This is a genomic window from Bradyrhizobium sp. BRP56, from assembly GCF_020194035.1.
In the GTDB taxonomy this organism is placed as follows: Bacteria; Pseudomonadota; Alphaproteobacteria; order Rhizobiales; family Xanthobacteraceae; genus Bradyrhizobium; species Bradyrhizobium australafricanum.
Window position 1 is genome coordinate 1 of record NZ_JADYVV010000018.1, and the last position, 55,138, is coordinate 55,138.

Annotated in this window: 59 protein-coding genes and 1 pseudogene (1 of these 60 cut by a window edge); 36 read left to right on the top strand and 24 right to left on the bottom strand. The window is 64.6% G+C overall.

Annotated features, from left to right (window positions below; translation table 11 throughout):
• Nucleotides 1-187 (top strand): annotated as a pseudogene (locus I6F38_RS14930) (transposase); the annotation flags it as partial.
• A 149-nt stretch (nt 188-336) separates the two neighbouring features.
• On the opposite strand, the gene mbfA reads toward I6F38_RS14930, so the two are convergent.
• Nucleotides 337-1,308, bottom strand: coding sequence for an iron exporter MbfA (gene mbfA, locus I6F38_RS14935; RefSeq protein WP_225160875.1), 972 nt, complete (start codon nt 1,306-1,308; stop codon nt 337-339).
• Between the two features lie 178 nt (nt 1,309-1,486).
• Entirely contained in the window at nt 1,487-2,641 is a 1,155-nt protein-coding gene (locus tag I6F38_RS14940; protein WP_225160959.1) for an alpha/beta hydrolase, read from the bottom strand.
• A 104-nt stretch (nt 2,642-2,745) separates the two neighbouring features.
• Here I6F38_RS14940 and I6F38_RS14945 point away from each other — a divergent pair, with 104 nt between their 5' ends.
• On the top strand, nt 2,746-3,252 hold the full coding sequence (locus I6F38_RS14945) for a hypothetical protein (protein ID WP_225160876.1): 507 nt from the start codon (nt 2,746-2,748) through the stop codon (nt 3,250-3,252).
• A gap of 217 nt (nt 3,253-3,469) precedes the next feature.
• Here I6F38_RS14945 and I6F38_RS14950 read toward each other — a convergent pair whose 3' ends face one another.
• Together I6F38_RS14950 and I6F38_RS14955 are read right to left on the bottom strand one after the other, a co-directional pair.
• On the bottom strand, nt 3,470-5,014 hold the full coding sequence (locus I6F38_RS14950) for an acyl-CoA synthetase (RefSeq protein WP_225160877.1): 1,545 nt from the start codon (nt 5,012-5,014) through the stop codon (nt 3,470-3,472).
• A gap of 180 nt (nt 5,015-5,194) precedes the next feature.
• A complete protein-coding gene (locus I6F38_RS14955; RefSeq protein ID WP_057016283.1) occupies nt 5,195-6,367 on the bottom strand; it encodes an acetyl-CoA C-acetyltransferase in 1,173 nt (390 codons plus the stop codon).
• Nucleotides 6,368-6,542: 175 nt separating this feature from the next.
• Between I6F38_RS14955 and I6F38_RS14960 the strand changes: the two genes are divergently transcribed.
• From I6F38_RS14960 to I6F38_RS15000, 9 genes are all read left to right on the top strand, one after another.
• Nucleotides 6,543-7,208 carry a TetR family transcriptional regulator gene (locus I6F38_RS14960; RefSeq protein ID WP_225160878.1) on the top strand — a complete coding sequence of 222 codons (666 nt, stop codon included), beginning with the start codon at nt 6,543-6,545 and terminating at the stop codon, nt 7,206-7,208.
• A gap of 46 nt (nt 7,209-7,254) precedes the next feature.
• On the top strand, nt 7,255-8,013 hold the full coding sequence (locus I6F38_RS14965; protein WP_016847447.1) for an SDR family NAD(P)-dependent oxidoreductase: 759 nt from the start codon (nt 7,255-7,257) through the stop codon (nt 8,011-8,013).
• A 197-nt stretch (nt 8,014-8,210) separates the two neighbouring features.
• A complete protein-coding gene (locus I6F38_RS14970) occupies nt 8,211-9,017 on the top strand; it encodes an enoyl-CoA hydratase-related protein (RefSeq protein WP_076832872.1) in 807 nt (268 codons plus the stop codon).
• 41 nt (nt 9,018-9,058) lie between these two features.
• Entirely contained in the window at nt 9,059-10,927 is a 1,869-nt protein-coding gene (locus I6F38_RS14975) for an AMP-binding protein (RefSeq protein ID WP_225160879.1), read from the top strand.
• A gap of 132 nt (nt 10,928-11,059) precedes the next feature.
• Nucleotides 11,060-12,187, top strand: a complete 1,128-nt coding sequence (locus tag I6F38_RS14980; RefSeq protein WP_225160880.1) for an acyl-CoA dehydrogenase family protein — start codon at nt 11,060-11,062, stop codon at nt 12,185-12,187.
• A 119-nt stretch (nt 12,188-12,306) separates the two neighbouring features.
• Nucleotides 12,307-13,554, top strand: coding sequence for an acyl-CoA dehydrogenase (locus tag I6F38_RS14985; RefSeq protein WP_225160881.1), 1,248 nt, complete (start codon nt 12,307-12,309; stop codon nt 13,552-13,554).
• A 112-nt stretch (nt 13,555-13,666) separates the two neighbouring features.
• Nucleotides 13,667-14,917, top strand: a complete 1,251-nt coding sequence (locus tag I6F38_RS14990) for an acyl-CoA dehydrogenase (protein WP_225160882.1) — start codon at nt 13,667-13,669, stop codon at nt 14,915-14,917.
• A 58-nt stretch (nt 14,918-14,975) separates the two neighbouring features.
• Nucleotides 14,976-15,689 (top strand): nitroreductase, encoded by a 714-nt coding sequence (locus I6F38_RS14995; protein WP_225160883.1) that lies wholly within the window; start codon nt 14,976-14,978, stop codon nt 15,687-15,689.
• A gap of 76 nt (nt 15,690-15,765) precedes the next feature.
• A complete protein-coding gene (locus I6F38_RS15000; protein WP_225160884.1) occupies nt 15,766-16,176 on the top strand; it encodes a hypothetical protein in 411 nt (136 codons plus the stop codon).
• Nucleotides 16,177-16,386: 210 nt separating this feature from the next.
• Here I6F38_RS15000 and I6F38_RS15010 read toward each other — a convergent pair whose 3' ends face one another.
• A complete protein-coding gene (locus I6F38_RS15010; protein ID WP_225160885.1) occupies nt 16,387-17,385 on the bottom strand; it encodes a YafY family protein in 999 nt (332 codons plus the stop codon).
• 81 nt (nt 17,386-17,466) lie between these two features.
• On the opposite strand from I6F38_RS15010, the gene I6F38_RS15015 reads away from it, so the two are divergent.
• Nucleotides 17,467-18,114 (top strand): glutathione S-transferase family protein, encoded by a 648-nt coding sequence (locus I6F38_RS15015; RefSeq protein WP_225160886.1) that lies wholly within the window; start codon nt 17,467-17,469, stop codon nt 18,112-18,114.
• A gap of 14 nt (nt 18,115-18,128) precedes the next feature.
• On the top strand, nt 18,129-18,563 hold the full coding sequence (locus tag I6F38_RS15020; protein ID WP_225160887.1) for a DUF6157 family protein: 435 nt from the start codon (nt 18,129-18,131) through the stop codon (nt 18,561-18,563).
• Nucleotides 18,564-18,849: 286 nt separating this feature from the next.
• Here the strand turns inward: I6F38_RS15020 and I6F38_RS15025 are convergent, their stop codons facing one another.
• Complete coding sequence (locus I6F38_RS15025) at nt 18,850-19,635, bottom strand: enoyl-CoA hydratase/isomerase family protein (RefSeq protein ID WP_225160888.1); 786 nt, start codon at nt 19,633-19,635, stop codon at nt 18,850-18,852.
• A 14-nt stretch (nt 19,636-19,649) separates the two neighbouring features.
• Entirely contained in the window at nt 19,650-20,762 is a 1,113-nt protein-coding gene (locus I6F38_RS15030; RefSeq protein WP_225160889.1) for a cyclic nucleotide-gated ion channel, read from the bottom strand.
• A 317-nt stretch (nt 20,763-21,079) separates the two neighbouring features.
• Here I6F38_RS15030 and I6F38_RS15035 point away from each other — a divergent pair, with 317 nt between their 5' ends.
• A complete protein-coding gene (locus I6F38_RS15035; RefSeq protein WP_016847460.1) occupies nt 21,080-21,748 on the top strand; it encodes a Crp/Fnr family transcriptional regulator in 669 nt (222 codons plus the stop codon).
• Between the two features lie 29 nt (nt 21,749-21,777).
• Nucleotides 21,778-22,647 carry a DUF6537 domain-containing protein gene (locus I6F38_RS15040; protein ID WP_225160890.1) on the top strand — a complete coding sequence of 290 codons (870 nt, stop codon included), beginning with the start codon at nt 21,778-21,780 and terminating at the stop codon, nt 22,645-22,647.
• A gap of 108 nt (nt 22,648-22,755) precedes the next feature.
• Here I6F38_RS15040 and I6F38_RS15045 read toward each other — a convergent pair whose 3' ends face one another.
• The 3 genes from I6F38_RS15045 to I6F38_RS15055 are packed head-to-tail and all read right to left on the bottom strand — an operon-like array spanning nt 22,756 to nt 23,456.
• Nucleotides 22,756-22,974, bottom strand: coding sequence for a hypothetical protein (locus I6F38_RS15045; protein ID WP_225160891.1), 219 nt, complete (start codon nt 22,972-22,974; stop codon nt 22,756-22,758).
• A 52-nt stretch (nt 22,975-23,026) separates the two neighbouring features.
• Nucleotides 23,027-23,239: a hypothetical protein gene (locus tag I6F38_RS15050; RefSeq protein ID WP_225160892.1), complete on the bottom strand. Its 213-nt coding sequence runs from the start codon at nt 23,237-23,239 to the stop codon at nt 23,027-23,029.
• 25 nt (nt 23,240-23,264) lie between these two features.
• Nucleotides 23,265-23,456, bottom strand: coding sequence for a hypothetical protein (locus tag I6F38_RS15055; protein WP_016847464.1), 192 nt, complete (start codon nt 23,454-23,456; stop codon nt 23,265-23,267).
• Nucleotides 23,457-23,751: 295 nt separating this feature from the next.
• Here I6F38_RS15055 and I6F38_RS15060 point away from each other — a divergent pair, with 295 nt between their 5' ends.
• The 3 genes from I6F38_RS15060 (at nt 23,752) to I6F38_RS15070 (ending at nt 25,385) form a co-directional block, all read left to right on the top strand.
• Nucleotides 23,752-23,958, top strand: a complete 207-nt coding sequence (locus I6F38_RS15060; protein ID WP_225160893.1) for a hypothetical protein — start codon at nt 23,752-23,754, stop codon at nt 23,956-23,958.
• Between the two features lie 92 nt (nt 23,959-24,050).
• The gene (locus I6F38_RS15065; protein WP_016847466.1) at nt 24,051-24,413 is read left to right on the top strand and encodes a PRC-barrel domain-containing protein; all 363 of its coding nucleotides are present in this window, start codon (nt 24,051-24,053) and stop codon (nt 24,411-24,413) included.
• A gap of 210 nt (nt 24,414-24,623) precedes the next feature.
• Nucleotides 24,624-25,385, top strand: a complete 762-nt coding sequence (locus I6F38_RS15070) for a Crp/Fnr family transcriptional regulator (protein ID WP_225160894.1) — start codon at nt 24,624-24,626, stop codon at nt 25,383-25,385.
• Between the two features lie 257 nt (nt 25,386-25,642).
• On the opposite strand, the gene I6F38_RS15075 is transcribed toward I6F38_RS15070, so the two are convergent.
• The gene (locus I6F38_RS15075; RefSeq protein ID WP_225160895.1) at nt 25,643-27,052 is read right to left on the bottom strand and encodes a TAXI family TRAP transporter solute-binding subunit; all 1,410 of its coding nucleotides are present in this window, start codon (nt 27,050-27,052) and stop codon (nt 25,643-25,645) included.
• A gap of 425 nt (nt 27,053-27,477) precedes the next feature.
• Here I6F38_RS15075 and I6F38_RS15080 point away from each other — a divergent pair, with 425 nt between their 5' ends.
• Both I6F38_RS15080 and I6F38_RS15085 read left to right on the top strand, forming a co-directional pair.
• A complete protein-coding gene (locus I6F38_RS15080; RefSeq protein WP_016847469.1) occupies nt 27,478-27,831 on the top strand; it encodes a DUF3307 domain-containing protein in 354 nt (117 codons plus the stop codon).
• 171 nt (nt 27,832-28,002) lie between these two features.
• Nucleotides 28,003-28,404, top strand: a complete 402-nt coding sequence (locus tag I6F38_RS15085) for a hypothetical protein (RefSeq protein ID WP_016847470.1) — start codon at nt 28,003-28,005, stop codon at nt 28,402-28,404.
• Nucleotides 28,405-28,410: 6 nt separating this feature from the next.
• On the opposite strand, the gene I6F38_RS15090 is transcribed toward I6F38_RS15085, so the two are convergent.
• Both I6F38_RS15090 and I6F38_RS15095 read right to left on the bottom strand, forming a co-directional pair.
• Nucleotides 28,411-28,746: a YkgJ family cysteine cluster protein gene (locus I6F38_RS15090; protein WP_225160896.1), complete on the bottom strand. Its 336-nt coding sequence runs from the start codon at nt 28,744-28,746 to the stop codon at nt 28,411-28,413.
• Nucleotides 28,746-29,444 carry a YafY family protein gene (locus I6F38_RS15095; RefSeq protein ID WP_028336549.1) on the bottom strand — a complete coding sequence of 233 codons (699 nt, stop codon included), beginning with the start codon at nt 29,442-29,444 and terminating at the stop codon, nt 28,746-28,748. The genes I6F38_RS15090 and I6F38_RS15095 overlap by 1 nt, the downstream gene beginning before the upstream one ends.
• Nucleotides 29,445-29,651: 207 nt before the next feature.
• On the opposite strand from I6F38_RS15095, the gene I6F38_RS15100 reads away from it, so the two are divergent.
• Nucleotides 29,652-29,885, top strand: coding sequence for a hypothetical protein (locus I6F38_RS15100; protein WP_225160897.1), 234 nt, complete (start codon nt 29,652-29,654; stop codon nt 29,883-29,885).
• 64 nt (nt 29,886-29,949) lie between these two features.
• Nucleotides 29,950-30,681, top strand: coding sequence for a glutathione S-transferase family protein (locus I6F38_RS15105; RefSeq protein ID WP_038384864.1), 732 nt, complete (start codon nt 29,950-29,952; stop codon nt 30,679-30,681).
• Here I6F38_RS15105 and I6F38_RS15110 read toward each other — a convergent pair.
• Complete coding sequence (locus tag I6F38_RS15110; protein ID WP_225160898.1) at nt 30,678-31,313, bottom strand: pyridoxamine 5'-phosphate oxidase family protein; 636 nt, start codon at nt 31,311-31,313, stop codon at nt 30,678-30,680. The genes I6F38_RS15105 and I6F38_RS15110 overlap by 4 nt on opposite strands.
• Nucleotides 31,314-31,433: 120 nt before the next feature.
• Between I6F38_RS15110 and I6F38_RS15115 the strand changes: the two genes are divergently transcribed.
• Complete coding sequence (locus tag I6F38_RS15115) at nt 31,434-32,327, top strand: LysR family transcriptional regulator (protein ID WP_225160899.1); 894 nt, start codon at nt 31,434-31,436, stop codon at nt 32,325-32,327.
• Here I6F38_RS15115 and I6F38_RS15120 read toward each other — a convergent pair.
• The gene (locus I6F38_RS15120; protein WP_225160900.1) at nt 32,324-32,779 is read right to left on the bottom strand and encodes a PaaI family thioesterase; all 456 of its coding nucleotides are present in this window, start codon (nt 32,777-32,779) and stop codon (nt 32,324-32,326) included. The two genes, I6F38_RS15115 and I6F38_RS15120, sit on opposite strands and share 4 nt — an antisense overlap.
• A 288-nt stretch (nt 32,780-33,067) precedes the next feature.
• The gene (pobA, locus tag I6F38_RS15125; RefSeq protein ID WP_225160901.1) at nt 33,068-34,237 is read right to left on the bottom strand and encodes a 4-hydroxybenzoate 3-monooxygenase; all 1,170 of its coding nucleotides are present in this window, start codon (nt 34,235-34,237) and stop codon (nt 33,068-33,070) included.
• A gap of 268 nt (nt 34,238-34,505) precedes the next feature.
• On the opposite strand from pobA, the gene I6F38_RS15130 reads away from it, so the two are divergent.
• The 9 genes from I6F38_RS15130 (at nt 34,506) to I6F38_RS15170 (ending at nt 43,528) form a co-directional block, all read left to right on the top strand.
• On the top strand, nt 34,506-35,528 hold the full coding sequence (locus tag I6F38_RS15130; protein WP_076832508.1) for a TRAP transporter substrate-binding protein: 1,023 nt from the start codon (nt 34,506-34,508) through the stop codon (nt 35,526-35,528).
• A gap of 172 nt (nt 35,529-35,700) precedes the next feature.
• The gene (locus tag I6F38_RS15135) at nt 35,701-36,267 is read left to right on the top strand and encodes a TRAP transporter small permease (RefSeq protein ID WP_057015996.1); all 567 of its coding nucleotides are present in this window, start codon (nt 35,701-35,703) and stop codon (nt 36,265-36,267) included.
• A gap of 6 nt (nt 36,268-36,273) precedes the next feature.
• Nucleotides 36,274-37,590, top strand: a complete 1,317-nt coding sequence (locus tag I6F38_RS15140) for a TRAP transporter permease (RefSeq protein WP_028336540.1) — start codon at nt 36,274-36,276, stop codon at nt 37,588-37,590.
• Nucleotides 37,591-37,594: 4 nt separating this feature from the next.
• Nucleotides 37,595-38,056, top strand: coding sequence for a DUF3237 domain-containing protein (locus tag I6F38_RS15145; protein ID WP_225160902.1), 462 nt, complete (start codon nt 37,595-37,597; stop codon nt 38,054-38,056).
• Nucleotides 38,057-38,304: 248 nt separating this feature from the next.
• Nucleotides 38,305-39,099 (top strand): crotonase/enoyl-CoA hydratase family protein, encoded by a 795-nt coding sequence (locus I6F38_RS15150; protein ID WP_225160903.1) that lies wholly within the window; start codon nt 38,305-38,307, stop codon nt 39,097-39,099.
• Complete coding sequence (locus I6F38_RS15155) at nt 39,096-40,967, top strand: feruloyl-CoA synthase (RefSeq protein WP_225160904.1); 1,872 nt, start codon at nt 39,096-39,098, stop codon at nt 40,965-40,967. Before I6F38_RS15150 ends, I6F38_RS15155 begins: the two co-directional genes overlap by 4 nt.
• A 20-nt stretch (nt 40,968-40,987) precedes the next feature.
• Complete coding sequence (locus I6F38_RS15160; RefSeq protein ID WP_028339085.1) at nt 40,988-41,749, top strand: SDR family NAD(P)-dependent oxidoreductase; 762 nt, start codon at nt 40,988-40,990, stop codon at nt 41,747-41,749.
• A 61-nt stretch (nt 41,750-41,810) separates the two neighbouring features.
• Nucleotides 41,811-42,230, top strand: coding sequence for a thioesterase family protein (locus I6F38_RS15165; RefSeq protein WP_225160905.1), 420 nt, complete (start codon nt 41,811-41,813; stop codon nt 42,228-42,230).
• A gap of 146 nt (nt 42,231-42,376) precedes the next feature.
• Nucleotides 42,377-43,528, top strand: a complete 1,152-nt coding sequence (locus tag I6F38_RS15170) for an ABC transporter substrate-binding protein (RefSeq protein ID WP_092085353.1) — start codon at nt 42,377-42,379, stop codon at nt 43,526-43,528.
• Between the two features lie 81 nt (nt 43,529-43,609).
• Here the strand turns inward: I6F38_RS15170 and I6F38_RS15175 are convergent, their stop codons facing one another.
• The 3 genes from I6F38_RS15175 to I6F38_RS15185 are packed head-to-tail and all read right to left on the bottom strand — an operon-like array spanning nt 43,610 to nt 47,153.
• Nucleotides 43,610-44,341: an ABC transporter ATP-binding protein gene (locus I6F38_RS15175; protein WP_057016004.1), complete on the bottom strand. Its 732-nt coding sequence runs from the start codon at nt 44,339-44,341 to the stop codon at nt 43,610-43,612.
• Entirely contained in the window at nt 44,338-46,107 is a 1,770-nt protein-coding gene (locus I6F38_RS15180; protein WP_225160906.1) for a branched-chain amino acid ABC transporter ATP-binding protein/permease, read from the bottom strand. The genes I6F38_RS15175 and I6F38_RS15180 overlap by 4 nt, the downstream gene beginning before the upstream one ends.
• Nucleotides 46,108-46,112: 5 nt before the next feature.
• Complete coding sequence (locus I6F38_RS15185; RefSeq protein WP_028336532.1) at nt 46,113-47,153, bottom strand: branched-chain amino acid ABC transporter permease; 1,041 nt, start codon at nt 47,151-47,153, stop codon at nt 46,113-46,115.
• Between the two features lie 179 nt (nt 47,154-47,332).
• Here I6F38_RS15185 and I6F38_RS15190 point away from each other — a divergent pair, with 179 nt between their 5' ends.
• Nucleotides 47,333-47,851, top strand: a complete 519-nt coding sequence (locus tag I6F38_RS15190) for a MarR family transcriptional regulator (protein ID WP_225160907.1) — start codon at nt 47,333-47,335, stop codon at nt 47,849-47,851.
• Nucleotides 47,852-47,941: 90 nt separating this feature from the next.
• Here I6F38_RS15190 and I6F38_RS15195 read toward each other — a convergent pair whose 3' ends face one another.
• The gene (locus I6F38_RS15195) at nt 47,942-48,427 is read right to left on the bottom strand and encodes an adenosine-specific kinase (protein ID WP_076832491.1); all 486 of its coding nucleotides are present in this window, start codon (nt 48,425-48,427) and stop codon (nt 47,942-47,944) included.
• Nucleotides 48,428-48,740: 313 nt separating this feature from the next.
• Between I6F38_RS15195 and I6F38_RS15200 the strand changes: the two genes are divergently transcribed.
• Nucleotides 48,741-49,910 carry a saccharopine dehydrogenase NADP-binding domain-containing protein gene (locus I6F38_RS15200; protein ID WP_225160908.1) on the top strand — a complete coding sequence of 390 codons (1,170 nt, stop codon included), beginning with the start codon at nt 48,741-48,743 and terminating at the stop codon, nt 49,908-49,910.
• Between the two features lie 150 nt (nt 49,911-50,060).
• Here the strand turns inward: I6F38_RS15200 and I6F38_RS15205 are convergent, their stop codons facing one another.
• On the bottom strand, nt 50,061-50,786 hold the full coding sequence (locus tag I6F38_RS15205; RefSeq protein ID WP_225160909.1) for an adenosylhopane nucleosidase: 726 nt from the start codon (nt 50,784-50,786) through the stop codon (nt 50,061-50,063).
• Nucleotides 50,787-50,975: 189 nt separating this feature from the next.
• On the opposite strand from I6F38_RS15205, the gene I6F38_RS15210 reads away from it, so the two are divergent.
• Nucleotides 50,976-51,884 carry a hypothetical protein gene (locus I6F38_RS15210; RefSeq protein WP_225160910.1) on the top strand — a complete coding sequence of 303 codons (909 nt, stop codon included), beginning with the start codon at nt 50,976-50,978 and terminating at the stop codon, nt 51,882-51,884.
• A complete protein-coding gene (locus I6F38_RS15215; RefSeq protein WP_225160911.1) occupies nt 51,805-52,230 on the top strand; it encodes a GNAT family N-acetyltransferase in 426 nt (141 codons plus the stop codon). Before I6F38_RS15210 ends, I6F38_RS15215 begins: the two co-directional genes overlap by 80 nt.
• Here I6F38_RS15215 and I6F38_RS15220 read toward each other — a convergent pair.
• The 3 genes from I6F38_RS15220 to I6F38_RS15230 all read right to left on the bottom strand — a co-directional run.
• Complete coding sequence (locus tag I6F38_RS15220) at nt 52,227-53,510, bottom strand: glycerate kinase (RefSeq protein ID WP_225160912.1); 1,284 nt, start codon at nt 53,508-53,510, stop codon at nt 52,227-52,229. The two genes, I6F38_RS15215 and I6F38_RS15220, sit on opposite strands and share 4 nt — an antisense overlap.
• Nucleotides 53,511-53,532: 22 nt before the next feature.
• Nucleotides 53,533-54,765: an ABC transporter substrate-binding protein gene (locus tag I6F38_RS15225; RefSeq protein ID WP_225160913.1), complete on the bottom strand. Its 1,233-nt coding sequence runs from the start codon at nt 54,763-54,765 to the stop codon at nt 53,533-53,535.
• 264 nt (nt 54,766-55,029) lie between these two features.
• Nucleotides 55,030-55,138, bottom strand: the 3' portion of a protein-coding gene (locus I6F38_RS15230) for an ABC transporter substrate-binding protein (RefSeq protein ID WP_225160914.1). 1,118 nt of this gene lie beyond the right edge of the window; the window shows 109 of its 1,227 coding nt (coding positions 1,119-1,227); the start codon falls outside the window, past its right edge; it ends in the stop codon at nt 55,030-55,032.

Sequence of the window (55,138 nt, forward strand, 5' to 3'; positions counted from 1 at the left end):
AGGCAAAACCGCGCGCCAACAGAACCCGCATTCAAAGGGATCGCTCGCCTTCGCCGCATGGGTCATCGCTCGTCTTGGCGGCTGGACCGGTTACTATGACAAACCCGGCCCAAAAACCATGCGCCGGGGCCTCGACGACTTCCAGCGCATCAAATACGGCTCGACCCTGAGACTCCAAAATGTGTGAATCGGAGAGCCGCTTGCGGGGAGAGGTCGCCGCGCGCTTGCGCGGCGGGTGAGGGGGTACAGGTACGTCCACTTGCGTCACGTGTGGATATGGCCCCTCACCCCAACCCTCTCCCGGTAAGAACGGGGAGAGGGAGAATTGAACCGTTGCTACGCCGCGCCGATCAGGATGCCGACCGCGAGCACGATCGCGCCGCCGAGCACGATCTGGAATACCGCCTGCAGGAATGGCGTGTCCATGTAGCGCGCGCGGATGAAGGCGATCGCCCACAATTCGAAGAACACCACGATGCCGGCAATCGCGGTCGCGATCCAGAATGCGTTCGGCCAGGCATCGGGCACCAGATAGGGAATGGTGTGGCCGAGCCCGCCGAGCGTCGTCATCAATCCGCAGGTCAGGCCGCGCAACCAGGGCGAGCCGCGCCCGGTCAGCGAGCCGTCGTCGGACAGCGCTTCGGCAAAGCCCATGCTGATGCCGGCGCCGATCGAGGCGGCAAGCCCGACCAGGAAGGTTTGCCAGTTGTGATGCGTGGCGAAGGCGGCGGCGAACAGCGGCGCCAGGGTCGAGACCGAGCCGTCCATCAATCCGGCGAGACCCGGCTGTACATACTGCAGCACGAACATCCGCCGCCGCGTGCGGTCTTCCTCGGCGCGCACATCCGGCTTGAGGATCTCGCCGGTCAGCTTCACCGCGAGTTTTTCGTGGCCCTTCTCCTCCTCGGCGAGGTCGCCGAGCAGCCGTCGCACGCCGACATCCTCGGCCTTCTCGGCCGCTTTGGCATAGAAGCGCTCGGCATCCAGCTCCATGGTCTCGACTTCCTTGCGGATGGTGTCGAGCGGCAGGTTCTTGGTGAGCCAGATCGGGCGGCGGCGCAGGAAGCCTTTGACGTCCTCGCGCCGGATCGGCGGCAGATGCGCCCCGAAGCGCTGCTCGTAGGTTTCGAGCAGCCGGTGGCGATGGCCGCGCTCCTCCTCGGCCATCTCCTCGAAAATCTTGGCGGTGTCGGGATAGCGCTCGGCGAGATCCTCCGCGAACGTCATGTAGATGCGGCTGTCCTCCTCCTCGGAGGCGATCGCGACCGCCAGCACCTCGCGCTCGGTCAGATCGGCAAAGTTCTTCACGGCAACGCCTTGTTCACGGAGTTTAGAATTAGAATAGTTCTAAACTATAGGGTTGCGCTGGCGCCGGGTCAAATCCGGATCGGCCCGGATTCGCTGCCGCAGCGCCGGCAAGCCGCGCGGGTTGAGCGAGGAAAACGCCTGAGATCAACGGGATGCAACGCGACGGCCGAACGAGCGTCTAGCGCTGCGCGCCGGCCTCTCGCAGGAATGTGAGCAGCAGCCGGCTCACCTCATCGGGCTGTTCCTGCTGCACCCAATGGCCGGCGCCGTCGACCAGATGGCAGCCGATCATGTTGGTGCAGGCTTTCGTCTGCATCGCCTCGAACACGCCGGGCCGCTGGTAGGTGCCCCAATCCTGCTTGCCGGAAATGAAGGCGGACGGCTGGTCGATCGTGCGGCCGCTCCAGGTCTGCAGTTCCGGGACGAACGCCCCCGAGGTGCCGCAGCGATACCATTGCAGCCCGCCCTGGAATCCGGTGCGCTGATATTCGGCGCTGTAATAAGCGAGCTCGCTATCCGGCAGCCATGTGTTGGCAGTGATCGCCTCGCGCGACGGCATCTCCTCGGCGACGGTGGCGGCCATGTCCTTGGCGAAATCCATCACGTAATAGGTCGGCAGTTTTGCCAGTTCGCCTGCCGACCAGGATTGCAGCGGATGCGGCTTGTTGTCTTTCCAGTCCGCGCTTTTGTGGTGGTAATAGGCACGCAGGAAGTCGTGCACGCCCTGCGGCGCGCGATGCATGTCGTCATTGGCCGGACGCGTCGAATAGTACCATTGGTAATGCTTGCGCGGCCGCGGCAGCGCGGCGAGCTCGCGATGCACGGGGTCGTCGGCCGCGGGCTTCGCCGGCGCGCTCGCGGTGTTGAACGGCAGCGACGGCGGCCCCGAAAACGGCGCGCTCATCATCACCACCGCGCGGAACACGTCGGGCCGGATCAGCGCGCACCACGCCGCGACCGACGAGCCGAAATCATGCCCGATCACCGCATCGACATGCTTGTAGCCGAACGCTGCGACCAGCCCGAGCGCATCGCGCACCAGATTGGGCAGGCGGAACGACGCGAGATCGCCGTCATACTCCGCGCTCCAGCCGGTGGTGCGGCCATAGCCGCGCTGGTCCGGCGCGATGACGTGATACCCGGCAGCGGCGAGCTTCGGCATCACCTTGCGCCAGGAGAACGCCAGCTCCGGAAAGCCGTGCAGCAGCAACAGGCAGGGTCGGCCGGATGTTTCAAAGCCCGCTTCCAGCACATGCATGCGCAGGCCGTTGATCCCGTCGACATAACGCGAGCGGATGGTGGAGGGCAGCGGGACGTCGGGGAGGGCTTCCATCGTGCAGATCACCTGTTGGGCATCGCCGCAGAACCAGCGCATTTCACTGTATGCTGACGGTCATTATTGAACGATAGCAATTTTGCCCAGGGGATGCATACCGCATGCGCCACGCGAGGATTGCAGAGCTGCCCGGCTGGATGTCGCGTCTCGGCGTGGTGATCGTGGCGGCAAGTCTGGTGCTGATATCGGCGGTGCGTGCCGCCGACATCAGGCAGCTCACCGAGAAACTGCCGCGCGCCTATGTCGGCGAATTCCTGTGGGACGGCGACAACGCGGTGCAGAACGTCGTCATTACCTTCGACAAAGTGCAGGCCCTGAACGAGCAGAACGCGGAAGCGCGCGGCTGCGGTTCATATGAGGTCGGTCGCCACGTGACCAAGATCGGCGTGCAGATGTTCGTCCGGCTGTCCGATCTCGAGGTCGAGATCTTCGAACGCTCGCCCGATGGCAACGGGGCGTTCGAAATCGACGGCAGTCATCGCGGCAAGCTGTCGGAAGATTTTCAGCAGATCGATGCGCAATGGACCACCACGGCATCGGGCAAGCACGGCCAGCTGCATTTGCGTGCCGTGGCATCGGTCGCGTGCGCACCGGCGGAGGATTTGTAGGTTTGCAAAAGATTCGCGACATGACGAAGCGTAGCGTGTCTCTGTCTTAACTCTCCCCTGAAAGGGGCGGGTCGACGCGAATGAAATGAGCGGCGGGGAGGGGGCGGGTCTCTCCACTCGAAAGGTATTCGTGGAGAGACCTGACCCCTCCCCGTTTCGCATTTCGCTTCGCTGCATGCGAACCGACCCTCCCCCTCCAGGGGAGGGTGAAGCTCGGTCACGCTTTCGCCGGAGCCTTCGGCCAGTATCTGTCGCGCAGATGCCGCTTCACCAGCTTCCCGGTCGGCGTGCGCGGCAACTCCTGCTCGAAGTCGATGCTCTTCGGGCATTTGATCGGCGACAGATGCTGGCGGCAGAACGCGATCAGCTCGGCTTCGAGCTCCTTGCCGGCCCTGGTGATGTCGTGCGGCTGCACCACGGCCTTGACCTCTTCGCCCATCTCCTCGTTCGGCACGCCGAACACCGCGACGTCGGACACCGCGGGATGCGTGATCAGCACATCCTCGGTCTCCTGCGGATAGATGTTCACGCCGCCGGAGATGATCATGTAGCTCTTGCGGTCGGTCAGATAGAGGAAGCCCTCTTCGTCGAGGTAGCCGACATCGCCGAGCGTCGACCAGCCCTTGGCGTTGTAGGCCTTCTTCGTCTTCTCCGGATCGTTGTGATAGGAGAACGCCGGCGCGTCGGCGAAATAGACCTGGCCGATCTGGCCGGTCGGCGCCTCCTCGTCGTTCTCGTCGAGGATCTTGACCTTGCCGACCACGGCGCGGCCGACCGTGCCGCGGTGGGTGAGCCATTGCTGCGAGGTCGAGACCGTGACGCCATTGCCTTCCGAGCCGGCGTAATACTCGATCAGGATCGGTCCCCACCATTCGATCATCTTGGCCTTGACGTCGACCGGGCAGGGCGCCGCGGCGTGGATCGCGCCTTTCAGCGACGAGACCTTGTAGCGTGTGCGCACTTCGTCGGGCAGCTTCAGCATGCGCACGAACATGGTCGGCACCAGCTGCGACTGCGTCACCTTGTGCTTCTCGACCTGCTTCAAAAATTCCTCGGCGTCGAAATGCTCCATGATGACGGAGGTGCCGCCGAGCACGGTGGCCATCATGTTGAAGCGTAGCGGGGCGGCGTGATAGAGCGGCGCCGGCGACAAATAGATGCTGTCCGCATTCATGCCGCACATGTCTGCGGTGAGAATCCGCAGGAACGGGTTCGGCACGTCGATCCGGTTGCCTTCGAACTGCTTCTTGATGCCCTTGGGCCGGCCGGTGGTGCCGGAGGAATACAGCATGTCATAGCCGGCGACCTCGTCGGCGACCGGCGTGGCCGGCCGCGCGCCGGCCTCCTTGTCGTAGGAGCGGAAGCCCGGTGCGGGCTCGTCCATCATGTAGAACAGCGGCTCGCCTGCCTCGCCCTTGATCAGGCCCTTCACCTTGTCGGCGCATTGCGGCGTGGTGATGAAAACCTTCGCGCCGCAGTCCTTGATGATGTAGGCGATCTCTTCTTCCGTCAGATAGCGGCTGATCGCCGTGTAATAGAGACCCGAGCGCTGCGCTGCCCAGCAGATCTCCATGAATGCGAGCCGGTTTTCCATCAGCAGCGCGATGTGGTCGCCGGCCTTCAGGCCGAGCGAGCGGAACAGATTCGCGCCCTGGTTCGAAAGCTCGTCGAGCTCGCGATAGGTGATGGCCTTGCCGCTGCCCGCCATCTGGTAGGCGATCTTGTTCGGATGGGTGCGCGCGTGGATCGACGGATGGGTCATTGTGTTTCCTCGGAGCATCAATAGTGGTCGTCCCCGCGAACGCGGGGACCCATAACCACCAATTTTTCTTGTTGGACTGAGTTGTGGCCCCAGCCGCGCCTAACCACAAACGGCTGTGGTTATGGGTCCCGGCCTACGCCGGGACGACATCATTGTTGTGGCCGCTGATGCGGACTTTTCTTACAGCCGCTCGACAATCGTCACATTCGCCATGCCGCCGCCTTCGCACATGGTCTGCAGGCCGTAGCGCTTGTTGCGCTGCTTGAGGGCATGCAGCAGCGTCGTCATCAGCTTGGTGCCGCTGCCGCCGAGCGGATGGCCGAGCGCGATCGCGCCGCCGTTGACGTTGAGCCGGGCCGGATCGGCGCCGGTGGTCTTCAGCCAAGCGGTCGGCACCGAGGCGAAGGCCTCGTTGACCTCGAAGAGATCAATGTCGTCGATCTTCATGCCGGCCTTCTGCAGCGCGCGCTGGGTCGCCGGCAACGGCGCTTCCAGCATGATCACAGGGTCGCCGCCCATCATGGTGAGGTGATGGATGCGCGCCATCGGCTTGACGCCGAGCGCCTTCAGGCCCTTCTCGTTGACGACCATGACGCCGGAGGCGCCGTCGCAGATCTGGCTGGCGCTCGCCGCGGTCAGCTTGCCGTTCTCGGCGATCAGCTTGACGCCCTTGATGCCGTCGAGGCTGGCGTCGAAGCGGATGCCTTCGTCGATGTGATGGGTGTCGGTCGAGCCGTCGGCGCGGGTGATCTTGACCGGCACGATCTCGTCCTTGAAGTGGCCGGCCTGCGTTGCCGCGATCGCGCGCTGATGGCTGTTATAGGAGTATTCGTCGAGTTCATCCTTCGACAGACCGTACTTCTCGGCCATCATCTCCGCGCCGGTGAACTGGCTGAACACGATGTTGGGATATTTCGCCTCGATGCCCGGGCTCTTGTAGTGGCCGAAGCCGTTCTTGGCGGGCAGCGAGGAGGCGAGGCCCATCGGCACGCGGGTCATCGATTCCACGCCGGCGGCGATCACGCAGTCCATCGTGCCAGACATTACCGCCTGCGCCGCGAAGTGCAGCGCCTGCTGTGAGGAACCGCACTGGCGGTCGATCGAGGTCGCCGGCACGCTCTCCGGCAGCTTCGAGGCCATCACCGCGTTGCGCGCGATGTTGGTGGACTGCTCGCCGGTCTGCATCACGCAGCCCATGATCACGTCCTCGACCTGCGCGGGGTCGGCGCCGGTGCGCTCGACCAGCGCATCGAGCACGGTCGCGGCCAGATCGGCCGGATGCCAGCCGGCGAGACGCCCTCCCTTGCGGCCGCCCGCGGTGCGAGCGGCGGCGACGATATATGCCTCGGCCATGTCTGATCTCCCTGATGTTTCCGGATTGGGCGGTCTGAAAGTTGGGCCGGATTTAAGGGGTGGCTCAGCATTTAGTCAATCAATCAATTAACTCTTGAGTGCGGCCCCGCCATGGGCTTATGTGCGGCCTCGATTTACCGTCGACCCCCTGACACAGAGCGGGACCAGAGCGCAGTTGAATACCAGCGTACCGACGAAACTTCCGGCCGGCAAAAATGCCACCGCCGACAAGCTATTGGTCGCAGCCAGCGAGCTGATGATCGAGCGCGCCTCCATCGAGGTCTCGCTGTCCGACATCGCGCAGAAGTCGGGCGTCAACGCCGCGCTGGTGAAATATCATTTCGGCAACAAGGACGGGCTGTTGCTGGCGCTGCTGGCGCGCGACGCCGCCACCGAGATATCGCAGCTCGAATATCTCATCAGCCAGCCGATCACGCCGTCCGCGAAACTGCGGCTGCATATCGGCGGCATCATCCGCGCCTATCACCAGTTCCCCTATATGAACCGGCTGATCCATTATCTCCTGCACGAAAGCTCGCCAGCCGCCGCCAACGAGGTGTCGAAATTCTTCGTCGCGCCGCTGTTGGATTTTCACCGCCGGCTGCTCGCAGAAGGGATCAAGGCCGGCGAATTCCGCAAGATCGATCCGGTGCTATTCTACACCAGCCTGATCGGCGCCTGCGATCATCTGTTCTTCGGCCGCCACGCGATGTCGCGCGCGGTCGGCGTCGGTCCTGTCACCGACGAGGTCTGCCGCGAATACATCAAGCATATGGAAGCCTTGATCTTCGGCGGCGTGCTCAATCCCGATAAGGAAACGGCAGTGGTTGCCGCCGGATAACAAAGTTCGAGTCTAGAGAAGAAACGCCCAAGGAAAGGTTGTATCCATGCAGTTGAAAGACGTTGCCGTTCTCATCACCGGCGGTGGCTCCGGCCTTGGTGCCGCAACCGCGCGCGCCATGGCCGCCAAGGGTGCCAAGATCGGCGTGATCGACCAGAACAAGGAAAACGCCGAGAAGGTCGCCGCCGAGGTGAAGGGCGTCGCGCTGCATGCCGACGTCACCGACGAGGACGCGATCAAGGCTGCGATCGCCAAGGCCGAGGCCGCGCACGGCATCGCGCGCGTGCTGATGAACTGCGCCGGCATCGGCGGTTCGCAGCGCATCGTCGGCAAGGACGGCGTCTATCCGCTGGCAAAGTTCGTCCGCATCATCAACGTCAATTTGATCGGCACCTTCAACGTGCTGCGCCTGTTCGCCGAGCGGCTGGCGACCGAAGCCCCGATCGGCGAGGAGCGCGGCGTCGCGATCAACACCGCGTCGGTCGCGGCCTATGAAGGCCAGATCGGCCAGATCGCCTATTCCGCCTCGAAGGGCGGCGTCGTCGGCCTCACGCTGCCGGCCGCGCGCGACCTCGCCAGCCTGAAGATCCGCGTCAACACCATCGCGCCGGGCCTGTTCCTGACGCCGCTGTTGATGGGTCTGAACGAGGAAGCGCGCAAGAGTCTCGGCGCCCAGGTGCCGCATCCGGCCCGCCTCGGCGATGCCTCGGAATACGGCAATCTCGCGGTCCACATCGTCGAGAACCCGATGCTCAACGGCGAAACCATCCGCCTCGACGGCGCCATCCGCATGGCCCCGCGGTAACGCTGGCTCTGCCGTACTTCCCTTCTCCCCTTGTGGGAGAAGGTGGCGCGGACGCAGTCCGCGACGGATGAGGGGTTCTCTCCGCGGAGACAGACCCCTCACCCAATCGAATGCAAGGCTAACAGCGAACATGCCCTCTCCCACAAGGGGAGAGGGCACAGTTATCGACACCGCATCCGCAAATGCAGGAGTAACGCGTGTCTCAGCCGCTGCTGATCGAACATCACGACGGGGTCGATTGGGTCACGCTCAATCGCCCCGAGAGCCTCAACGCACTCGACCCTTCGCTGATCGACGCGCTCAACGTCTATTTCCAGGGCCTGCAGCGCAATCGCGACACCCGCGTCGTGGTGCTGAAGGGCGCCGGTGCGAATTTCTGCGCCGGGCTCGATCTCAAGCACGCGATGGCGCGCCGTGGTGGACAGACCGAGCCGCCCGGCGTCACGGAGTCGCTGGACTCGCAGCGGCGCATCGCCGACATCGTGATGCTGATGCGGCGCGCTCCGCAGCCGATCATCGCGCTGGTGCAGGGCGCGGCCGCCGGCGGCGGCTTCGCGCTGGCGCTTGCCGCCGACATCCGCATCGCGGCGAAGAACGCGCGGATGAACTGCGCCTTCATCAAGCTCGGTCTCGGCGGCTGCGATATCGGCACCAGCTATTTCCTGCCGCGCCTCGTCGGCGTGTCGGTTGCTTCCGAATTGATCCTCACCGGGCGCTTCATCCATGCCGACCGCGCGCTTGCGGTCGGCCTGGTGTCCGAGGTGGTCGAGGCCACCGATCTTGATGCGGCGGCCAATCCCTATGTCGAGGCAATGATGACGGCCTCGCCGGTCGGTCTCCGCCTCTCGAAGGAATGCATCAACATGAGCGTCGATGCCGGCTCGATCGAGGCCGTGATCGCGATGGAGGATCGCAATCAGGTGCTGTGCAGCCGCTCGGAAGATTTCCAGGAAGGCATCAGGGCCTTTCTCGAGAAACGAAAGCCTGTCTATATCAGGCGCTGAGAACAGATCCTCAAAAGGACAAGAATTCCGGGAGACGCAAAATGGATGGAGACGCGGCGATGCTGACGAAACCTGCCTTTCGCAAGGTGGATTGGCTCGCACGTGACATCGCGGTCGAGCGGCGCGGTGACGGCACCGTCGTCCTGAAGTCGCGGATTCCGCTCCAGGCCTACGAGACGCATATTCCGGCCTATCTCGCCAAATGGGCGGCGCAGGCGCCGGAGAGGATCTGGCTCGCGCAACGCGGTGGTCCCGACCGGCAATGGCGCAAGGTGTCCTATGGTGAAGCCAAGCGCACCGTCGATGCGCTGACGCAAGGCCTGCTCGATCTTGGCGTTGGCGACGGCCGGCCCGTCGCGATCCTCTCGGGCAATTCGATCGAGCACGCGCTGATGACGCAGGCCGCGATGCAGGCGCGGCTGCCGGCCGCGCCGGTGTCGCCGGCCTATTCGCTGATGAGCCAGGATCATCTCAAGCTCAAATATCTGTTCAACCTGATCAAGCCTGCCGTCGTGATGGTGCAGGACGGCCCGACCTTCGAGAAGGCGCTGAAGGCGATCGATCTCACCGGCATCACGGTGGTCCACGTCCTGCGTCCCTGCGAGGGGATCAAGAGCGCGGCCTTTGCCGACCTTGCGGCAACGCCGGTGACGGCTGCGGTCGGTGAGTCCATCGCGAAGATCACGCCCAGGACCGTCGGCAAGCTGCTGTTCACCTCGGGCTCGACCGGCATGCCCAAGGCCGTCATCAACACCCAGGAGATGATGTGCGCCAACGCGGCGATGATGATGCAGGTGCGCCCGCGTGAAACGGAGGGACCGATCCCGACTGTGCTCGACTGGATGCCGTGGAATCACACCATGGGCGGCAACGCCGCGTTCAATCCGGTGCTGGTCGACGGCGGCACGCTCTATATCGACGACGGCCGGCCGATGCCGGGCCAGCTCGAGGAGACCATCAGGAACCTGCGCGAGGTGTCGCCGACCTATTACGCCAACGTGCCGGCCGGCTACGCGGCGCTCGCCGCCGCGATGGAGAAGGACGAGGCGCTGTGCGCGAGCTTCTTCAAGAACCTCTCGATCATGGCCTATGGCGGCGCCCGGCTGCCCGACGATCTCTATGACCGGATGCAGGCGCTGGCGGTGAAGACCACGGGCGAGCGCATCGTGTTCTACACCGGCTGGGGCTCGACTGAGACCGCACCGACCTCGACCGGCACCTATTGGGACACCGAGCGCGTCGGCCTGATCGGCCTGCCGTTCCCCGGTGTCGAGCTGAAGATGGTGCCGTGCGGCTCGAAATACGAATTGCGGCTGCGCGGCGTCAACGTCACGCCCGGCTATTTCGGCCAGCCGGACCTCACGGCGAAGATGTTCGACGAGGAAGGCTTCTACTGCATCGGCGATGCCGGCGTGTTCGTGAACCCCGAAGACCCGCTGCAGGGCATCATCTTTGCCGGCCGGGTGGTCGAAGATTTCAAGCTGACCACCGGCACGTTCGTGCATGTCGGCTCGTTGCGCACCGATGCGATCGCGGCCGCGACGCCGGTCGTACATGACGCGCTGGTTGCGGGGCAGGACCGCGAGTTCATCGGCCTGCTGTGCTGGCCGAACCTGCACGCCTGCCGTCAACTCGTCGGCAATGCCGACGCGAGCTATGAGGACGTGATCAGGCATCCCGAGGTGATCGCTTGTCTCAAGCGGGGTTTGCAGGCGCACAACGCGTCCACCACCGGCAGCAGCATGCGCATCGCGCGTGCGATGCTGATGGTCGAGCCGCCATCGATCGACGGCAACGAGCTCACCGACAAGGGCTACATCAACCAGCGCGCCGGCCTCGAACGCCGTGCCGCGCTGGTCGAGAAGCTGTATGCCGGCAAGCCCGGCGACGACGTGATCATCTTGAACTGATCCTACGAAAGCAAACGCGTCATTCCGGGGCACACGAAGCGTGAACCCGGAATCCAGAGGTTCCTTACGTCGAGATTCCGGGTTCGATGCTGCGCATCGCCCCGGAATGACAGCAAGAAAAAGGTAAGCGCCATGAATTTCGATTTCTCCGACGAACAGAAGCAGATGCGCGACGAGGCGCGGAAGTTCCTCAGCGAACAGTGCCCGCCGAAGGCCGTGCGCGAGGTGCTCGACGGCAAGGCGCCTTACGACAAGGCGCTGTGGAAGGGCCTCGCCGAGATGGGCTTCCTCGGCGTCGCGATCCCGGAACAGTTCGGCGGCGCGGGCGCCGGCCATCTCGAGCTCTGCGTGATCGCGGAGGAAATGGGCCGCGCGCTGGCGCCGGTGCCGTTCTCCTCCACCGTCTATCTCGCCGCCGAAGCGATCCTGATCGCAGGCAGTGACGCGCAGAAGCAGAAGTGGTTGCCGAAGATCGCCGCCGGCGAAGCCATCGGCACGCTGGCGCTGTTCGAGGGCAAGGGCAACCCGTCGCCGAAGTCGATCAAGGTGACGGCCAATGGCGGCGTGCTCAACGGCGTCAAGAAGCCGGTTCCGGATGGCGCGATCGCCGATTTCGCCGTTGTCGCCGCGCGCACCGGCTCGAGCGGACGCGAGTCCGATATTTCCTTGTTCATCGTCGATCTCAAGGCCGGCGGCGTCGAAATCAAGTCGCTCACCAACATCGACCTGACCCGCGGCCAGGCCGAGTTTACCTTCAAGGATGCAAAGGCCGAGCCGCTCGGCGCTGCCGGCGAGGGCTGGAGCGTCATCACCCAGGTGCTCGATCGCGCGGCCGTATTGACCGCGTTCGAGCAGGTCGGCGGCGCCGACCGCGCGCTGGAGATGGGCCGCGACTATGCGCTCGACCGTATCGCGTTCGGCCGTCCGATCGGCTCGTTCCAGGCGGTCAAGCACATGCTGGCCGATATGTATGTGTCGGCGACCTTGGCGCGCTCGAATTGCTACTACGGCGCCTGGGCGCTCTCGACCAATGCCGGCGAATTGCCGGAAGCCGCCGCCGCCGCACGCATCAGCGCGACGCAGGCGTTCCAGCATTGCGCCAAGAACAATATCCAGGTCCATGGCGGCATGGGCTTCACTTGGGAGTTCGACTGCCACATGTACTATCGCCGCGCCAATGCGGTGGCGCTCGGTCTCGGCAGCCTGTCCTATTGGGAAGACGCGCTGATCGATCGCATGCGCAAGAAGAACGCGGCGTAAACGTTGGTGATTTGTAGGATGGGTAGAGCGCAGCGAAACCCATCATGACGCGGGTGGTCCGACAGATGGGTTTCGCTTCGCTCTACCCATCCTACGACGCCGGCGAAGGATGACAGACCATGAATTTCGATGACACCCCGCAGGAGGCCACATTCCGCGCCGAGGCGAAAGCCTGGATCGCGGCCAATGCGCCCAAGCAATACGAGGACGAGCTGCGCAAGGCCTCGCTCGGCCGTGTTGCGCTCAAGGGCGCCAATATCCTCGAGGTCGCGAAGGCCTGGCAGAAGAAGAAAGCCGACGCCGGCTGGGCCTGCCTGCACTGGCCGAAGGAGTATGGCGGCCGCGGCTCATCGCCGATCGAGCGCGTGATCTGGCAGCAGGAGGAGGGCCCGTTCGGCCGCCTTAGCTCGATGTTCATCATCGGCCACGGCATGTGCGGCCCGACCATGATGGCGTTCGCCGGCGAGGAGCAGAAGCGCAAATATCTGCCGCCGCTTGCCTCCGGCGAGAAGATCTGGTGCCAGCTGTTCTCCGAGCCGGCCGGCGGCTCCGACGTCGCCGGCCTGCGCACCCGCGCCGAGAAGCACGGCGACGAATGGGTGATCAACGGCCAGAAGATCTGGACCTCGGGCGCGCATTATTCCGACTACGGCATCTTGCTCACCCGCACCGACCCGACCGTGCCCAAGCACAAGGGCCTCACCATGTTCTTCCTGGACATGAAGAGCCCGGGCGTCGAGGTCAGGCCGATCAAGCAGGCGAGCGGCGCCTCCGACTTCAACGAGGTCTATTTCACCGACGTGCGCATTCCGGACTCGCAGCGGCTCGGCAATGTCAATGACGGCTGGAACGTGTCGCTGACCACGCTGATGAACGAGCGGATGTCGATCGGCGCCGGCGTCGCCACCGGCTTCCCCGAGTTGTTCGACTATTGCAGCAGCCTGATGCTGGAGGACGGCCCCGCGATCGAGAATCGCGCGGTGCGCTCCAAACTTGCGAACTGGGCGGTGAAGGCGAGCGGGCTGAAATACACCAGCATGCGCGCGATCTCGGCGCTGTCGAAGGGCGAGCGTCCGGGACCGGAGAACTCGATCGGCAAGCTGGTCGCCGGCTCGATGATCCAGGACGTCGCGACCTACGCGCTCGATCTGCAGGGCGCGGCCGGCGCGCTGAACGGGATCGAGGATGCCGAGGTCGCCGGCAAATTCCAGGCGATGCTGCTGCGCGCGCCGGGCACCCGCGTCGAGGGCGGCACCGACGAGATCATGCGCAACATCATCGCCGAACGCGTGCTGGGTCTGCCCGGCGACATCAGGGTCGACAAGGACGTTCCCTTCAACCAGATCCCGACCAAGGGAAGAGCTTAACCGTCGTTCCGGGGTGGCGCGAAGCGGCAAACCCGGAACCTCGAGCGACATAACCTCCAGATTCCGGGTTCGCGCTGCGCGCGCCCCGGAATGACAAAGAAAAGGAGCCGCCATGAATTTCGATGACACGCCGCAGGAAGCCGAATTCCGCGCCATCGCCCGCAACTGGATCGCGGCCAACGCGCCGAAGGAGTTCGAAGAGGAGCTCTCGAAGTCGTCGCTCGGCCGCATCAGGCTCGCCAAGCACGACATGGTCGAGGTCGGCAAGGCCTGGCAGAAGAAGAAGGCAGAGGGCGGCTGGGCCTGCCTGCACTGGCCGAAGGAATATGGCGGCCGCGGCGCCACCCCGATCGAGCGCGTGATCTGGCAGCAGGAAGAGGGCGTCTACGGCAAATTGACCCAGCCGTTCCAGATCGGCGAGGGCATGTGCGGCCCGACCGTGATGGCGTGGGGCAGCGAAGACGCAAAACGCCGCTATCTGCCCAAGCTCGCCTCCGGCGAGGAGATCTGGTGTCAGCTGTTCTCCGAGCCGTCGGCCGGCTCCGACGTCGCGGGGCTGCGCACCCGCGCCGAGAAGAAGGGCGACAATTGGGTCGTCAACGGCCAGAAGATCTGGACCTCAGGCGCGCACTACTCCGACTACGGCCTGTTGATCGCGCGCACCGATCCGAATGTGCCGAAGCACAAGGGCCTCACCATGTTCTTCCTCGACATGAAGAGCCCCGGCGTCGAGGTGCGGCCGATCAAGCAGGCCAACGGCATGCAGGAGTTCAACGAGGTCTATTTCACCGACGTCGTGATCCCGGACAGCCAGCGGCTCGGTGCCGTCGGCGAGGGCTGGAGCGTGTCGCTGACCACGCTGATGAACGAGCGCATGTCGATCGGCGCGCGGCTCGCCACCGGCGTGCCCGAGATGTTCGAGTTCTGCTCCAATTTGATGCTGGAGGACGGTCTTGCGATCGACGATCCGGCGGTGCGCTCCAGGCTTGCGAGCTGGGCGGTGAAGGCGAGCGGGCTGAAATACACCAGCTACCGCGCCATCTCGGCGCTGTCGAAGGGCGAGCGACCGGGCCCGGAAAACTCAATCGGCAAGCTCGTCTCCGGCCTGATGCTGCAGGACATCGCGACCTATGCGATGGACCTGGAAGGCGCGGCAGGCAGCCTCACCGGCACCGACGAGGAGCAGGCCAACGGCCAGTTCCAGCAGATGCTGCTGTCGTCGCCCTCGATGCGCATCGCCGGCGGTACCGACGAGATCCTGCGCAACATCATCGCCGAGCGCGTGCTGGGCCTGCCCGGCGACATCCGCGTCGACAAGGACGTGCCCTACAACAAGATCCCGACCAAGGGCCGGGGTGGTTAGTCGTCATTCCGGGTTCACGCTTCGCGTGCCCCGGAATGACGAAAAAGGAGGATACATCATGGACGCGAAGACACCGAACCCGCATTACGCGACCGAGGACCGCATCGGCGCGCTCGAGGAATTGCTCAACGAGCGCTACTCGGTGCGCGCGTTCCAGCCGCGCGAAGTGCCGCGCGAGGTCATCGAGCACATTCTGTCGACCGCGCAGCGCACCGCATCCTGGTGCAACAGCCAGCCCTGGCAGGTGCTGATCGTCTCCGGCGAGGCCAAGGAGCGGTTTCGCAAGGCGATCTATGCCGAGGCCTCGCGCGGCCTCGCCGAGGACTACGACTTCACGCCGCCGCGCGAATATGTCGGGGTCTACCTGGAGCGCCGCCGCGAAAGCGGTTTCCAGCTCTACAACACGCTCGGCATCGCGCGCGGCGACAAGCCGGCCTACGCAAAACAGGCGCTGGAGAACTACAATTTCTTCGGTGCGCCGCACATTGCCGTGATCCACACCAATGAGCCGCTCGGCATCTATGGTGCGATCGACTGCGGCGGCTATGTCTCGAACTTCATGCTGGCGGCGCAGGCGCTCGGGCTCGGCACCATCCCGCAGGCGGCGATCGCGCGCCATTCCGGGCTGATCCGTCGTCATTTCAACCTGGCCGACGATCGCCGGGTTGTCTGCGGTATCTCGTTCGGCTATGCCGATCATGCGCACAAGGTGAACAGCTACCGCACGTCGCGTGCGACCGTGGAAGACACTGTCACATTCGTCGATGTATAATTTCCTCAAGGCGGGAAGGTCGGTTCACCCCCCCGCCGAGGACAAGAAAAGCTACAAAGAAACGACAAGAACAAAAATGGCGAATAATGCCTCCCTGACGCCGGCTGAGATCAGCTGGCAGCTGCACCGTCTGCCTGCACTCGAGCGCGACGCGTTCATCGCCGCGCATTATCTGGGACAGGGCGTTGCCTGGAAGACCCGCTTCTTCGACGCGATCGACTGGGGCGCGGGCTCGGTGCTGCAATTCAGCTTCCTGCAGCGCGGCTGGCATCGCCATTCGCGGCTCGACAATCCGATCTATGCCTATATCGACATCGACCAACATCCGGAAACCCGCGGCCTGCGTCGCGGCCGGCGGATCGATCTTGAGGGCACGATCAAGGGCGTCGACTTCGTGACCGGGATTACGCTGACGCTGGACCGGTTCGAGATCCTGCCGGTCAATTTTTTCGACCGCTTCGTGATCAGCTCCGACAGCCGCTACTGACCAGGGCATGATGGAGCAGGTGTCAGCGGCATCGGAACCCCGTCCCCTCTCCCGCTTGCGGGGGAGGGCTAGGGTGGGGGCTCTATCCGCGAGTCGTATCGGGGAAAGAGCCCCCACCCGGATCGCATCTGTCGATGCGATCCGACCTCCCCCGCAAGCGGGAGAGGTGCAGCGACCGTGCCGCGCTATTCAGTCCAATCTCATTGCGTCTTAACGTCCCGCCACCGCGCGGCGTGGCGGCGCTTCGGCATAGCGCGCGGCCATCGCGCCCGTCAGCTCGGCCATCTTCTCGCGCAACTCTAACGGCGCGACCACTTCGGCCTCGGCGCCGAGCCGCAGCAATTCGGTCGCCGCATGCCACACCGTCTTGCCGACCGGCATGGTGGCGAGCCGCCAGCCGTCGGCGTCGGTGGCATCAGTGAGCCGCATCCGCGCCTTCACGTATGGGTGCGCAAGCGCGTCGAACAGTTTCAGCCCGAGCGGCGACAGCCGCACCGTGGCCTCGTTCGGATGCAGCTCGGCCTCCAGCTGCTCGATCGAGGCGCCCCAATAGGCGGCGAGGTCGAACTCCGCGGGCCGCGCGAACGGCGTCTCCAGCGTCGTGCAGTCCAGCACGCGTGCGACGCGATAGGTGCGCACATTGCCGTCGACGAGGCCGGCGAGGTACCAGCTGCCGCCCTTCAGCACGAGGCCGAGCGGCGCCACGCGCCGCCGCTTCTCGGCCTTCCAGCTCTGGTAGCGGATCTCGAGCATGGTCTCGCGCAGCACGGCGCCGGCGATGGCGCGCAGGTGCTTCGGCTCCTCGGTCTCGCCGAACCAGCCGGGCGCGTCGAGATGGAAGCGCTGCTGCATCCCTCTCGCGTTGGGCCGCAGGTTCTCCGGCAGCGCCGCCATCAGCTTGGTCTGCGCCGCCACCATCGCGGCATCGAGGCCAAGCGCGGCGGCGGGCCCCGGGAGACCGGCCATGAACAGCGCCTCGGCCTCGCCCTGCGACAGGCCGTTGAGCCGGACGCGATAGCCGTCGAGCAGCCGATAGCCGCCCTCGGCACCGCGGTCGGCATAGACGGGAACGCCGGCGGCAGCGAGCGCGTCGATGTCGCGGTAGATCGTGCGCACCGAAACCTCGCAGGCCTCCGCAAGCTCAGGCGCGGTGACCTGCCCCCGCGCCTGCAGGGTGGTGAGGATGGAAAACAACCGGCTCGCGCGCATGGCCGGATCATACCTGACACAAGATGTCAGGTATAGGCGGACATAAGGAGGCCATGCCCCCGACGGCGCAGGAGACCCGCCATGACCACCACCACCGACCGCGTCACGCTGTATTATTCGCCGCAGAGCCGCGCCACCGGCACCCGCGTGCTGCTGGAGGAACTCGGCGCGCCCTATGACCTGCACGTCCTCAACATGAAGGCCGGCGAGCAGCGCAAGGACGCCTATCTCGCCATTAATCCGCTCGGCAAGGTGCCGGCGATCCGCCACGGCGACGCGCTGGTCACCGAGCAGGTCGCAATCTTCATCTATCTCGCCGATCTGTTTCCGCAGGCCGGCCTGACGCCGGCGCTGAACGATCCGCGCCGCGGCCCGTATCTGCGCTGGATCGCCTATTACGGCGCATCGTTCGAGCCGGCCGTGATCGACCATTTCATGAAGCGCGAGCCCGCGCCGATCACGCAGTCGCCCTATGCCGATTACGACACCATGCTGGGCGCGCTGGAATCGCAGCTGGCAAAGGGGCCCTATCTGCTCGGCGAAGAGATCACGGCGGCTGACATCCTCTGGGGCATCGCGCTCAGCTGGACCATGATGTTCGGCATCGTGCCGAAAAGGGACGTGTTTGTTCGCTATACCGAGAGCATCGCCGCGCGCCCGGCTTTCCAGCGGATATCGAAGGCCGATGACGAGATGGCGGCGCAGCATGCAGCAGTCGCCGGAGTGTGATACGGATCGGGCCGATGGCGAAAGTCCTGCACAGCACCAACTGCTTCAACACCCTGATCCACGTCGCGGAGGACTGCCCGGCGCAGCGCGGCGAGGAGCCGCAGCTTCGCGGCGGCCAGCCGACGGTCGCCGTGCTGCAATACCGGATGATCGCGGGCGCGCCCTACAAGTACACCTCTGACGATGTGGTTTTCGCGACGTCGGCGGCCGGCCGTGCGCTCGATGCGAGAGCGGCGAAGAAGGCGCGCAGCCTCGCCCGCGAGACGTTCTTCTCGCGCGGCCAGGCCTGCATGCGCGCCTCGCCGCTCGGCAAGCGTTTCGGCTGGGGTGTCCATGCCGACGCCGAGGGCCGCATCGCGCTCTACGCCGTCGACAGCAAGCGCTACCAGGCACTCGCCGCGGATCCCGACATCGCGCAGGTCCGCGCGATGCGGAGCAAGCGGGCGTGAGGGGAGGCTGATACGGCCGTCATTGCGAGGAGCGATAGCGACGAAGCAATCCATGCCACCGCGTTCGCGCTGAAATGGATTGCTTCGCTTCGCTCGCAATGACGTCTCAAAGGCTGAGCGCACCATTAGACCCGTCATCCCCGCGCAAAGGCTTCGCCTTTGTCGCTGGAGGTGCGAGCGGAGCGAGCCTCGAAGGATGAATCGGCCACCAGCCGGGCCGTCGACCCTTCGAGACGCCGCTACGCGGCTCCTCAGGGTGACGGGATAAAGGAGCCGGGACGCCTACCTAAAACCGCGGCGCCCGCTTCTCGGCGAAGGCCTTGATGCCTTCCTTGATCTCGTCGCCGCGCATGCTGTCGCGGTGGCGGGCGTCGGCGGCGGCTTCATCCAGTGCGCCGCGGGCGAATTCGTTGATTGCGCGCTTCATGCCGGCCATCGCCTTTGGCGCGTTGCCCGCCAAAATCGTCGCGAGCTTGTCGACCTCCTCGTCGAGCAGGTCGAGCGATACAATCGCGGTAAGGTAGCCGATCCGCAGCATCTCGGGCGCCGATATCTTCTGCGCGGTCAGGAACAGCATCCTGGCGTTGTCGACGCCGAGCCGGGTAACGTAGCGCTGGATGCCGCTCTTGTAATAGTGCAGCCCGAGCCGCGCCGCCGGCATGAACATCTCGGCGGTATCGACGCCGATGCGGAAGTCGCAGGCGAGCGCGAGGTCGGTCGAGCCGCCATAGACCCCGCCATTGAGCCGGCAGATCGTCGGCACGCTGAGATCCTCGAGCCGGTTGACCACGACCTCGAACGCCGAGCCCGCGCTCTGCTGCTCGCTGGCGCTCACCGCGCGCTCGGCGACGGAGTTGAGGTCGTAGCCGGCGGAGAACGCGCGGCCGGTTCCGGTCAGCACCAGCACGCGGATCGCGGGATCGGCCTCGATCCGGTCGAACAATGTCAGCAGCTCGCCGAGATCCTCGGCCTGCAGGCGGTTGAGGTGCTTCGGCCGGTTGAGGCGGATCGTTGCGCGCGCGCCCGCGATTTCGAGCACGGGTCCGCTGGCGGTGTCGGCCGCGTCAGCCATCTTGGTCTCCATCATTATTGATTCTCACGTTCGCGCCGCTTGGCCTCGGCGTCGATGGTCTCGGCGAGATCGGGATGCCTTGCCATCAACAGGCGGAAATCGACCAGGTCAAGCACCAACAGCCTGGTTACCTTGCTGGTCGAGACGCTGGCGCCGCGCTTGGCGTTGCCGAGCAATGCCATCTCGCCGAAGAACTCGCCTTCGCCAAGCTTCACCTTGCGCCCGGGCAGGTCGACCTCGACCTCGCCGGCGGCGACGAAATACATGCAGTCGCCATTGGTGTCCTTGCGGATGATCATGGTGCGGGGCGGCAGGTCCATGGTCCGCAGCATTTGGGTGACGTCGGCGATCGCGGCCGGGCCGAGATGCGCGAAGAACGGCACCTTGCTGACGGTCTCCCAGGTTCTCAAGAAATTGTCGCGGCGGGTTTCGGCGGCAAAGCCGGTCGCCAGGATACCGGTCCACAGCCCGAACACACCGAGGCCCGAGATCATCACCATAGCGGCGACCACGCGGCCGAGCGGGGTGATCGGCACCACGTCGCCATAGCCGGTCGTGGTCAGCGTCACCACCGCCCACCACAGCGCCGCCGGCACGCTGCCGAAGGTCTGCGGCTGGACGTCCCGCTCCAGGAAATATTCCGCGACGGAGGCCAGGAACACCACCATCAGGAAGATCACGAGCACGCTGAGCAGCGGCCCGGATTCCACCACCAGCACGCGCCGGAGCTGGCGCAGGCCGGGAATGCCCGGCACCACCTTGAGCACCCAGAGCACGCCGAGCAGCCAGGCGGTTTTCGGCTCGACGCCGGACAGCAAGGCCAGCGGCACGGCCAGCGCGCCGATCGCGTCGACCACGCCGGCGCTGGACAGCGCGTAGAACCAGAATTTGCCCTGCCGGCCCATGTGGCGCAGCCGCACCAGCCATTCGAATACGAAATAGGCAAGGCAGGCCCACAGCAGCGCATCGACCCAGAGCGGCGCCGCGTCATGGGCCGGCGCGACCGTCAGCAGCGTCATCATGGCGACACCGGCCGCGACCGCGACATAGGCCGCCGTGGTCATGTTGCGGCCGGCGGTGGCGGAAACGAAGCGCGTCAAGGCCGGAAGGACGAGCCGCTTGGACATCGGAACGGAGCTTGCCTGTCGATGAACTGCTAGAATTGAGGCCCTGCGAACGCCAGAGCCGATATCTCAACGTGCCTCTCCCGGTTGAGGCCGTCAACGCGCGGGCCGTGGCGGGATGCTCGCGGTGAAAGACCCATCAGTTGGACGAAAGGCCTAACCATGTTGGCCCGATTTTGCGCCCGCGAATGTGAGAAATCGGACAAAACGTCGCTTTTTCCCCGTATATCAGGGATGCTGGTCGCCGATGCGACCTTGGCCGGAATGAAGCGACTAATAAGGCGATCTTATTCACTTCTTGAGAAATTGGTTGGTTTCCGATGGATACCTCACATCTCGCGGAGCACGCAGGCGCCGCCGGCAGTTTCTTCGCATCGATCTTCGTGGTTGCCACGCTGTCGATGCGGACCATGATCCCGTTGCGCGTCTTCGCCATCCTGACCAACATCATCCTGATCGCGACCGCCGTCCCGACCCACAATTACGCGACGCTGATCCTGCATGCCGTGCTGCTGCCGGTGAACACCTATCGGCTGCACCAGATGCTGCAACTGGTCCGCAACGTGAAGAAATCGGTCAACAGCGATCTGTCGATGGAATGGCTGAAGCCGTTCACGACGGAACGCAAATGCACCGCGGGCGAAGTCCTGTTCTACAAGGACGAGAAGGCCGACAGCATGTTCTACATTGTCAGTGGCCGCTTCCGCCTGGTCGAATCCGGCATCGAGCTGCCGGTCGGCGCCCTAGTCGGCGAGTTCGGCATGCTGTCGCCGTCGAACACGCGAACCCAGACGCTGGAGTGCGTCGAGACCGGCATGGTGCTGTCGGTGACCTATGACCAGGTCGAGCAGCTCTACGTCCAGAACCCGGCGTTCGGCTTCTACTTCCTGCGCCTCGCCAGCGCCCGCCTGTTCCAGAATATCTCGACGCTCGAGCAGCAGCTCGCGCAGCACGCCACCCCACAGGTCGCGGAGCCCAAACCTGCATGAGCCCCGTGACGAGTTCTGGAGGCGCCGCAGTGGCGGATGACGACGGTCTCCTGGCCTCGCTCCGTTACCTCTTTGCCGATATCATCGGCGATGAGGACGAGGGGCCGCCGGTGCTGCCCGACGCCTGCCCGGACCATCTCGGGCCGGCCGTCACCAAGGCCATCGATCTGTTGATCGCCTATCAGAGCACGAGCTACGCCCAGCTCTATATCGACCGGCTCAAGCGCTTCGTCGGCCGCCGCGGCGTCGACGACGCCTTGCTTGCCGAGATCGCCCGCCTGATGGCGGAGCGCATGGCCTATGAGGACGCGATCCGCATCGCGCAGCTCAAGCTTGGCGAAGTCAATGCGGTGGGCGGCCTTGCGGCGCGCTCGGCCGACGACGTCAAGAAGTTTCGCCTTGACGAGTTGATCGACGCCCTGCCGGCGGTGGTCGCCGATCCGGTGCTCGGCGTGCTGGATCAGTTCGGCTGGCGGCGTCGCCGGGTCTCGATCCGCTTCAGCGCCAACAACCGCTTCAGCGTTCGCCGGCTCAGGATCGAGGCGGGCCTGAAGCGCTGGCGGCTGTTCTCGGGACGCTATGCCAGGGAGCGCGTCTGGGTCGAGCGCTGGCTGCACATGATCGACCGCAGCCTGACCAAGCAGCCGGGCGCCGCTCCCGCGGTCGTGCAGACCGCGACCATGATCCAGGGTTACGGCGATCCCTACCGCCAGGGCATCGCGGACTGGCACGTGATCATCGACGGGCTCGCCAAGCCGACCTTCGACGGCGTGCTCGTGCTCCCCGACCTTGCCGGCGCCATTGCGGAAGCGCGCGCAGCCACCATGCCCGATCCGCGGCAGGCAGCGCTGAAGCGCAAGATCGCGGAGATCCGCGCCCGGGCGCCGGCGGTGTCGTAAGAACCTTCGCCGTCATTGCGAGCGAAGCGAAGCAATCCAGTTCCCCGCTTGCGGCGCTGTGGATTGCTTCGCTTCGCTCGCAATGACGCGGGAATCTGCCGAAGCCATCTACCGCTTCATGTGCGGTGGCTCGTCGTAGCCGCGGCGGCTGGAATAGAACAACAGGCCCATCAGGCCGATGCAGACCGCGGCCAGAAGCGCAATGCAGATCGTGAACACCACGATGCCATAGGTCGGCACCGGAGCGTCCACAGTCAGACCTTCATAGGCGTAGGCGCCGACGGCGGCCAAAAAGGCCAGCAGGCCGATGCTGATTGCAATGCGCATGCGTAGCTGCCTTTGCTGAGGGCCGAGGGCAACAGGGCACTTGCGCCGGTTTTCACGCCGCGGCGGTAGCCTTGGCCAGCGCCTGCCGTCCGGCTTCGGTCAGCTCGGAAAGCGTCGTCCTGCCGCTCTTGGCGCATTTGATGATGTATCTGGCAACGCGGCGGCGGGTGTCATGTTCCTCGCCGTGAGCTGCGTCTGCGCAAACGCGATCAAGCGCAGCGTTCATGGCGAAGAGCGTGCGTGAGTCAAACCGTTCCTCGATCATCGCAGCTCTCCTTTGCGACTCGCGGCTACTTGCGGAACGTCAGCCATTCGCTGACTTCCATCACAGTCTCGGTCTGTCTGGCCTTCTTCATCAGCATTTCGCGTTCCCGTCCTGGCGGCAGCTTGCGTGCCGCAATGCGCGAATCTTCGGCGAATTTCTGCAAGCGGTTTTCGAACGATCCGGGAGGCCGCGATCTGTTGCGCTTCTTCTTGATCATGCCGTCTCCGAGCTGGAACCAGCAATACTAGGCTTGTTCCCAGGAGGCCGTCGTTAACCCATGACATCGGTCGAATTGAAAAAAACGCGCGCCGGAAATTGCGATCCAAGATCGCGACCTGGGATCGCGAAGATCGCAGGAACGATCTTCGGTGCTCTGCGTAACACCCGTGCGTTCGCTGCTTTGCTCCCCGAAAGGCGGTGGACCACTCCGGTGACGGGCCTCGGCGAATTCGATCGTCGGGGCCCGCATTTCTTCAGGCAAGGCAGCCAAGGCAACAAGAAGGACATAAGCAGTGGCACATTCCAATCAGGGTATCGTGAAAGACAACAAGGGGCAGGAGCAGCCGGCCGACAAGCAGCGCGCGCAGACCGCGCATAAGACCGACCCGCGAAAGTCGAATGCGCGCGAAGCGACGCGTAATCCGAAATTGAACGATGCCGACAAGACGCCGGGGTCCGACATGACATCCGACGACCGCGGCGATCCTCCAACGGGCTGAACGGCGTTTCGCTCTGCAGCAATCGCGGCAATGCGGCAGGAACGATGACCCGGGCCGACCGTTGGCGTCGAGGGATCAAATGGAGAATTGACATGGCGATGGACGAGAAGGAGGTCGGAAACCTGATCGGCAGCGACAAGGTCGAGGGCACCGCGGTCTATGGCTCCGATGAGCGCAAGATCGGCTCGATCGAACGGGTGATGATCGACAAGAAGAGCGGGCGGGTGTCTTACGCCGTGCTCGGCTTCGGCGGCATTCTCGGTCTCGGCAACGACCATTATCCGCTGCCCTGGCAGTCGCTCAAATACGACACGAGGCTGGGCGGCTATGTCACCGGCGTCACCGAGAGCCAGCTGCGCGGCGCGCCGAAATACGGCAGCGAGCGCGAGTGGAATTGGTCCGATATCGGCACCACGCGCGCGGTGAACGACTACTACGGCGTGCCGTTCGTCTGAACGTCCCTTAGACGTCCCCCGAGCCGGGGACCCGTGTTTTACCGGTGGTACCCACCGGGCGCTGAGCTGTGCGTGACGCTCGGGGATATAACCGTCGCATTCCTGGGGCGTGTGTACACTAGTGAACATACGTCAAGAGCTGTGCAAGGTAACATACGTAATTGAAGTCGGTCCTGCAGTTGCCCGATTAAACATGCGGGAGACCAATCGTTGGCGTCGCTAGTCCGGAAATTGGAGCAGTTTGTACGGCTGTCGCCGGTAGACCAGGTCCTTCTCAATCGCGCGTCCACCGAGCGCGTCCGCCATTTTGGTCCGCGGGTCGACATCGTCCGCGAGGGCGAGAAGCCGAAGGACGTCCATCTGATCCTGTCCGGCTGGGCCTATCGCTACAAGCAGCTCGAGGACGGCCGGCGTCAGATCGTGGCTTTCTTCCTTCCCGGCGACATTTGCGATGTGAACGTCTTCATCCTGCGCGAGATGGATCATTCGATCGGTACCGTCACCGCAGTGTCGATCGCCGACCTCTCTCGCGAATTCTTCGACAAGGTCGCGGCCGGACATCCGCGCATCGTGACCGCATTCTGGTGGGAAACCCTGGTCAACGCGGCGATCCAGCGCGAATGGACCATGAGCCTCGGCCAGCGAACGGCGCTGGAGCGGATGGCCCATCTGCTGTGCGAGATCTGGCTCCGGCTGCGTGCTGCAGGCCTGACCCAGGGCGACAGCTGTGATTTCCCGCTGACCCAGGGCGATCTCGCCGATGCCACCGGGCTCTCCAAGGTTCACGTCAACCGAACGCTGCAGGAATTGCGCGCCGGCGGCCTCATCGTACTCAAGGGAAAGACCCTGGTCGTCCCCAACCTCGAGCGGCTGATGCAGGCCGGCCTGTTCAACCCGAACTACCTGCATATGGATCACGAGGGACGGCAGCTCGACGCCGCTGCGACGCCGACGGACGCGGCGGTCGGGTAGTAAGCGCTGCGCTCCGGTGCATGTCGAGAGCGTGCGGATGTATGGTTCACCGGCCGTTCAACATACGCGGTGTCGTCCTGGCGAAAGCCAGGACCCATTACCCCAAGTCTCAATTGTTGCGCGATGCTGGGGCCGCGATCCCGTTCATCAGCAAAAGCGGTGGTAATGGGTCCTGGCTTTCGCCAGGACGACAGTGGTGCATGTGGCGCGATCGCAGGGACGACAGTTGTATCTGTGGCGCAACCAACGGCTTGGTTTCACCCGTTCGCCGCCTTCACCACCACGAGGTTCTCGTCCGGCGTCGCCGGGTGGCGCTTGAGGTGATCGCGGCGCAGTGCGATCTCGTCGCGGACCAATTCGTAGCCGAGCTTGAACGTGTCCATTCCGTCGCCGGAAACGGTGCCGTCGCGCAGGCCGGTCACCGCGCCGCGCAAAATCGCCTCCAGCTCGTCCTGCAATTCGTCGAGATGCTCGGTGCAAGTGGCGTGCTCGACGCGCTCGCCGATGTCGAGGATCCTGCCCGCCAGCTCGCTGGCCTTCTCCGGTGCGACACGGGTGATCTTGGTGTAGATCGCGGCGAAGATCGAGCCGATGATGCTGAGCGCGGCGGCACCGAGATACATCACGTCGCTGTAGCGATCCATGAACGACTTGGTATCGTCGTTGATGTATTCGGCGGCGCCCTGATGGGCGACGATGAAGGCGTCCTTGTCGGTCGCCGCCGGCTCGATCTTGGAGGCGAAGCCGTCGTCCAGCGCGAGCTCCGACTTGTTCTCATAGATGATGCGCGCGAGCTCGGCGGCCGTCGTCGTGGACATCGAGGATTGCGCGACCAGCAGCCATTCCAGCCCGATGGTGTCGACCTCGTCATCGGGGATCGCCGGCGAGGACGACAGCATGCCGGTCGAGACCGTCTCCTCCGAAATCGCCGGGTATTTGCGCGCCAGCGCCTTGGCCGCGTCGATCGCATTCAGCGTGAAGCCGCCGGGGCGCTTGGCATATTGCTCGTAGGTCTTGTCCTTCACGATCTTCGAGGCATGCTCGATCGCGATCACGGCGGCAAAGCCGGAGGCGAACAGCTTGTCGAAAGGCGTGTTCGGCGGCGCCTGCTGTACCCGCTGCGCCGCGTCGGGGCTGTCGGCAATCTCGAGCGCGCTGCGGACGAAATTGACGCTGTTCTCGCCGTCGCCGACGACCGCGATCCGCTTCTTCTTGAGCTCGCTCAGCGATTTGATCTTCTTGCCGCCGGGGCTGAGCACCAGCACCACGTCATGCTCGAGGATCGCGATGGCGCGGGCACGCGGCGGCACCCTTGCGTCGGTGCGCAGGATGGCAAGCGAGGCGTCGCGGCGATCGAATTGCGCCAGCGCCTTGGCGTTGTCGGGGTTCGGCGCGATCTTCAGCCGCAGCCGCGACGAATTGTTCTTCAGCACGGTGGCGAGCTTGGCGGCGAATTTCGCCTCCGGGCCGTTGGCATCGCCGACCGCGAACACCAGCGTTTCGGAATTGCGCAGCCAGAGCCGGCCGCCGATCACGGTGACCGCGCTCAGGAGCAGCGTCAGCAGGGTGAAGACGATGATCTGCGCGCGGTTGGTCTTGACGACCGGTTTGGCGACCGGAGGGCGCGACGGCGGCATCGGCGCAGGCGAGGGGGCTTCGGCACTCATGGCTGATTACCTGGCTCATCACCCGTCCGGGACGGCCCGTTGCCGCGACCCGATCGGCGCGGCGCTGCCCGGTGAATCCGTAAATGGCTATAAAAGAAAGAAAATTTCCTATGTTGCCGACGATATACCTCCCCGGGGGGAATGCAAACCGGCCGCCGGCCGTAACCTTAATCTCGGCCGGCCTGCGCCGCGATGCCACATGACCATTGCCACTATCCACGGTCGGAGCGAGATGTGATTTTCGAGGAGGCGCAGGTGCATTCCGGCGCCGGAGATGTCATAAATGAGACACGCTTCGGTTTGCGGAATTGTGCTGACGACCTGACCCGGATTTCTTGCAATCACATTCATCGAAGTAAAAGGGCGTCAGCTTGTTGTTTCCCTCCATGTCATCGTCGGTGTCGGTTGGTGCCCTGGTGGGATGGATGTTGCTTCTCACCGCAAAGCACATCATCGCCGACTTCATGCTGCAGAACGCCTGGATGGCGATCGGCAAGGACCAGAAAACCGGCTGGGCGCTGCCGCTGCTGGCGCATTGCCTGGTCCATCTCGCGGTCGCGCTGGCGCTGATCCTGGTGGTGGCGCCGCGGTTCTGGTACGTCGCCTTCATTGACTTCGTGATCCACATCATCGTCGATCGGGCCAAGGGCATCTGCGCCTCCCATTTCGGCGTGACGCTGGAATCCGGCCACCCTTGGTTCTGGACCCTGATCGGGGTCGACCAGGCGCTGCACCACCTCACCGGCTTCGCGCTGTCGATCTACATGGCCGCGAACTGAGCGGTTCGCGCGCACCTTTCCTCACATCCTGGACCAGGAAGCCAGCCGGGCCGCGACGGGCGGATGTGATTCGCGCGCAACGGGCAAGACCCTCCGGAAGCGACCGGAGGCCGTGGTTAACCTTTCGTTAGAGGATTACGCGGCATCTTCCCGATCGAGGGGGATTTGCAAATGTTTTCAAGCCGCGACGCCTTCGAGAACGATGCCTGCCCGGTTGCCGACGACCTGCTCGGCCAGATGTATCGCGCCAATCCGAACGGGCTCTCGTTGCTGGTTGCCAATGTCGCGCCCGATGTCAGGGCGAGGCTCGCGCTGTTCTGCTATCGCCGCAGCCATCTGCACGCGCTCGCGGTCGCGATCGCGTCGAGCTGCAGCGAGTGGGAGCTGGCGAATTCGGGCGGCCGTGTCGGCTCGACGCTCTACGCGCTGTCGCGCGAGCCGGCCCGCGCCGCGACCGTTTCGCATGGCGGCCGCAAGCCGATCACGCTGTCGACCAAGCCGCTGACGACCTTCGCACCGATCGTCGATGACGAGCTCGACGACGAGGACGTCAGCGACAGGGTCACGGCGTAACGTCTGTTAGATCGGCTGCGCGCTCGCGATGAGCGGCAGCCCGTGCCGGCGCCGCGCCATCGCGCATTCCGCGTCGCCCGGCTGGCAGGTCCGGCATACTTCCGGCCGCACCGCATAGACTTCGCAGCGCGTGGCCTTTCCGATCTTGCCTGACAGCGCCGAACAGCGGTCGCCCTCGCAGCGCATGCCTGATTGCCGCGCGTTGACGAATTGCGGTGGGATCAGATCGAGCTGCGCGTCGTCCTCGATGGTGAAGCGCGGCCAGTTCTCCGAATAGCTGCAGCAGGCGCCGCAGGACTGGCAGGGGCTTGCGTCGGCTGCGTCGAACGCGTTGTCGGCCATCAGGTGTCCCTCGGCGCTTCCCAGACCAGGCTGCGCCGCCAGCGCGCCCTGAGCAGGTCGCGCCGCTCCGGATATTTCTCGTCGTGATAGACCGCCGTGACCACGCGGTCGGTGCGGAAGCTGCGGAAATCCTTGCGCAGCTCGCACCAGGCGGCGAGCAGCCGCACCGCCTCGTGATAGCCGACCGCGATCGGCCAGATCGTGCGCTCAGAGTCGCGGCCATGCTCGTCGCGATAGTTCAGCGTGATCTTCTTGCCCTCATGGATCTGGCTGCGGGTCCTGACCATGTCGATGCGGTCGGGCTCCCGGTTCCAGGCCGAGCGGGCCCGGCTTGCCGGCTCCAGCACGAACGGCCGCAGTCGGTCGGGCACGGTCTCGGCGATCTTGGCCATCAGGTCCTCGGCCGCGCGCGCCAGCGCCGGATCGGCGTGGCCGACCACCCATTGTGCGCCGAGCACGCAGGCCTCGATCTCGTCGGGTGTCAGCATCAAGGGCGGCAGGTCGAATCCCTTCTCCAGGATGTAGCCCATGCCGGCCTCGCCGCGGATCGGCACCCGCTGTTCGATCAGGCTGGCGATGTCGCGATAGATCGTCCGCTTCGATGTCTCGAGCTCGGCTGCGATTGCATCGGCGGTCAAAGGCTTACGGGTGCGTCGGAGCACCTGGATGATCTGAAACAGCCGGTCGGCACGTCTCATGGCAACTCTCTCGATCGCTCTCTTGGCACGTGTCTTGTCGAGTGTCTCGGTAGCTGTTTTGGCAGCCGTCTTGACGAGTGTCTTGACGGGTCTCGTCGTCTCTCGGTGCGCAGACTTTTCTAGGTCCCGTCCGGCTGCTGCTGACAGCATGTTGGCAGCAGGTGGGGGCTATATCAGGACAACACCTCAAGTGAAGGGAATTTGTCCATGACGAATCTTGACGAACTCGGTTTCCGGCAGGCGCAAGGCTTTGCGCTGGAACAGCTGGTCACGGTCTACTCCACCTCCGGCGACCTGCGCTGGGCCCTGGTCGCGCTGATCGCACAGTCGATCAGCACGGTCTGGTCCTACGGGCGGGCACGGCTGGTCAAGCGCGTTCGCGGGGCGGTTCGCCGCCTCGCACCCGTAGGCCCGTTCGACAGTGAATGCCACTACTGCTGACACCATGCTGGCAGCAGGGGACAGCTAGCTTCAATTCACGACCACAGGCGATCGGGAGCTTCATATGATTACGCTTTTTGGCTTTGGCACGGGCTTCGGCTTGCCGGAAATCAGCCCCTTCGTGACCAAAACCGAGGTCCAGCTCAAGATGGCCGGGCTCGACTATCGCAAGGAGAAGGCGATGCCGCCGGCGTCTCCCAAGGGCCAGCTGCCGTTCATCGCCGACGACGGCGAGACGATCGCCGATTCGACCTTCATCCGCGCCCATATCGAGGGCAAATACGGCTTCGATTTCGACGCGCCGCTCAGCCTGCAGGCGCGCGCCCAGGCCTGGGCCTTCGAGCGCATGATCGAGCATCACGTCTACTGGGCGCTGGTCGGCGCGCGCTGGGTCGACGACACCAATTTCGCCAAGGGGCCCGCGCATTTCTTCGACGGCGCGCCCGACCATATGCGCGACAAGATGCGCGAGGACGCCCAGTTCCGCGTTGCCGAGAATTATCTGCTGAGCGGGCTTGGCCGTCACGGACCGGACGAAGACGTCGATCTCGCGATCCGTTCGCTGTTCGCGCTGTCGGTGCAGCTCGGCGACAAGCCGTATCTGATGGGCGATGCGCCGTGCGGCACCGATGCCACCGCGTTCGGCGCGCTGGCGGGAATCCTCACCCCGTTCTTCGATTCGCCGCTGCGCGAGCGCACCGAGAAGTTCGACAATCTCACCGCCTATGTCGGCCGGATGATGCGGCAATATTATCCGGAATTCGCCTGGGCGCCGCTGCAGCAGCAGGCGGCCTAAGCCGGCGCGGCAGGAGCGGGCTGGCCCTTCAACGCGGCGAGCTCCGCCTCGAGCTCGGCGATGCGCTGGTCGCGCGAGGCCAGCGCTGCCGCCACATCGGCCGCGTCGAATTTCTGCGGAATGTGCTGCGGGCAGTTGGTGTCCCACGCCGTGACCTTGAACAGGATCACCTGCTCGGGCCGCGCCCGGTAGCCCTGCGGCATCAGCGTGCGCGTCAGCGCCGGATCGTCCTCGACCACCTTCGCCTCGCCCCACAGCTTGACGCGGCGGCGGTGCGCGTAATCCATCACGAAGATATAGGCCTTGGCATTCTCCGAGAGATTGCCCTGGGTGATGAACTGGCGGTTGCCGCTGTAATCGGCGAACGCGATGGTGTGCTTGTCGAGCACCTTGATAAAGCCCTTCGGTCCGCCGCGATGCTGGATGTAGGGCTGGCCGTCGGCCGAGGCGGTCGCGAGATAGAAGCTGTTCACCTCGCCGAGGAAGCCGGCGAGGTTCTCGTCGATCTCGCTGCGCCAGCCGCCATGTGCCTCGACTTCGGCGTAGGTGGCGCGTGAGCCCTTGCGGGTCTGGATCGCCTTCACGGCCGGACTGAATGCGACGTCGCTCGGATAGCTTTGACCATCTGACATCGGAGCCTCCCGTGACGTCCGCCTTAAGCGGTTTGTCTTCGCCGCTTAAGATGGACATTCCTAGATCGTAAGCAATCTTGTGGATTGACACTTCACTGTTGCCGATTATGCAATAGTGCCATGGACCGGATCGACGCCATGCAGGCCTTCGTCGCGGTGGCGGACCTCGAGGGGTTTGCCCCCGCCGCCCGCAAGCTCGGCCTGTCGCCGTCCGCCATCACGCGGCTGATCGCGGCGCTGGAGGAGCGGCTCGGCGCGCGGCTGCTGCAGCGGACCACGCGGCAGGTGACGCTGACCGACGCCGGCTCGCGCTACCTGGAGCGGGCGCGCCGGATCCTCGCCGACGTCGAGGAGGCCGAGGACGCGGTGGAGAACGAGCGCACCCGCCCCGAAGGGCGCCTGGTGATCTCGGCACCGTTCGGCTTCGGGCGGCTCCATGTCAGCCCGGTGGTGAGCGCCTATCTGAAGCGCTATCCCGGCGTCGGCGTCGACCTGCGGCTGTCGGATCGCAGGATCAATCTGGTCGAGGACGGCGTCGACCTCGCGGTCAGGCTCGGGCACCTGCCGGATTCGACGCTGGTGGCGCGGCATGTCGGCCGGATGCGCCGCATCGTGGTGGCGTCGGCCGGCTATCTCAGGCGTCGCGGCGAGCCGAAGCGGCCGGCAGACCTCACCGCCCACGACACGATCCAGTTCGGCGCCATGACCGCGACACCGGATTGGCGCTTCATGGAGGATGGCCGCGAAGTCCGCATTACCCCTACGCCGCGCTTCACCAGCAACAGCTCGGACGCCGCCATCCAGTACGCCGAGCAGGACGGCGGACTGACCCGGGTGATGGCCTACCAGGCTGCCGAATCGCTGAAGGCGCGGCGGCTCCAGATCGTGCTCGCCGAGTTCGAGCAGCCGGCGGTGCCGATCCACGTCGTCTATCCGACGACGCGGCTGTTGTCGGCCAAGGTGCGGACCTTCATCGATCTCGTGACCGAGATCACCGACTGGTATTTCGACTAGCTCACCGGCGGCTTCTTCGGCACCACGCGGAAGGTGCCGTTGGCGCGCGCGATGGTCACCCCGTCGGCCTTGATCAGGCTCTGCGCGAAGCAGATCGTGCTGCCGGTCTTGATCACGTCGCTCTCGATCGCGAGCCATTGCCCGACATTGGCGGAGCCGACGAAATCGACCGCGAGCGAGATCGTCACGAACGAGGTGGTCCAGCCGGTCGCCTGGCCGCAGCTATAGCCCATCGCGTTGTCGGCAAGGGCTGCGATCAGGCCGCCATGGATCAGGCCGCGGCCGTTGGTATGCGGCCTCGCCAGCCGCAGGCCGATGATGACGGCACGCTCGGTCTTCTTTTGGTAAAGCGGCTCCCAGGGCTCGGTGAGCGGGCTCTTGCGGAACAGCGGCTCGAAGCCTTGAGGGACGTCCTCGGGAGTATCGGGGACGACTTGCGTATCGGTGCTCATCTGAAAGCTCGCATATGACGTTGGGTTGACGCCATTGAACGCGATGTCGATGACGGTTTCACCGCCTACAAAGTTTTAAACGGGATTTGCACGGCTGTTTGAATGTAGCACGGGCCCGTCGCCACATCTCCTGCTGTCATCGCACGGCTTGACCGGGCGATCCAGTATTCCAGAGACCGCACGGCATGAATCGAGAAGCCGCGGCGTACTGGATACCCCGCATGCGCGGGGTATGACGGCTGAGTGTGTAACGGAGAGGTTGCTCGACGAAAGAAACAGCGAGCTCGCCTAGAACGGCAGCCCCACGTAATTCTCCGCCAGCGAGGTCGACGCCGCCTTCGAGCCGACGAGGTAGTCGAGCTCGGCGATCTGGATGCGCGCGGCGAATTCGCCCTCGTCGGGGAATTTGTGCAGCATCGAGGTCATCCACCAGGAGAAGCGCACCGCCTTCCAGACCCGCGCCAGCGCGCGTCCCGAATAGGCATCGATGCCGGCGGAGGATTTCTCGTCGTAGTATTCGCGCAGCGCCTGCGACAGATAATGCACGTCGCTGGCGGCAAGGTTGAGGCCCTTGGCACCGGTCGGCGGCACGATGTGCGAGGCGTCGCCCGCCAGGAACATGCGGCCGAACCGCATCGGCTCGGCGACGAAGCTGCGCAGCGGCGCGATACTCTTTTCGATCGAGGGGCCGGTGACGATCTCGTCGGCGGCCTTCTGGTCGAGGCGCCGCTTCAATTCGTCCCAGAACCGCTCGTCCGACCATTGGTCGACATGATCGTCGAGCGGGCACTGCACGTAATAGCGGCTGCGGTGGGACGAGCGCATCGTGCACAGCGCAAAGCCGCGCTCGTGGTTGTTGTAGATCAGCTCCGGCGAGACCGGCGGCGTCTCCGAGAGGATGCCGAGCCAGCCGAACGGATACACCCGTTCGTAGCTGGTGATCGCCGACGCCGGCACGCTGGCGCGGCTGATGCCGTGGAAGCCGTCGCAGCCGGCGATGAAGTCGCAGGCGATCTCGTGGGTGACGCCGTCCTTGACGTAGCTGACGCGCGGATGATCGGTATCGAAATCAAGCGGCTTGACGTTGGCCGCCGAGTAGATCGAGGTCAGGCCGGCCGCCTTGCGGGCATTCATCAGGTCGAGCGTGACCTCGGTCTGGCCGTAGATGGTCACGGTCTTGCCGGTCGAACCATGCAGGTCGATGCGGTGCCGTGCGCCGCCGAACGCCAGTTCGAGACCGTGATGGACGAGGCCCTCCTGGTGCAGCCGGGCAGCGGCGCCGACGCTCTCGAGCAGCGACACGGTGCCTTCCTCGAGCAGCCCGGCGCGAATCCGCCCCAGCACATAGTCCGGGGTCTGCCGCTCAAGAATGATGTTGTCTACGCCGAAAGTATGAAGTAGTTGCCCAAGCAACAGTCCGGCCGGACCTGCACCAATGATTGCTACTTTTGTCCGCAATACCTTGTCCTCCCGATCGGATAGGCTTTTAGCCGGTGCCCGCGCCGGCAACTTGCCAAGGCAACTATATCATATAACGGTTTTGGCAAGGCGGATTTGCGCGGGACCCGCGCGTTCGCCGCAGCGCAAGATGCGGTGGCGCGGGACCGGGCGGAGGGTGCGACGAGGCGTCCGCCCGCCGGATTTCATCTTGAATATCCGCGCGAATTAGATAACATGTTAAGTAATGAGCCGGGCACCAAGCCCGTCCTGGAGAGGAGGAGACGTGATGAGGAAGACAATGTTGGCGGTGTTGATGGCCGCCGCCATCGTGCCGGCCGCGGGACCTGCCGTCGCGCAGGACAAGACCGTCAATCTCAAAGTGTCGCTATGGGTGCCGCCGGCGCATCCGCTGGTGCCCGCGACCCAGGCCTGGGCCGCCGACATCGAGAAGGCATCGGGCGGCACCATCAAGGTCACCGTGTTTCCGTCCGAGCAACTCGGCAAGGCGTTCGACCATTACGACATGGCGCGCGACGGCATCGCCGACGTTACCTATGTCAATCCTGGCTATCAGCCCGGCCGTTTCCCGATCGCGGCCGCCGGGCAGCTTCCGTTCACCTTCTCCGACGGCAAGAAGGGCACGCTGGCGCTGAACGAGTGGTATCACAAATATGCGCCGACCGAGATGAAGGACACCAAGCTGTGCTTCGCCTTCATCCACGATCCGGGCGCGCTGCACGGCAAGAAGAAGATCGTGCTGCCGAGCGACCTCTCCGGCGTCAAGGTGCGTCCCGCGCAGAGCACCATCGGCGAGATGGTGAAGATGTTCGGCGGCACCAATGTGCAGGCCTCCGCGCCGGAATCGCGCGACGCGATCGAGCGCGGCGTGGCCGACGAGATCACCTTCCCCTGGGGCTCGATCTTCCTGTTCGGCATCGACAAGGTGGTGAAGTACCACATGGACGTGCCGCTCTATTCGACGGTGTTCACCTACAACATGAACCTCGCCAAATATAATTCGATGTCGGCTGCCCAGAAGAAGGTGATCGACGATCACTGCACGCCGGAATGGGCCTCCAAGGTCACCGACCCCTGGACCGATTTCGAAGCCAATGGCCGCACCAAGATGAAGGCGCTGGAAGGCCACGAGGTCTATCCGCTGACTTCGGATCAGCTCGCCGAGTGGAAGAAGGCGGTCAAGCCGCTGCGCGACAGCTGGGCCGAGGCGGTGAAAAAGGCCGGCGGCGATGCGGCAAAGATCGACGCCGATCTGCAGGCCACGCTGAAGAAGTTCGAGGCGGGGATCTGATCCCGCTCCCCTTCACCTCTCCCCGCTTGCGGCGAGAGGTCGGATCGCATCGTCAGATGCGATCCGGGTGAGGGGGTACAGGTCTCACCGCATTCACGACTCGTGGAAGCAGCCCCTCACCCCAACCCTCTCCCCGCAAGAGCGGGGGAGAGGGAGCTCATCGAAGCAACGCATGACGCAATCTGCCGAAGTTTCCCAAGACGGCGCGATCACCGGCCCACCCGAGCCGGCGCGCAAGAATTTCATGGATCGCTTCATCGATTCGATCGAATGGGTCGCGGCCTTCTTCGTTGGCGTCGTCGCGCTCAACACCTTCACCGCGGTGTTCATGCGCAAATTCTTCGCGGTGACGATCCCCGACTACTACAATTTCGGCCAGTTCCTGCTCGGCATCCTGATCTTCTGGGGAATTGCGGCGACCAGCTATCGCGGTACCCACATTACCGTGGATCTGGTCTGGGCCAATGCCTCGCCGCGCTACCAGCGCTGGATCGACATCTTCGCGACGCTGGTGCTGCTGTTCGTGGTGAGCGTGCAGACCTACACGCTGGTCGACAAGGTGATCGACACCAGGAACAGCCATATCGTCACCATGGATCTTGGCGTGCCGGTCTGGCCGTTCTTCCTGGTGTCGTGGATCGGCGACGTCTCCGCGGTGCTGCTGATCGCGATCCGCACCTACCGCCTGATCTTCCATCCGGAAGATATCCATGATGCCAAGATCAAGACCGCGGAGTAGACGGCCATGAGTCTCGACCTCAGTCCCGAGACCGTCGCCGTCATCGGCTTTGTCAGCCTGTTCGTGCTGATGCTGCTCCGTGTCCCCGTCGGCATGGCGATGGGTCTCGTCGGCATCACCGGCTTTGGCTATCTCACCGGCTTCGCGCCGGCGCTCAAGCTGGTCGGCCAGACCACGATGCGTACGGTGACGGATTATTCCTTCGGCGTGATCCCGATGTTCCTGCTGATGGGCGCCTTCGTGTCGGTCTCGGGCATCAGCCGCGAGCTGTTCCGCGCCGCCAACACCTTCGTCGGCCATTGGAAGGGCGGGCTCGGCATTGCGACCATCGCAGCCTGTGGCGGCTTCGCCGCGATCTCGGGCTCGTCGGTCGCGACCGCCGCGACCTTCTCGGCCGTCGCCTATCCCGAGATGCGCCGCTTCGGCTATCCGCAATCATTCGCCGCCGGCGTGATCGCGGTCGGCGGCACGCTCGGAGCGATGCTGCCGCCGTCCACCGTGCTCGCGGTCTACGGCATCATCACCCAGCAGGACATCGGCAAGCTGTTCATCGCGGGCGTGGTGCCGGGCCTGCTCGCGATCCTGATGCACATGATCACGATCGGCATCATCGGCGTGACGAGGCCCGGCTTCCTGCCGGCGGGAAAGAAGGCGTCGTGGCACGAGCGCTTCGTCGCGCTGCGTGACGTCTGGTCGCCGCTGCTGTTGTTCCTGTTCGTGATCGGTGGGCTCTATGGCGGCTTCTTTGTCCCGACCGAAGCCGGCGCGGTCGGCGCGGTGGGCGCCTTCATCATCGGTATCCTCCGTGGCAAGCTGACCAGGGAAGGCATCTTGCAATCGCTGCTGCAGGCGACGCGCACCGCTGCCGCCGTGTTCACGGTGCTGATCGGCGCGCTCTGCTTCGGCTATTTCCTCACCATCACCCAGACGCCGCAGCACGTCACCGAATTTCTCACCGGGCTCGGCATCGGCCCCTATGGCGTGCTGGCGCTGATCCTCCTGATGTATCTGGTGCTCGGCTGCCTGATGGACGCGATGGCGATGGTGATCCTCACCGTGCCGATCGTGTTTCCGGTGGTGACCGCGCTCGGCTTCGATCCGATCTGGTTCGGCATCATCATCGTCATGACGGTCGAGCTCGGCCTGATCCATCCGCCGGTCGGCATGAACGTGTTCGTGATCAAGAGCGTCATCAAGGACGTCAACATGTCGACGATCTTTGTCGGGGTGCTGCCGTTCGTCATCACCGATCTGATCCGACTGGTGATCCTGATCCTGTTCCCGCTGCTTGCGACCTGGCTTCCGCAGCGCATGATTGGTTAGGCCTATGAATCCCGAGCTTGAGACCAGATACGTCTTCACCATCACCGCCCGGATCGCGGAGGTGACGTCCGCCGGCGACATCGGCACCGGCGTCCGCCGCATCATTCCGATCATCGGCGGCGAGGTGAAGGGCGAGAAGATCAACGGCAAGGTGCTGGCGTTCGGTGCGGACTTCCAGATCATCCGGCCCAATGAGCTGATCGAGCTGGAGGCGAAATATGCGTTCGAGACCGACGACGGCGCCGTCGTCTATGTCGAGAACAAGGGCATCCGCTTCGGGCCGGTCGAGCTGTTGCAGAAGCTGAAGCGCGGCGAGCCGGTCGACCCGAAGCTGATCTATTTCCGCACCGTGCCGAAATTCGAAACCGGCGCCGAGAACTACCGTTGGCTGATGCAGCACATCTTCGTCGGCTCCGCCGCCCGCCACGCTGACCGGGTCGTGATCGACGTGCATCAGGTGCTTTAGCTTTCGCACTCTTGCCGTCTCACCTGCCGGGAGGGGGCGCGCGTATCAACTCCATCACCGTCACCCTGAGGAGGCCGCGCAGCGGCCGTCTCGAAGGGTCGACGGCCACCACCCGGGCCGTGCATCCTTCGAGGCCCGCTTGCGCGTGCACCTCAGGATGACGGAATCGACAGCCTGGCGCGCCCATATTGACTCTCCCGCTAATCGTTATAAAACATAACTATTCTGAACGGGAAACAATAAACGCCATGGGAAACGCTGCCGGCGAGGGAGACGCTTCGCTGCTCAGGATCGAGACGCGAGGGGCGGTGCTGACGGTCGGGCTGAACCGTCCCGCCAAGCGCAATGCGCTGAACGATGGCATCATCCTGGCGCTGCGGGATTGCTTTTCCGCGATACCGGATGCGGTCGGCGCCGTCGTCATCCACGGCATCGGCGATCACTTCTCGTCCGGCCTCGATCTCTCCGAACTGACCGAGCGCGACGCCACCGAGGGCCTGGTGCATTCCCAGATGTGGCATCGCGTGTTCGACCGCATCCAGTATTGCCGCGTGCCTGTGATCGCCGCACTGAAGGGCGCGGTGATCGGCGGCGGGCTGGAGCTGGCTTGCGCCGCGCATATCCGGGTCGCCGAGCCGTCGGCCTATTTCGCGCTGCCCGAGGGCCAGCGCGGCATCTTCGTCGGCGGCGGCGGATCGGTGCGGCTGCCGCGCCTGATCGGCGTGCCGCGGATGGCGGACATGATGCTGACCGGGCGGGTCTATTCGGCGACCGAGGGCGCCGCCTACGGCTTCTCGCAATACCTTACCGAGGCCGACGGCGCGCTGCCGAAAGCGCTGGAGCTGGCCGAGCGCGTCGCCACCAATGCGCCGCTGACCAATTTCGCCGTGTTGCAGGCGCTGCCGATGATCGCCGAGGCCAATCCGCAGACCGGCCTGTTGATGGAATCGCTGATGGCGACGGTGGCGCAGAGCGACAAGGAAGCCAAGAAGCGCATCCGCGCGTTTCTTGATCGCAAGACCGCCAAGGTGAAGCCGACATGAGTGCCGCGCCGTCTGCACCCGCCAGCACCGCGCATCCGCTGCGCCCGATCTCGTTCGGCAATCCCGACGTCACCGTCGAGCGCCGCGACGACGGCACGATCTATCTCCGACCAAAGCTCAGCCTCGCCGATTTTCCGGTTCGTCTCACCGATCGCCTGCACCACTGGGCGATGGCCGAGCCGAACCGCGTGTTCATGGCCGAGCGCGCCGCCGGTGGCGGCTGGCGGCAAATCACCTACGCGCAATTGCTCGAGGCTATCAGGCGCATCGCCTCCGCCTTGATCGCGCGCGGATTGTCGGCCGAGCAGCCGATCGTGATCCTGTCGGGCAATTCGATCGATCATGCCCTGATGGCGCTCGGCGCGCTCTATGCCGGCGTTCCGTTCTGCCCGGTGTCGCCGGCCTATTCGCTGGTGTCGCGCGACTATGGCAAGCTCAGCTTCGTCATCAAGCTTCTGACGCCGGGCCTCATCTTTGTCGACGATGCCGATAAATTCGCCGACGCGCTGCGTGCCAATGTCGGATCCGATGTCGAGATCGCCGCGAGCCGCGGCACCGTGCCCGGCCGTGAGGTGACGCGCCTTGCCGGTCTCTTGGCGACGCCGGAAGACCCGCGCCTCGATGCGACCCATGCAGCAATCGGTCCGGACACGATCGCGAAATTCCTGCTGACGTCGGGGTCGACCGGCAATCCCAAGGCCGTCATCAATACCCAGCGCATGATCTGCGCCAACCAGGTGATGCTGCGCGAGACGCTCGCGTTTCTCAAGGACGAGCCGCCTGTGATCGTCGACTGGTTGCCGTGGAATCACACCTTTGGCGGCAACCACAATGTCGGGCTGACGCTCTATAACGGCGGCTCGATGTATCTCGACGAGGGCAAGCCGATGCCCGGCGGCATCGAGGAGACGGTGCGTAACCTGCGCGAGATCTCGCCGACGGTCTATTTCAACGTGCCCAAAGGCTATGAATCGCTGCTGCCCTATCTGCGCGACGACGCCGGTCTGCGGGCAAGATTCTTCGACCGGTTGCATGCGATGTTCTTCTCGGGTGCCGCGCTGTCGCCGTTCATCTGGAACAGCCTCGATGCGCTCGCCGTGCAGGAGAAGGGCTATCGCGTGCCCATGCTGACCGGCCTCGGCGCCACCGAGACCTCGCCGTTCTTCATGTCGGTGCGTCCCGATACCAGCCGCTCCGGCCATGTCGGGCTTCCGGTGTCGGGCAATGATGCGAAGCTCGTTCCGAACAACGGCAAGCTTGAGGTCCGCGCCAAGGGCCCGAACGTGACGCCGGGCTACTGGCGGCAGCCCGAGCTGACCGCCAAGGCGTTCGATGAGGAAGGCTTCTACAAGTTCGGCGACGCGCTGAAGCCCGCCGACGCTGGTGATCTCGATGCCGGTTTCGATTTCGACGGCCGCATCGCCGAGGATTTCAAGCTGGCGAGCGGCACCTGGGTCAGCGTCGGCCCGTTGCGGGCGCGTTTCGTCGGCACCTGCGCGCCGCTGGTGCGCGACGTCGTGATCGCAGGGCTCAACCGCGACGAGCTCGCCGCGATCGTGATCCTCGATCTCGATGGCTGCCGCCTGATCAATCCGCAGCTCGCCTCTGGCGACATCGCGGCCGCGGCCAATGATCCGCTGGTGCGGGCGGCCTTCCGCGAGCGCTTCGCGCGGGTCCTTGCCGGCGCTACCGGCTCGTCGAACCGAATCGCGCGCGCGATCCTGCTCGACACGCCGCTGTCGATCGATCGCGGCGAGGTCACCGACAAGGGCTCGATCAACCAGCGCGCGGTGCTGGAGCATCGCACGGACATCATCGAAGCGCTTTATGCGCCGGTGCCGCCGGCATCGGTGATCACACTCGTCTAGTTCTCGAACAGGAGAAAGCCATGCAGTTGAAGGACCAGGCCGCCATCGTCACCGGCGGTGCATCGGGATTGGGCGCTGCGACCGCGCGCCGTCTCGCCGCGCAGGGCGCCAAGGTCGCGGTCTGCGATCTCAACGCCAAGCTCGCCGAGAGCGTCGCGGCCGAGATCGGCGGCATTCCCGTCGTCTGCGACGTCGCCGATGCGGCGGCCGCCGAGGCCGCGGTGGCCGCCGCCGCCAAGGCGCACGGCCCGGCGCGCGTGCTGGTGAACTGCGCCGGTATCGGTGTGGCAAAACGCGTGATCGGCCGCGAGGGGCCAATGGCCCTGGCCGACTTCGACAAGGTGATCAAGGTCAATCTGATCGGCTCGTTCAACATGCTGCGGCTTGCGACCGCTGACATGGCCAAGCTTGAGCCGCTCGCAACCGGCGAGCGCGGCGTCGTGATCTCGACGGCGTCGGTCGCGGCCTATGACGGCCAGATCGGGCAGGCGGCCTATTCGGCATCGAAGGGCGGCATCGTCGCGATGACGCTGCCGATCGCGCGCGAGCTCGCGCAATTCGGCATCCGCGTTCTGACTATCGCGCCCGGCCTGTTCATGACGCCCTTGCTGGCCGGCCTGCCGCAGGAAGCGCAGGATTCGCTCGCCGCCGCGATCCCGTTCCCGCGCCGGCTCGGCCAGGCCGACGAGTTCGCCTCGCTGGCGCTGCACATGATCGACAACCCCTATCTGAACGGCGAAGTGGTGCGGCTCGATGCCGCGCTCCGGATGGCGCCGCGCTGAAGCATGATCCGGAAGAGCACGAACGCCCTTCCGGATCGCTCATGCTCGATCGAGGATAACCATGTTCGTCAATCGGCGCGACGTGCAGATCCAATGGGGCGATTGCGACCCCGCCAACATCGTCTACTACCCGCGCTACTTCGCGATGTTCGACGACTCAACCTCGATCATGTTCGAGGCCGCCGGCTATTCGAAGCAGGACCTCGTCCACAAATACGGCCTGGTCGGCATTCCCATGGTCGACACGCGGGCGAAATTCCACATCCCGTCGACCCATGGCGACTGGATTACCATCGAGAGCCAGGTCGAGAGCATCAAGCGCTCGAGCTTCGAGGTGGCGCACCGCGTGTTCAAGGGCGAGGCGTTGGCGATCGAGGCGTTCGAGACCAGGGTGCTGGTCGGCCGCCACCCGGACGATCCCGCCAAGCTGAAATCGGCACCGTTTCCGCAGGAGATCATTGACCGCTTCATGAAGGGCTGACTTGCACCCCTTCATGGCTCGACTTTCGGAGCATGATCCTCTCGGAAAACCGGTTTCCACTTTTCCGGATCATGCTCTAAAGAAGGGGCTGAATTGGCCCGCAAAACCGGTTTAAACCCAAAAAACTTAACTGCAGGGAGGAATGAATGAGGAAGGCCACTCTCGTCGCCGCGGCGCTCGCAGCAGCCATCGCGCTGCCGGGCGCGCCCGCACTGGCGCAGACCAATGAAATCACCATCGGCATCTCGATCTCGACCACGGGGCCCGCCGCGGCGCTCGGCATTCCCGAGCGCAACGCGCTCGATTTCGTGCCGAAGGAGATCGGCGGCGTACCGCTGAAGCTGATCGTGCTCGACGACGGTGGCGATCCGACGGCCGCGACCACCAACGCGCGGCGCTTCGTCACCGAGTCCAAGGCCGACATCATCATGGGCTCCTGCACCACGCCGCCGTCGATCGCGGTGTCGACGGTCGCCAACGAGGCCGGCATCCCGCATTTCGGCCTCGCGCCGTTCCCGATCAACGAGGCGCGCATGAAGTGGTCGGTCGACCTGCCGCAGTCGATTCCGATCATGGGCAAGGTGCTCTACGAGCACATGAAGGCGCACAACATCAAGACCGTCGGCTATATCGGCTATTCGGATTCCTACGGCGATCTCTGGGTCAACGACTTCAAGGCGCAGGCCGTGCCGATGGGCCTGACCATGACCGACGAGGAGCGCTTCGCGCGTCCGGATACCTCGGTCGCGGGCCAGGTGCTGAAGCTCGTCGCCGCCAATCCCGATGCCATCCTCGTCGGTGCTTCCGGCACCGCCGCGGCGCTGCCGCAGACCGCGCTGCGCGAGCGCGGCTACAAGGGTCTGATCTACCAGACCCACGGCGCCGCCAGCATGGACTTCATCCGCATCGCCGGTGCGGCCGCGGAAGGCGTCATCATGTCGGCCGGCCCGATCATGTCGCCGGAAACCCAGCCCGACAGCGCGCTGACCAAGAAGCCCGGCCTCGCGCTGAATACGGCCTATGAAGCCAAGTACGGCGCCAACAGCCGCAGCCAGTTCGCCGGCCACTCGTACGATGCCTTCGAGGTGATGAAGCGCATCATCCCGGTGGCGCTGAAGACCGCCAAGCCCGGCACGCCGGAATTCCGCGAGGCGATCCGCAAGGCCTTCATCTCCGAGAAGGAGATCGTCGCGACCCAGGGCGTCTACAACTGGACCGAAAAGGATCGCTACGGCCTCGACGACCGTTCGCGTATCCTGCTGACGGTCAAGGACGGCAAATACGTCCCGGCGATGTAAGCTGGACGCAATCTATGAAACGAAGAAGCCGGTCCCGATAAAGGGCCGGCTTTTTCATCAGTGAAGTAAGGGTGACGGCGCCTAAATCGCACTCTCGCCTTCGTGCTGGAAGCCGAGATAGCTCGCGGCGACGCCCTTGTTGGCGGCGATCTCCGTCGCGGGGCCTGACAGCACGAACTCGCCGAGCTCCATGACATAGGCGCGGTCGGCGATCTGCAATGCGGCTTGGGCGTTCTGCTCGACCAGCAGCACCGAGACGCCGGCGGCGCGGAGCTCGCCGACGATGCGGAAGATGTCGGCGACGATGATCGGGGCGAGGCCGAGGCTCGGCTCGTCCAGCATCAAGAGCTTCGGCGCGCCCATCAGCGCGCGGCCCATCGCCAGCATCTGCTGCTCGCCGCCGGACAGCGTGCCGGCAAGCTGCTTGCGCCGCTCCTTGAGCCGCGGAAACAGCGTGTAGACCCGCTCCAGCGACGCCGCCGCGACGGCCTTCGCAATCCGGAAGGCGCCGAGCTCGAGATTGTCCTCGACATTCATGGTGCCGAACAATTCGCGATGCTCGGGCACCAGGCTGAGGCCGGTGGCGACGCGGTCCTCGATATCGAGCGGCGCCATGTCGACGCCGGCGAAGCTGGTGCGACCCTTCAGCGGCAGCACGCCCATGATGGCGTTGAGCAAGGTGGTCTTGCCGGCGCCGTTGGCGCCGATGATGGTGACGATCTCGTTCTGGGCGACGTCGAGCGAAACGCCGCGCACCGCCTCGACCTTGCCGTAGGAGATGTGGACGTCGGTCACCGATAGCAGCGCACTCATGCGGCGGCTCCGAGATAGGCCTTGATCACGTCGGGATTGCGCTTGATCGCCGCCGGCGTGCCCTCGGCGATCTTGGTGCCGAAATCCAGCACTACGATGCGGTCGGCGAGATCCATCACGAACCCCATGTCGTGCTCGACCAGCAGCACCGACATGCCGCCGTCGCGCAATTGCCGGAGCAGCGCGGCGAGCCGCTGCTTCTCCATGTGGCGCAGGCCGGCGGCCGGCTCATCGAGCAGCAGCAGCATCGGATCGACGCACAGCGCGCGGGCGATCTCGACGATGCGCTGCTGTCCGAGCGACAGCGAGCCCGCCAGCTGGTCGATCTGGTCTGACAGGCCGACGCGCGCGATCTGCCGCGCGGCTTCCGCCAGCAGCCTCGCCTCATCGGCGCGGTCGAGCCGCAGCATGCTGGAGATCGCGCCGGAATTGCCGCGCAGATGCGCGCCGATCGCGACATTCTCCAGCACGGTCATGTCGGGCACCAGCTTGACGTGCTGAAAAGTCCTGGAAACACCCAGCTTGACCACCTCCTGCGGTGGAGCGTTCGCGACCTCGTTGCCGAGCACGGAGATCTTGCCGCTGGTTGCGGTCAGGACACCGGTGATCAAATTGAAGGTCGTGCTCTTGCCGGCGCCGTTCGGGCCGATCAGCGCGACGATCTCGCGGGCGTTGACGTCGAACGAGACGTCGTTGACCGCGAGCACGCCGCCGAACTGCTTGCGCGCCTTGTCGATGTGCAGAAGGATCGGAGACGTTCCTGGCGCCCGTTCGCGGTGCTCCAGCTTCACGGACGTGTCCGGGGTCTTGCGGGCGGGCTTGAACGGCAGCCGCGACATCAGCCAGGGCCAGACGCCCTGGGGCGCGAGCTGCAGCAGCAGCACCAGCATGATGCCGAACACGATGGTCTCGAGCTGGCTCTGGCCGCCGAAGATGTAGGGCAGGTAGCTCTGCAGCACCTCCTTGAGGATCACGACGATGCCGGCGCCGAGCACGCCGCCCCAGACGTAGCCGGCGCCGCCGACCACGGCGATGAACAGATACTCGATGCCGGCCTGCGCGCCGAACGGCGTTGGGTTGGCGGCGCGCTGGAAATGCGCATAGAGCCAGCCGGACAGGCCGGCCAGCACCGCGGCATAGATGAACACCAACAGCTTGGCGCGGGGCGTCTGCACGCCGAACGCTTCCGCCGCAACATGGCCGCGCCGCAAGGCGCGGATCGCGCGCCCGGTGCGGGAGTCCAAGAGGTTCATGGTGAGCAGCGCGGACAGCAGCACCGCGACCCAGATCGCGTAGTAGATCGCATCCGGGCTCAGCATCTTGAACGAGCCGATCGACAGCGGGGGAATGCCGGAGATGCCGTCGTTGCGGCCGAGGAATTCGAGCTTGCTGAACAGATAGAACAGCCCGATGCCCCAGGCGATGGTGCCGAGCGGCAGATAATGGCCGGATAGCCGTACCGTGACGATGCCGAGCAGCACGGCGGCGATGCCGCTGACCAAGAGCGAAGCCGGCAGCGTCAGCCAGGGCGAGACGCCGTGGGCGGTGGTCAGCACCGCCGTGGTGTAGGCGCCGAACCCGCAGAACGCGGCCTGGCCGAACGAGGTCAGGCCGCCGACGCCGGTGAGCAGCACGAGGCCCATCGCGACCAGCGCGGCGAGGCCGATATTGTCGAGCAGCACGATCCAGAACGGCGGGATGCCCGGGACAAGCGGAATCACCGCCATCACGAGCGCGAAGATGATGAGGGGAAGGCGCTGCGCCATCGCGCTCAATCCTTCTCTTCTTCGACCTCGGGCGCCGCGAGCGAGCGCAACACGAGCACGGGGAGGATCAGCGTGAACACGATGACTTCCTTGAAATTGCTGGCGTAGAACGATGAGAAGGCCTCGACGATGCCGACCACGATGGCGGCGACCGCGGTCAGGGGATAGCTGACCAGGCCGCCGATGATGGCGGCGATGAAGCCCTTCAGGCCGATCAGGAAACCGGTGTCGTAATAGAGCGTCGTGATCGGCACGATCAGGATGCCGGAGATCGCGCCGATGACGGAGGCGAGCAGGAACGCGATCTGGCCGGACAGCGTGGTGCGGATGCCGACCAGGCGGGCGCCGAGGCGGTTGACCGCGGTGGCGCGCAGCGCCTTGCCGGTCTTGGTGTAGCCGAAGAACAGCCACAGGGCGACGATGAAGCCGATCGTCAGGCCGTAGACCGCAAGGCTCTGCCCGGTGAAGCGCAGCGGGCCGGCGGTCACTGCGGCATTCGACAGCGCAGGCGCGCGCAGGCCTTCGGCGCCGAAGAACACCAGGCCGAGGCCCTGTAGCGCCAGATGGCAGCCGACCGAGGCGATCAGCAGCACCAGCACGGAGGTGTGCGCGATCGGCTGGAACGCGATGCGGTAGAGGAACAGCCCGATCGCCGCCACGATCAGGAGCGCGAGCGCGATGTTGACGGCGATCGGCGTGCCGGGACCGACCAGCGCGTAAATCAGACCGAGCAGCGCGACGGGAAAGGCGATGTTGAGCGCGACCGAGCGGATCACCAGCCGCGCATGCAGCGCGTTGCGGGCGAAGAACAGGTCGAGGGCGAAGGCGACGAGGCCCATCGCGACCGCAAGCCGCGCTGTGCCGGGCACCTGGCCGGTCGCCAGCATGGCGTAGCTCAGCGCGCCGTAGGTGACGAATTCGCCCTGCGGGATCAGGATCACCCGCGTGACCGCGAACACCAGCACCAGGGCCAGCCCCAGCAGTGCGTAGATCGCGCCATTGGTGATGCCGTCCTGCAGCAGGAACAGCATGATCGTTGTGTTCAAGGCCGAGCGCTCCCCCTCAAGCGTCGGACCGCCTCAACCGGTCGTGCCGGTCAGGTCGGCCGATATCGGCTGTTGAAAGCTGCCGACATTTGATATAGTCCATAACAATTATTAGATATAATCTCAAGGTCCCCGAGTGTCGTGCGGGATTCTTGTACCGGGATTGCGAGCCTGGAGCGATGACTGTTTCCAAGACCGCCACCGATGCCCTCCGTTCGTCGCGGGCCCTGCGCAGGGAACCGACCGATTCTGCCGGGGACGATAGCATGCTGCAACTGGGCGAACTGTCCGGATTGCTCGGCTATTCGTTGAAGCGCGCGCAGCTCAGGGTATTCGAGGACTTCCTGCGCTGCGTCGCGCCGCTGCAGCTGACGCCGGCGCAGTTCTCGGTGCTGCTTCTGCTCGACAAGAATCCGGGCCGCAACCAGACCGAGATCGCCAACACGCTCGGGATCCTCAGGCCGAATTTCGTCGCGATGCTCGACGCGCTGGAGAGCCGCGACCTTTGCGCGCGGATGCGCTCCACCAACGACCGCCGTTCCCACATCCTCGTCCTGACCGACAAGGGCCGCGCCGTGCTGGCACGCGCCAAGAAGCTGGTCGCCAACAAGCACGAGGCGCGGCTGATCGAGGTGCTCGGTCCAGCCAACCACGCCGCGCTGCTGGAGATGCTGGCGAAGCTCGCGCAGGAGTTTTGAGAGAGCGCGACGGCCCGTCCGCTCGCAATGACGCGTTGGGTTGACACATATCCGGCATGCGGGCGTCGCCAGGCGGCGAACCATCGCGGTCTAAAGCTTGTAGCCGATGTTCCGCAGCAGATCCTTCCGCCACGCAATGTCGGCGTCGGTTTCGACACCCAGCGGCGAGGCGCCATCCACCACGCCGAGCACGCCGCGCCCGAGCTCCGTCTGCGCGACGATCACCTGTGTTGGATTGGCCGTCGAGCAATAGATGCGGCAGACCTCCGGCACTGCGCGCACCGCCGGCAGCACGTTGACGGGAAAGAACCCGTCGCCGAGGAAAATCAGGAAGGTGTGACCGGCGCCGATCGCCAATGCGTTGTCGCGTGCCAGGGCGAGCGAGGCGTCGTCGTTACCGGAGCAGCGCACCAACCGCTTGCCGGAGGCCTCGCAGAAAGCCAACCCGAAGCGGATGCGCGGAACCGTGCCCACCAGCGCTTCGTGAAGGTCTTCCACGGTCTTGATGAAATGCGACTGGCCGAAGATGAAGTTGGTCTCATCCGGCTTGACGATGGGCACCACGGTGAGTTCCATGGCTTCGCTCCTGCACGCGAACTCCCCAATCCATGGTAGGCCGTCGGAGGGCGTTTGCAAGCGGCCACAGGCGCTCAAATGTGCCGGCTGTCTGCTTCGGCTCACGCCGACCAGCGTCCGTACTCACGACGGCTCTCAAGGGGGACCGGAAATCGCCGGGAGGTTGCGCGCCGAAGGGCGGCAATTGTGGTATCCTCCGTCAAGCGCGATGGCCCGTATGTTGCCCGGCCCCTCGCAAATGGCCGCGAAGCTACCGAGCGTTGCTAACGGATCTGACGGGAGTGCTTCCGGGGGCTTGAGGAGGATCAACGCCGTGAAGCGGGACTTCGACCTCATCGTCTATGGCGCGACGGGTTACACCGGGGGTCTCATCGCCGAATATCTGGCGAAATCCTATCGCGGCGACGATGCTCCGTCCTGGGCAATTGCGGGACGCTCGACCGACAAACTCCAGAAAGTGCGTGCCGACATCGGCGCACCGGACGATTTGCCGTTGGTGAAGGCAGATGCCGCCGAGCCGGCCAGCCTGCGTTCGATGTGCGAGCGCGCGACCGTGGTCGTCACCACGGTCGGGCCCTATCAGCTTCACGGTCCCGAGCTAGTGGCGGCATGCGCGGCCACCGGCACGGCCTATGTTGATCTTTGCGGCGAACCGGGCTGGATGCGGGGTATGATCGACGCCCATCACGAAGAGGCAAAACGGACCGGCGCGCGCATCGTCTTCTCCTGTGGCTTCGATTCCATCCCGTTCGATCTCGGTGTGCTCACGTTGCAGGAGAAGGCGCGCGAGAAATTCGGACGCCCGGCGCGGCGGGTGAAGGCCCGTCTACGCAAGGTGAGGGGTGGCATGTCTGGCGGCACCGCGGCGAGCGCTCAGGCGACGCTGGCCGCCGCGGCACGCGACCCGGCCCTGATCCGGCTGCTGACCGATCCCTTCGCGTTGACGCCGGGCTTCACTGGGCCGTCTCAGCCGTCGGGCCTCGTCCCTGAATATGACACGAGCATGCACGCGTGGCTCGTGCCGTTCCCGATGGCGCCGATCAACACCAAGAACGTGCACCGCACGAACTTCCTGTTGGGCCATCCCTACGGCAGGGACTTCGTTTATGACGAGATGATGGTGGCGCCGGGACTTGGGGACATCGCGAGCGTGACGACGGAGACGTTCGCCACGGTGGTGTCCTTGTTCGGGACCGGCGGTCTCAAACGCGGCGCAGGCCCGACCCGGGAAGCGCGCGAGAGGGGCTTCTACGACATCTTCTTTCTGGGCGAGGTGCCGGATGGCGGACGGGTCGAAGCCGTTGTCACCGGCGACCGCGATCCGGGCTATGGCTCGACCAGCAAGATGATCACCGAAAGCGCTCTCTGCGTCGTGCGCGATGTGCAGGGCGAGGGCGGCATCTGGACGCCGGGCGCGCTGATGGGGCCGGCCTTGCGCAAGCGTCTAAAGGAGCGCGCCGGCCTCACCTTCAGTGCGCGTTGAGGTCACGCAGTCGGCAGGTATAGCAGCCCGTTCGGCTAAAAAAGCGACTAGAGCATTTTCGGTTCTGATTGAATCAGAACCGAAGCTCTAGATTCTTGTTTTGACGCGTTTTCTTCACGCGAACCGGTGCCCACTTCGCTCGAAAACGCTCTAGAGGGCGATCATACGATCTTCCGCTACGATACTTGAGCTTGGCTCCGACTCTTCTGCTTGCAAGGAAGGCAGCCCTAATCCAGGGCCAAGCAATTGACGGCAGCGAAGCAGCGCCGCAAATCCGGACAGTGCGTCGAGACTGGTCCGAAGCAGCATCGGTAACTCGCTCGGCTGTTTCATTGTCGCACGGACCAGCGCGGCGAGATCGATCGTTCCGTTTGCACGCACTGCGGACAGGGCGGCGGCAGGAAGCTGCCGACCGGCCGGATCCATGATCACGCGGACGGCAGTCATAGGGAGGCCGCGCGCCGCAGCGACACTCGCCGCCACATGGGATTCGTTATCGACCGCCAGCGCGCCTGTACTCATATGCAGCGAGCGCTTCGCTTCTGGATGCATAGCGTCCGTGGTCACACCAGCAATAGGGCCATAAATCGAACCGGGGATGAGTCGAAGCAAGGCTTGCGACCAGTCCCGATCAGTGAAGAGCTGAATCGTTTCCGAAACGATCGTCGATGCTACGACGCATGCGCCTGCCGGGAGGTGGGGCGAAAGGCCGCCCGCGACGCCAAAGCTGATGAGACCGTAGCAATCCTCAGCAATTGCCGACGCGAGAGACTCCGCGAGCGTGCTGCCATCGCCACTGCAGATCGCCTGCGTATGCAGGTCTGCAGCGATCCGCGCCTCAAATGCAAGTCCCGTGACTCCAATCACCGCTGCCATGAGTCCGCTCCCCGGATGCCGCGCTGGACGGCGGGTGTCCGCGCATGCGGGTCGTATCAGGAGTGTTCTGCTCCAACGCCAAATCGCAAATGACTAACGAGTTAGTTTCTGACGGATATGTTAGCTGCTTTGTTTTGGCGCCGTGATAAATGCTGACCTAGGGCCGGGATCCGTGGCGAGCGTGAGATCGTGCCGGAAGCTAAAACAGCGCGCTTGACGAGCCAAATCGGCGACCTCACGAGACGCGAGCCGACGCAATGTCCGCCGCATCTCCAAGTCATCGTGCGGAAGGATTTGGAGCATTGTCCGCGCTGGCAGTTTGCCTTCGCGAGCGAGCGCAAGGATCATCGATACTATGAGTTGGTCGAGGATACCCTTCATCCCGAGTTCGATTACCGGTATTTCCTCATCAAAGATGCGGTTGATCAGGTTTGTGCCGTACAGCCATTCTTCCTAATGGACCTGGATTTGCTGGCCGGTGCGAGCCCGCGGTTTGGCGTACTCATCGACGCCATTCGCCGGATGTGGCCAGGTTTGATGCGCGCCCGTGCGCTCATGGTCGGGTGCGTCGCAGGGGAAGGTCATCTTGACGGGGACGAGGCCTGCCATCGAGGCTGCGCGGAACTGCTGGCCTCAACGATTGCAATACATGCTCGCAGGCTCGGGGCGCGGCTGATCGTGCTCAAGGAGTTTCCGGCGCGATACCGACCTATCCTCGACTGCTTGATCGCTCACGGCTTCACCCGCATCCCCAGCCTGCCCATGACCAGGCTTTGCATCGATTACGCCAATTTCGATGACTATATGAATCATGCGCTCAACAGCGCAACCCGCAAGAAACTCCGCAAGAAGTTTGAGGCGACAGCGCGGGCCTCTCCATCCGTCGAGATGAACGTCGTCAACGACGCGACGCCGGTGATTGCGCAGATCCATCCATTGTATTTCCAAGTCTATCAGCGTTCGAAACGGCACTTCGAGAAGCTGACGGAACAATACTTCTGCGACTTGGGGGCGGCGGATGGGGGACAAGGTCCGCTTCTTCCTCTGGCGTCAGAACGAGCGGATCGTCGCGTTTGCCGCATGCATGGTACATGGTGACGCGATCTATGCGGAGTACATAGGTCTCGACTACGATGTCGCCTTAGACCTGCACCTCTATCATTATGTGTTTCGCGACATGGTGAGCTGGGCAATCGCCAACGGGTACAAATGGTTTCGCAGCAGCGGGCTGAACTATGATCCAAAGCTGCATCTGAGGCACTTGCTTGATCCGATCGATTTATACGTTCGGCACACCTCCGCGCCGATCAACTCAGTGTTGAAGCGCATTTTGCCGGTGCTCGCGCCGACGCGATATGACGAGACGCTTGCGAAGTTTCGTAACTATCAGGAGCTTTGGGCGCAGCCCGAGACTGGCCTTGGGTCCGTCGAGGATACGGCCTAATCCACCAAAATCACCCGCACGTCATTGACGTTGGTCAGCGTGGGGCCGGTCAGCAACAAATCCCCGGTCTGGGCGAAGAACCCCGTCGCATCGTTGTTCTCGAGATAGGCCTTCGGATCGAGGCCGATCGATTTCATCTTCGCGAATGTCGCCTGGTCGATCACGGCGCCGGCCGGGTCGGTCGCGCTTCCGGCGCCGCCGTCGGCGCCGTCGGTATCGGCGGCCAGCGCCGCGACGTCGGGCGTATCCTTCAACAGACCGGCCAGCGCCAGCGCGTATTCCTGGTTGGGGCCGCCGCGGCCATTGCCGCGCACCGTCACCGTGAGCTCGCCGCCGGAGATGATCGCGACCCGCTTGCCTTCGCTGCGCGCCTTCAGCGCAAGCCGCGCATGCGCGGCCGCGATCTCGCGGGCTTCGCCTTCGAGATCGGCGCCGAGCGCGATGGTCTCGTAGCCGGCGTGCTGCGCGACCTTCACCGCGGCGTCGATCGAGGCCTTCGGCTTTGCCAGCAGTTCGAATGTCGCCCGTGCGAAAGCGGCATCGCCGGGCTTGCAGCTTTCGTTCGCGGGATCGTCGAGCGCGCGGCGGACCGCGTCGTCGATGGAGAGATTGTATTTGGCGACCAGCGCGCGGGCATCCGCCAGCGTGGTCGGATCCGGCACCGTCGGCCCCGAGGCGATCGCGGAGGGATCGTCATGCGGCACGTCGGAAATCGCCAGCGTGACGATCTCGGCGGCGTACTGGCCGGCGCGCGCCAGCCGTCCGCCCTTGATCCGCGACAGATGCTTGCGCACGGTGTTCATCTCGCCGATCGGCGCGCCGGAGCGCAGCAGCGCGCGGTTGACCTGCTGCTTCTGGGTAAAGCTCACGCCGTCGACCGGCGCGATCCAGTTCGCTGAACCGCCGCCGGTCAAAAGCACCAGCAGGAGATCGTCCGGGGTCGCTGTCGCGGCGAGCTGCAGCGTGTCGTCCGCCGCCTTGAGCCCGGCCTCGTCGGGCACCGGGTGGCCGGCCTCGACCACCTTGATGCGGCGGGTCGACACGCCATGGCCGTGGCGGGTGGTGGCGATGCCGACTAGCCGCGACGGATCGAGCTCGAGCGCGTCGAGATAATGCCGCTCGGCCGCCGCGGCCATCGCCGCGGCGCCCTTGCCTGCGCAGAGACAGATCACCCGTCCCTTCGGCACCGGCCGCAGCCGCGACGCCAGCACGACATCGGGATGCGCAGCCGCCACAGCGGCATCGAAGATCGAACGCAGGAAAGAACGACGGTCGGTCATGGCTGTGCCTTATGTAACGCGGTCAGTGTCCGCCGACTTCGCCGCTGATGACGTCGCCGAACAATTGCCAGCGCTCGCCCTTGAACTGCATCAGCTGGAGCTGTTCGATCGGCTGGAAGTCGGCAGGCCCGGTCGACAGCGTCACGCCGGGCAGCAGGCCGCCCTGCGCGAATTGCTTCAGGCTCGCCGCCTGCTTCATCACATTGGCGCGGGTGAGGTCGTCACCGCAGCGGCGCAGCACCTCGACCATCGTGGTCGCCATGTTGTAGCCGGTCATCGCCGAGGCATCGACGCGGTTGGTGTCGGGCATGTATTTGGCGAGCAGTTCGTCGAACGCCTTCATGCCGGCGTCGTCCTTCCATTGCGGATCGCTGGCGTCCTTGGCGTAGGCGGCCGAGATCACGCCCTGCGCATTGTCGAGGCCGGCCGGACGCATCACGGTCGCGGTGGAAGCCGAGACGTTGGAGACGATGGTCACCGGCTTCCAGTTCATCTCGCCGAGCTTCTTGATCGCCTGGGCGCCGAATTTCGGCGTGGTGAAGAAGACGATGACGTCGGGATTTGAGGATTTCAGCCGCACCACATGGGAATCGATCGTCGGCTCGGCGACTTCATAGCTCTCCTTGGCGACGACGCGCGCGGGATCGCTGGCGAAGCCGTCTTCCAGGCCCTTGAGGTAGTCCTTGCCCATGTCGTCGTTCTGGTAGAGCACCGCGACCTTGGTGGCGGGCTTCTCCTTGAGCAGATATTTCGCGTAGATTCGCGACTCGCTCTGATAGCTGGGCAGCCAGCCCATGGTCCATGGGAAGGCCTTCGGATCGTTCCACTTGGTCGCGCCGGTGGCGACGAACAGCTGCGGCACCTTCTTGGCGTTGAGATATTTCTGGATCGCGGTGTTGGAGGCGGTGCCGAGCGTGCCGAACAGGAACAGCACCTCGTCGCTCTCGACCAGCTTGCGGGCCTGCTCGACGGCCTTCGGCGGCGAGTAGGCGTCGTCATAGGAGACGAAAGTGATCTTGCGCCCGTTGATGCCGCCGTCGTCGTTGACCTTCTTGAACACCGCGGCCATCGCCTTGCCGACCACGCCATAGGCCGACGCCGGGCCGCTATAGGGCACGATGTTGCCGATCTTGATCTCGGTGTCGCTCGCACCGGTGTCGTATTTCTTCTGCGCCCACGCGGCACTGCCGGTCGCGGCGGCGACGGCGAGGCCGAGCAGGGCGGTTGCGACACGGTGTCGGATCGGCATCGGCATTTCCCGAAATCTCCTTGTTGTTGCCGCCGCGCAAGGGCGCCGGTTTCTTGTCGGGGGTCTTGCCGGTTTACCTAGCGTATTGCCGGGCAAAGTGTAAGCGGGCATTGCCGGGCCGGCCTGCGAGCAGGCCATGGCTATAAATTTCGGTTTCCGACGCGTTTTTTTCGCGCGAACCGGTACCCGCTTCGTTCGAAAACGCGCCAACAAAAAGCCCCCTGCGACGGTATCGCAGGGGGCCATTCCCGGTCGGGAGGCGGCGGGAAATCAGCCGCCGACATCGGCGCTGATGACCTCGCCGAACAGTTCCCATTTCTCGCCCTTGAACTTCATCAGCTGCAGCTGGCTGATCGGCGCGAAATCGTTCGCCGCGGTG

Bases quoted from the DNA above. Each gene is read 5' to 3' on its own strand.
- I6F38_RS14940 (WP_225160959.1), bottom strand. From the start codon at position 2,641: ATGGAAGCCCTCCCCGACGTCCCGCTGCCCTCCACCATCCGCTCGCGT.
- I6F38_RS14945 (WP_225160876.1), top strand. From the start codon at position 2,746: ATGCGCCACGCGAGGATTGCAGAGCTGCCCGGCTGGATGTCGCGTCTC.
- I6F38_RS14950 (WP_225160877.1), bottom strand. From the start codon at position 5,014: ATGACCCATCCGTCGATCCACGCGCGCACCCATCCGAACAAGATCGCC.
- I6F38_RS14955 (WP_057016283.1), bottom strand. From the start codon at position 6,367: ATGGCCGAGGCATATATCGTCGCCGCCGCTCGCACCGCGGGCGGCCGC.
- I6F38_RS14965 (WP_016847447.1), top strand. From the start codon at position 7,255: ATGCAGTTGAAAGACGTTGCCGTTCTCATCACCGGCGGTGGCTCCGGC.
- I6F38_RS14975 (WP_225160879.1), top strand. From the start codon at position 9,059: ATGGATGGAGACGCGGCGATGCTGACGAAACCTGCCTTTCGCAAGGTG.
- I6F38_RS14980 (WP_225160880.1), top strand. From the start codon at position 11,060: ATGAATTTCGATTTCTCCGACGAACAGAAGCAGATGCGCGACGAGGCG.
- I6F38_RS14985 (WP_225160881.1), top strand. From the start codon at position 12,307: ATGAATTTCGATGACACCCCGCAGGAGGCCACATTCCGCGCCGAGGCG.
- I6F38_RS14990 (WP_225160882.1), top strand. From the start codon at position 13,667: ATGAATTTCGATGACACGCCGCAGGAAGCCGAATTCCGCGCCATCGCC.
- I6F38_RS14995 (WP_225160883.1), top strand. From the start codon at position 14,976: ATGGACGCGAAGACACCGAACCCGCATTACGCGACCGAGGACCGCATC.
- I6F38_RS15000 (WP_225160884.1), top strand. From the start codon at position 15,766: ATGGCGAATAATGCCTCCCTGACGCCGGCTGAGATCAGCTGGCAGCTG.
- I6F38_RS15010 (WP_225160885.1), bottom strand. From the start codon at position 17,385: ATGCGCGCGAGCCGGTTGTTTTCCATCCTCACCACCCTGCAGGCGCGG.
- I6F38_RS15015 (WP_225160886.1), top strand. From the start codon at position 17,467: ATGACCACCACCACCGACCGCGTCACGCTGTATTATTCGCCGCAGAGC.
- I6F38_RS15020 (WP_225160887.1), top strand. From the start codon at position 18,129: ATGGCGAAAGTCCTGCACAGCACCAACTGCTTCAACACCCTGATCCAC.
- I6F38_RS15025 (WP_225160888.1), bottom strand. From the start codon at position 19,635: ATGGCTGACGCGGCCGACACCGCCAGCGGACCCGTGCTCGAAATCGCG.
- I6F38_RS15030 (WP_225160889.1), bottom strand. From the start codon at position 20,762: ATGTCCAAGCGGCTCGTCCTTCCGGCCTTGACGCGCTTCGTTTCCGCC.
- I6F38_RS15035 (WP_016847460.1), top strand. From the start codon at position 21,080: ATGGATACCTCACATCTCGCGGAGCACGCAGGCGCCGCCGGCAGTTTC.
- I6F38_RS15045 (WP_225160891.1), bottom strand. From the start codon at position 22,974: ATGCGCATTGCAATCAGCATCGGCCTGCTGGCCTTTTTGGCCGCCGTC.
- I6F38_RS15050 (WP_225160892.1), bottom strand. From the start codon at position 23,239: ATGATCGAGGAACGGTTTGACTCACGCACGCTCTTCGCCATGAACGCT.
- I6F38_RS15055 (WP_016847464.1), bottom strand. From the start codon at position 23,456: ATGATCAAGAAGAAGCGCAACAGATCGCGGCCTCCCGGATCGTTCGAA.
- I6F38_RS15065 (WP_016847466.1), top strand. From the start codon at position 24,051: ATGGCGATGGACGAGAAGGAGGTCGGAAACCTGATCGGCAGCGACAAG.
- I6F38_RS15075 (WP_225160895.1), bottom strand. From the start codon at position 27,052: ATGAGTGCCGAAGCCCCCTCGCCTGCGCCGATGCCGCCGTCGCGCCCT.
- I6F38_RS15080 (WP_016847469.1), top strand. From the start codon at position 27,478: ATGTTGCTTCTCACCGCAAAGCACATCATCGCCGACTTCATGCTGCAG.
- I6F38_RS15085 (WP_016847470.1), top strand. From the start codon at position 28,003: ATGTTTTCAAGCCGCGACGCCTTCGAGAACGATGCCTGCCCGGTTGCC.
- I6F38_RS15090 (WP_225160896.1), bottom strand. From the start codon at position 28,746: ATGGCCGACAACGCGTTCGACGCAGCCGACGCAAGCCCCTGCCAGTCC.
- I6F38_RS15095 (WP_028336549.1), bottom strand. From the start codon at position 29,444: ATGAGACGTGCCGACCGGCTGTTTCAGATCATCCAGGTGCTCCGACGC.
- I6F38_RS15100 (WP_225160897.1), top strand. From the start codon at position 29,652: ATGACGAATCTTGACGAACTCGGTTTCCGGCAGGCGCAAGGCTTTGCG.
- I6F38_RS15105 (WP_038384864.1), top strand. From the start codon at position 29,950: ATGATTACGCTTTTTGGCTTTGGCACGGGCTTCGGCTTGCCGGAAATC.
- I6F38_RS15110 (WP_225160898.1), bottom strand. From the start codon at position 31,313: ATGTCAGATGGTCAAAGCTATCCGAGCGACGTCGCATTCAGTCCGGCC.
- I6F38_RS15115 (WP_225160899.1), top strand. From the start codon at position 31,434: ATGGACCGGATCGACGCCATGCAGGCCTTCGTCGCGGTGGCGGACCTC.
- I6F38_RS15120 (WP_225160900.1), bottom strand. From the start codon at position 32,779: ATGAGCACCGATACGCAAGTCGTCCCCGATACTCCCGAGGACGTCCCT.
- I6F38_RS15130 (WP_076832508.1), top strand. From the start codon at position 34,506: ATGAGGAAGACAATGTTGGCGGTGTTGATGGCCGCCGCCATCGTGCCG.
- I6F38_RS15135 (WP_057015996.1), top strand. From the start codon at position 35,701: ATGACGCAATCTGCCGAAGTTTCCCAAGACGGCGCGATCACCGGCCCA.
- I6F38_RS15140 (WP_028336540.1), top strand. From the start codon at position 36,274: ATGAGTCTCGACCTCAGTCCCGAGACCGTCGCCGTCATCGGCTTTGTC.
- I6F38_RS15145 (WP_225160902.1), top strand. From the start codon at position 37,595: ATGAATCCCGAGCTTGAGACCAGATACGTCTTCACCATCACCGCCCGG.
- I6F38_RS15150 (WP_225160903.1), top strand. From the start codon at position 38,305: ATGGGAAACGCTGCCGGCGAGGGAGACGCTTCGCTGCTCAGGATCGAG.
- I6F38_RS15155 (WP_225160904.1), top strand. From the start codon at position 39,096: ATGAGTGCCGCGCCGTCTGCACCCGCCAGCACCGCGCATCCGCTGCGC.
- I6F38_RS15160 (WP_028339085.1), top strand. From the start codon at position 40,988: ATGCAGTTGAAGGACCAGGCCGCCATCGTCACCGGCGGTGCATCGGGA.
- I6F38_RS15165 (WP_225160905.1), top strand. From the start codon at position 41,811: ATGTTCGTCAATCGGCGCGACGTGCAGATCCAATGGGGCGATTGCGAC.
- I6F38_RS15170 (WP_092085353.1), top strand. From the start codon at position 42,377: ATGAGGAAGGCCACTCTCGTCGCCGCGGCGCTCGCAGCAGCCATCGCG.
- I6F38_RS15175 (WP_057016004.1), bottom strand. From the start codon at position 44,341: ATGAGTGCGCTGCTATCGGTGACCGACGTCCACATCTCCTACGGCAAG.
- I6F38_RS15180 (WP_225160906.1), bottom strand. From the start codon at position 46,107: ATGGCGCAGCGCCTTCCCCTCATCATCTTCGCGCTCGTGATGGCGGTG.
- I6F38_RS15190 (WP_225160907.1), top strand. From the start codon at position 47,333: ATGACTGTTTCCAAGACCGCCACCGATGCCCTCCGTTCGTCGCGGGCC.
- I6F38_RS15195 (WP_076832491.1), bottom strand. From the start codon at position 48,427: ATGGAACTCACCGTGGTGCCCATCGTCAAGCCGGATGAGACCAACTTC.
- I6F38_RS15205 (WP_225160909.1), bottom strand. From the start codon at position 50,786: ATGGCAGCGGTGATTGGAGTCACGGGACTTGCATTTGAGGCGCGGATC.
- I6F38_RS15215 (WP_225160911.1), top strand. From the start codon at position 51,805: ATGGGGGACAAGGTCCGCTTCTTCCTCTGGCGTCAGAACGAGCGGATC.
- I6F38_RS15220 (WP_225160912.1), bottom strand. From the start codon at position 53,510: ATGACCGACCGTCGTTCTTTCCTGCGTTCGATCTTCGATGCCGCTGTG.
- I6F38_RS15225 (WP_225160913.1), bottom strand. From the start codon at position 54,765: ATGCCGATGCCGATCCGACACCGTGTCGCAACCGCCCTGCTCGGCCTC.